The sequence below is a fragment of the Azoarcus sp. TTM-91 genome, from assembly GCF_012911025.1.
GTDB lineage: Bacteria > Pseudomonadota > Gammaproteobacteria > Burkholderiales > Rhodocyclaceae > Azoarcus.
In genome coordinates, this window is sequence record NZ_WUEI01000013.1 from 1 (window position 1) to 54624 (window position 54624).

Annotated in this window: 58 protein-coding genes and 1 riboswitch (1 of these 59 only partly in view); of the genes, 29 read left to right on the forward strand and 29 right to left on the reverse strand. The window is 67.3% G+C overall.

The features are described from left to right. Positions 1-1224: MFS transporter (locus GRF61_RS05880; RefSeq protein ID WP_169149755.1), on the forward strand; the 1224-nt coding region annotated here is incomplete at its 5' end. A 39-nt stretch (positions 1225-1263) separates the two neighbouring features. On the opposite strand, the gene GRF61_RS05885 is transcribed toward GRF61_RS05880, so the two are convergent. Continuing rightward, entirely contained in the window at positions 1264-2763 is a 1500-nt protein-coding gene (locus GRF61_RS05885; RefSeq protein WP_169149756.1) for an aminoacyl-histidine dipeptidase, read from the reverse strand. A gap of 243 nt (positions 2764-3006) precedes the next feature. On the opposite strand from GRF61_RS05885, the gene GRF61_RS05890 reads away from it, so the two are divergent. Beyond that, the gene (locus GRF61_RS05890) at positions 3007-4245 is read left to right on the forward strand and encodes an MFS transporter (RefSeq protein WP_169149757.1); all 1239 of its coding nucleotides are present in this window, start codon (positions 3007-3009) and stop codon (positions 4243-4245) included. A 6-nt stretch (positions 4246-4251) separates the two neighbouring features. On the opposite strand, the gene GRF61_RS05895 is transcribed toward GRF61_RS05890, so the two are convergent. From GRF61_RS05895 to GRF61_RS05905, 3 genes are all read right to left on the reverse strand, one after another. Beyond that, entirely contained in the window at positions 4252-5001 is a 750-nt protein-coding gene (locus GRF61_RS05895) for an RES family NAD+ phosphorylase (protein ID WP_169149758.1), read from the reverse strand. Further along, entirely contained in the window at positions 4998-5357 is a 360-nt protein-coding gene (locus GRF61_RS05900; RefSeq protein ID WP_169149759.1) for an MbcA/ParS/Xre antitoxin family protein, read from the reverse strand. Before GRF61_RS05900 ends, GRF61_RS05895 begins: the two co-directional genes overlap by 4 nt. Before the next feature lie 99 nt (positions 5358-5456). Further along, positions 5457-6590: a PQQ-dependent sugar dehydrogenase gene (locus GRF61_RS05905; RefSeq protein WP_169149760.1), complete on the reverse strand. Its 1134-nt coding sequence runs from the start codon at positions 6588-6590 to the stop codon at positions 5457-5459. A 129-nt stretch (positions 6591-6719) separates the two neighbouring features. Between GRF61_RS05905 and GRF61_RS05910 the strand changes: the two genes are divergently transcribed. After that, on the forward strand, positions 6720-7076 hold the full coding sequence (locus GRF61_RS05910; RefSeq protein WP_169149761.1) for a VanZ family protein: 357 nt from the start codon (positions 6720-6722) through the stop codon (positions 7074-7076). Between the two features lie 139 nt (positions 7077-7215). After that, a complete protein-coding gene (locus GRF61_RS05915) occupies positions 7216-9174 on the forward strand; it encodes a U32 family peptidase (RefSeq protein ID WP_169149762.1) in 1959 nt (652 codons plus the stop codon). A gap of 1 nt (position 9175) precedes the next feature. On the opposite strand, the gene GRF61_RS05920 is transcribed toward GRF61_RS05915, so the two are convergent. The 4 genes from GRF61_RS05920 to GRF61_RS05935 all read right to left on the reverse strand — a co-directional run bounded on the left by GRF61_RS05920 (position 9176) and on the right by GRF61_RS05935 (position 11908). Then, positions 9176-9376: a SlyX family protein gene (locus tag GRF61_RS05920; protein ID WP_169149763.1), complete on the reverse strand. Its 201-nt coding sequence runs from the start codon at positions 9374-9376 to the stop codon at positions 9176-9178. A gap of 387 nt (positions 9377-9763) precedes the next feature. Beyond that, positions 9764-10030: a hypothetical protein gene (locus GRF61_RS05925; protein ID WP_169149764.1), complete on the reverse strand. Its 267-nt coding sequence runs from the start codon at positions 10028-10030 to the stop codon at positions 9764-9766. A 10-nt stretch (positions 10031-10040) separates the two neighbouring features. After that, entirely contained in the window at positions 10041-10775 is a 735-nt protein-coding gene (locus GRF61_RS05930) for a dinitrogenase iron-molybdenum cofactor biosynthesis protein (RefSeq protein ID WP_169149765.1), read from the reverse strand. A 191-nt stretch (positions 10776-10966) separates the two neighbouring features. Continuing rightward, positions 10967-11908 carry a LysR substrate-binding domain-containing protein gene (locus GRF61_RS05935; RefSeq protein WP_169149766.1) on the reverse strand — a complete coding sequence of 314 codons (942 nt, stop codon included), beginning with the start codon at positions 11906-11908 and terminating at the stop codon, positions 10967-10969. Positions 11909-12034: 126 nt separating this feature from the next. On the opposite strand from GRF61_RS05935, the gene GRF61_RS05940 reads away from it, so the two are divergent. Further along, positions 12035-13201 carry a mandelate racemase/muconate lactonizing enzyme family protein gene (locus GRF61_RS05940; protein WP_169149767.1) on the forward strand — a complete coding sequence of 389 codons (1167 nt, stop codon included), beginning with the start codon at positions 12035-12037 and terminating at the stop codon, positions 13199-13201. A gap of 67 nt (positions 13202-13268) precedes the next feature. Here GRF61_RS05940 and yiaA read toward each other — a convergent pair whose 3' ends face one another. Then, positions 13269-13709, reverse strand: a complete 441-nt coding sequence (gene yiaA, locus GRF61_RS05945) for an inner membrane protein YiaA (protein ID WP_169149768.1) — start codon at positions 13707-13709, stop codon at positions 13269-13271. 181 nt (positions 13710-13890) lie between these two features. Here yiaA and GRF61_RS05950 point away from each other — a divergent pair, with 181 nt between their 5' ends. The 3 genes from GRF61_RS05950 to GRF61_RS05960 all read left to right on the forward strand — a co-directional run bounded on the left by GRF61_RS05950 (position 13891) and on the right by GRF61_RS05960 (position 15328). Then, complete coding sequence (locus GRF61_RS05950) at positions 13891-14187, forward strand: DUF6156 family protein (RefSeq protein ID WP_248281128.1); 297 nt, start codon at positions 13891-13893, stop codon at positions 14185-14187. Positions 14188-14276: 89 nt separating this feature from the next. Then, positions 14277-14510, forward strand: coding sequence for a DUF2789 domain-containing protein (locus tag GRF61_RS05955; protein ID WP_169149770.1), 234 nt, complete (start codon positions 14277-14279; stop codon positions 14508-14510). A gap of 182 nt (positions 14511-14692) precedes the next feature. Further along, positions 14693-15328 carry a YitT family protein gene (locus GRF61_RS05960; RefSeq protein WP_169149771.1) on the forward strand — a complete coding sequence of 212 codons (636 nt, stop codon included), beginning with the start codon at positions 14693-14695 and terminating at the stop codon, positions 15326-15328. A 391-nt stretch (positions 15329-15719) separates the two neighbouring features. Here GRF61_RS05960 and ylqF read toward each other — a convergent pair whose 3' ends face one another. Then, a complete protein-coding gene (gene ylqF / locus GRF61_RS05965; RefSeq protein ID WP_169149772.1) occupies positions 15720-16637 on the reverse strand; it encodes a ribosome biogenesis GTPase YlqF in 918 nt (305 codons plus the stop codon). An 82-nt stretch (positions 16638-16719) separates the two neighbouring features. Here ylqF and putA point away from each other — a divergent pair, with 82 nt between their 5' ends. The 9 genes from putA (at position 16720) to GRF61_RS06010 (ending at position 27141) form a co-directional block, all read left to right on the forward strand. Beyond that, positions 16720-19896, forward strand: coding sequence for a bifunctional proline dehydrogenase/L-glutamate gamma-semialdehyde dehydrogenase PutA (putA, locus tag GRF61_RS05970; protein ID WP_169149773.1), 3177 nt, complete (start codon positions 16720-16722; stop codon positions 19894-19896). A gap of 280 nt (positions 19897-20176) precedes the next feature. After that, positions 20177-20386, forward strand: coding sequence for a cold-shock protein (locus tag GRF61_RS05975; protein WP_169149774.1), 210 nt, complete (start codon positions 20177-20179; stop codon positions 20384-20386). 84 nt (positions 20387-20470) lie between these two features. Beyond that, positions 20471-22381, forward strand: a complete 1911-nt coding sequence (locus GRF61_RS05980) for a DEAD/DEAH box helicase (protein WP_169149775.1) — start codon at positions 20471-20473, stop codon at positions 22379-22381. After that, positions 22381-23016 (forward strand): GDSL-type esterase/lipase family protein, encoded by a 636-nt coding sequence (locus GRF61_RS05985; RefSeq protein WP_169149776.1) that lies wholly within the window; start codon positions 22381-22383, stop codon positions 23014-23016. Before GRF61_RS05980 ends, GRF61_RS05985 begins: the two co-directional genes overlap by 1 nt. A gap of 21 nt (positions 23017-23037) precedes the next feature. Then, a complete protein-coding gene (locus tag GRF61_RS05990; RefSeq protein ID WP_169149777.1) occupies positions 23038-24042 on the forward strand; it encodes a serine/threonine protein kinase in 1005 nt (334 codons plus the stop codon). 87 nt (positions 24043-24129) lie between these two features. Next, entirely contained in the window at positions 24130-25020 is an 891-nt protein-coding gene (locus GRF61_RS05995) for an alpha/beta hydrolase (RefSeq protein WP_169149778.1), read from the forward strand. Positions 25021-25123: 103 nt separating this feature from the next. After that, entirely contained in the window at positions 25124-25702 is a 579-nt protein-coding gene (locus GRF61_RS06000; RefSeq protein WP_211165766.1) for a DJ-1/PfpI family protein, read from the forward strand. 113 nt (positions 25703-25815) lie between these two features. Beyond that, entirely contained in the window at positions 25816-26199 is a 384-nt protein-coding gene (locus GRF61_RS06005; protein WP_169149779.1) for a ribbon-helix-helix domain-containing protein, read from the forward strand. Between the two features lie 175 nt (positions 26200-26374). After that, positions 26375-26551, forward strand: a riboswitch (yybP-ykoY riboswitch). 2 nt (positions 26552-26553) lie between these two features. Then, positions 26554-27141 (forward strand): TMEM165/GDT1 family protein, encoded by a 588-nt coding sequence (locus GRF61_RS06010; protein ID WP_169149780.1) that lies wholly within the window; start codon positions 26554-26556, stop codon positions 27139-27141. Positions 27142-27168: 27 nt separating this feature from the next. Here the strand turns inward: GRF61_RS06010 and GRF61_RS06015 are convergent, their stop codons facing one another. From GRF61_RS06015 to GRF61_RS06025, 3 genes are all read right to left on the reverse strand, one after another. Next, positions 27169-27771 carry an ACP phosphodiesterase gene (locus GRF61_RS06015; protein WP_169149781.1) on the reverse strand — a complete coding sequence of 201 codons (603 nt, stop codon included), beginning with the start codon at positions 27769-27771 and terminating at the stop codon, positions 27169-27171. A 16-nt stretch (positions 27772-27787) separates the two neighbouring features. Next, positions 27788-28333, reverse strand: a complete 546-nt coding sequence (locus GRF61_RS06020; RefSeq protein ID WP_169149782.1) for a YaeQ family protein — start codon at positions 28331-28333, stop codon at positions 27788-27790. A 74-nt stretch (positions 28334-28407) separates the two neighbouring features. After that, a complete protein-coding gene (locus GRF61_RS06025) occupies positions 28408-29157 on the reverse strand; it encodes a hypothetical protein (protein ID WP_169149783.1) in 750 nt (249 codons plus the stop codon). 146 nt (positions 29158-29303) lie between these two features. Between GRF61_RS06025 and GRF61_RS06030 the strand changes: the two genes are divergently transcribed. Continuing rightward, a complete protein-coding gene (locus GRF61_RS06030; RefSeq protein ID WP_169149784.1) occupies positions 29304-30875 on the forward strand; it encodes a sensor domain-containing diguanylate cyclase in 1572 nt (523 codons plus the stop codon). Between the two features lie 173 nt (positions 30876-31048). Here GRF61_RS06030 and GRF61_RS06035 read toward each other — a convergent pair whose 3' ends face one another. Further along, the gene (locus GRF61_RS06035; RefSeq protein WP_169149785.1) at positions 31049-31546 is read right to left on the reverse strand and encodes an HAD domain-containing protein; all 498 of its coding nucleotides are present in this window, start codon (positions 31544-31546) and stop codon (positions 31049-31051) included. 225 nt (positions 31547-31771) lie between these two features. Between GRF61_RS06035 and fabI the strand changes: the two genes are divergently transcribed. Together fabI and GRF61_RS06045 are read left to right on the forward strand one after the other, a co-directional pair. Then, positions 31772-32551: an enoyl-ACP reductase FabI gene (gene fabI / locus GRF61_RS06040; protein WP_169149786.1), complete on the forward strand. Its 780-nt coding sequence runs from the start codon at positions 31772-31774 to the stop codon at positions 32549-32551. 11 nt (positions 32552-32562) lie between these two features. After that, a complete protein-coding gene (locus GRF61_RS06045) occupies positions 32563-33159 on the forward strand; it encodes a hypothetical protein (protein ID WP_169149787.1) in 597 nt (198 codons plus the stop codon). A gap of 22 nt (positions 33160-33181) precedes the next feature. Here GRF61_RS06045 and GRF61_RS06050 read toward each other — a convergent pair whose 3' ends face one another. Next, positions 33182-34147: an AAA family ATPase gene (locus tag GRF61_RS06050; RefSeq protein ID WP_169149788.1), complete on the reverse strand. Its 966-nt coding sequence runs from the start codon at positions 34145-34147 to the stop codon at positions 33182-33184. A 158-nt stretch (positions 34148-34305) separates the two neighbouring features. Here GRF61_RS06050 and folE point away from each other — a divergent pair, with 158 nt between their 5' ends. Further along, on the forward strand, positions 34306-34953 hold the full coding sequence (gene folE / locus GRF61_RS06055; RefSeq protein WP_169149789.1) for a GTP cyclohydrolase I FolE: 648 nt from the start codon (positions 34306-34308) through the stop codon (positions 34951-34953). A 21-nt stretch (positions 34954-34974) separates the two neighbouring features. Here folE and GRF61_RS06060 read toward each other — a convergent pair whose 3' ends face one another. The 4 genes from GRF61_RS06060 to rlmJ all read right to left on the reverse strand — a co-directional run bounded on the left by GRF61_RS06060 (position 34975) and on the right by rlmJ (position 38234). Continuing rightward, a complete protein-coding gene (locus tag GRF61_RS06060; protein WP_169149790.1) occupies positions 34975-35301 on the reverse strand; it encodes a DUF3301 domain-containing protein in 327 nt (108 codons plus the stop codon). Positions 35302-35314: 13 nt separating this feature from the next. Next, positions 35315-36895, reverse strand: a complete 1581-nt coding sequence (locus tag GRF61_RS06065; protein WP_169149791.1) for an inorganic phosphate transporter — start codon at positions 36893-36895, stop codon at positions 35315-35317. Positions 36896-37014: 119 nt separating this feature from the next. Continuing rightward, positions 37015-37389, reverse strand: a complete 375-nt coding sequence (locus GRF61_RS06070; RefSeq protein ID WP_169149792.1) for a nucleotide pyrophosphohydrolase — start codon at positions 37387-37389, stop codon at positions 37015-37017. Further along, positions 37386-38234, reverse strand: coding sequence for a 23S rRNA (adenine(2030)-N(6))-methyltransferase RlmJ (rlmJ, locus tag GRF61_RS06075; RefSeq protein ID WP_169149793.1), 849 nt, complete (start codon positions 38232-38234; stop codon positions 37386-37388). The genes GRF61_RS06070 and rlmJ overlap by 4 nt, the downstream gene beginning before the upstream one ends. Before the next feature lie 211 nt (positions 38235-38445). On the opposite strand from rlmJ, the gene GRF61_RS06080 reads away from it, so the two are divergent. The 6 genes from GRF61_RS06080 (at position 38446) to GRF61_RS06105 (ending at position 41821) form a co-directional block, all read left to right on the forward strand. Continuing rightward, on the forward strand, positions 38446-38997 hold the full coding sequence (locus GRF61_RS06080) for a gamma carbonic anhydrase family protein (RefSeq protein WP_169149794.1): 552 nt from the start codon (positions 38446-38448) through the stop codon (positions 38995-38997). A 126-nt stretch (positions 38998-39123) separates the two neighbouring features. Beyond that, entirely contained in the window at positions 39124-39831 is a 708-nt protein-coding gene (locus tag GRF61_RS06085; RefSeq protein ID WP_211165767.1) for an SIMPL domain-containing protein, read from the forward strand. A 12-nt stretch (positions 39832-39843) separates the two neighbouring features. Continuing rightward, positions 39844-40173, forward strand: coding sequence for an MliC family protein (locus tag GRF61_RS06090; protein ID WP_169149796.1), 330 nt, complete (start codon positions 39844-39846; stop codon positions 40171-40173). Next, entirely contained in the window at positions 40170-40625 is a 456-nt protein-coding gene (dtd, locus tag GRF61_RS06095; RefSeq protein ID WP_169149797.1) for a D-aminoacyl-tRNA deacylase, read from the forward strand. Before GRF61_RS06090 ends, dtd begins: the two co-directional genes overlap by 4 nt. 105 nt (positions 40626-40730) lie before the next feature. Continuing rightward, a complete protein-coding gene (locus tag GRF61_RS06100) occupies positions 40731-41306 on the forward strand; it encodes a C40 family peptidase (RefSeq protein ID WP_348982354.1) in 576 nt (191 codons plus the stop codon). Positions 41307-41395: 89 nt separating this feature from the next. Continuing rightward, complete coding sequence (locus tag GRF61_RS06105) at positions 41396-41821, forward strand: CBS domain-containing protein (RefSeq protein WP_248281129.1); 426 nt, start codon at positions 41396-41398, stop codon at positions 41819-41821. 52 nt (positions 41822-41873) lie between these two features. Here GRF61_RS06105 and ftsB read toward each other — a convergent pair whose 3' ends face one another. The 8 genes from ftsB to GRF61_RS06145 all read right to left on the reverse strand — a co-directional run bounded on the left by ftsB (position 41874) and on the right by GRF61_RS06145 (position 49560). Then, the gene (gene ftsB / locus GRF61_RS06110; RefSeq protein WP_133587306.1) at positions 41874-42149 is read right to left on the reverse strand and encodes a cell division protein FtsB; all 276 of its coding nucleotides are present in this window, start codon (positions 42147-42149) and stop codon (positions 41874-41876) included. A 95-nt stretch (positions 42150-42244) separates the two neighbouring features. After that, complete coding sequence (gene eno, locus GRF61_RS06115; RefSeq protein WP_169149799.1) at positions 42245-43534, reverse strand: phosphopyruvate hydratase; 1290 nt, start codon at positions 43532-43534, stop codon at positions 42245-42247. A 53-nt stretch (positions 43535-43587) separates the two neighbouring features. Then, a complete protein-coding gene (locus tag GRF61_RS06120; protein ID WP_248281130.1) occupies positions 43588-43893 on the reverse strand; it encodes a DUF1330 domain-containing protein in 306 nt (101 codons plus the stop codon). Next, complete coding sequence (gene kdsA / locus GRF61_RS06125; protein ID WP_169149800.1) at positions 43890-44729, reverse strand: 3-deoxy-8-phosphooctulonate synthase; 840 nt, start codon at positions 44727-44729, stop codon at positions 43890-43892. The genes GRF61_RS06120 and kdsA overlap by 4 nt, the downstream gene beginning before the upstream one ends. Before the next feature lie 10 nt (positions 44730-44739). Next, entirely contained in the window at positions 44740-46368 is a 1629-nt protein-coding gene (locus GRF61_RS06130; RefSeq protein ID WP_169149801.1) for a CTP synthase, read from the reverse strand. A 162-nt stretch (positions 46369-46530) separates the two neighbouring features. Then, complete coding sequence (locus GRF61_RS06135) at positions 46531-47073, reverse strand: hydrolase (protein ID WP_169149802.1); 543 nt, start codon at positions 47071-47073, stop codon at positions 46531-46533. 63 nt (positions 47074-47136) lie between these two features. Beyond that, on the reverse strand, positions 47137-49113 hold the full coding sequence (locus GRF61_RS06140; protein WP_169149803.1) for an acetoacetate--CoA ligase: 1977 nt from the start codon (positions 49111-49113) through the stop codon (positions 47137-47139). 39 nt (positions 49114-49152) lie between these two features. After that, complete coding sequence (locus GRF61_RS06145; protein ID WP_169149804.1) at positions 49153-49560, reverse strand: thioesterase family protein; 408 nt, start codon at positions 49558-49560, stop codon at positions 49153-49155. Positions 49561-49724: 164 nt separating this feature from the next. Here GRF61_RS06145 and GRF61_RS06150 point away from each other — a divergent pair, with 164 nt between their 5' ends. Next, positions 49725-51368, forward strand: a complete 1644-nt coding sequence (locus GRF61_RS06150; RefSeq protein WP_169149805.1) for an electron transfer flavoprotein-ubiquinone oxidoreductase — start codon at positions 49725-49727, stop codon at positions 51366-51368. Positions 51369-51458: 90 nt separating this feature from the next. Here GRF61_RS06150 and GRF61_RS06155 read toward each other — a convergent pair whose 3' ends face one another. Then, positions 51459-52493 (reverse strand): DUF481 domain-containing protein, encoded by a 1035-nt coding sequence (locus GRF61_RS06155; RefSeq protein WP_169149806.1) that lies wholly within the window; start codon positions 52491-52493, stop codon positions 51459-51461. A 157-nt stretch (positions 52494-52650) separates the two neighbouring features. Further along, positions 52651-53373 (reverse strand): TetR/AcrR family transcriptional regulator, encoded by a 723-nt coding sequence (locus GRF61_RS06160; RefSeq protein WP_169149807.1) that lies wholly within the window; start codon positions 53371-53373, stop codon positions 52651-52653. A 99-nt stretch (positions 53374-53472) separates the two neighbouring features. Here GRF61_RS06160 and GRF61_RS06165 point away from each other — a divergent pair, with 99 nt between their 5' ends. Next, positions 53473-54624: the 5' portion of an MFS transporter gene (locus GRF61_RS06165; protein ID WP_169149808.1), read on the forward strand. The gene runs 39 nt beyond the window's last position; only the first 1152 of its 1191 coding nucleotides appear in the window; the start codon lies at positions 53473-53475; its stop codon lies beyond the right edge, outside the window.

The window sequence follows — 54624 nt, forward strand, 5'->3', positions numbered from 1 at the left end:
GGCTCAACCACCGGCACGAGCACGCCGCCCGCTGCCACGCACGCCGCCATGCATCCGGCGCTGCTGCTGATCGGCATGGTGCTGGTCGGCCTCAACCTGCGGCCGGCGCTGTCCAGCGTGGCGCCAGTGCTGGGTCCGCTGTGCGAAGACCTCGGCCTCTCCGCCGCCGCCGCCGGCCTGCTGACCACGCTGCCGGTGCTCTGCCTCGGCCTGGCCGCGCCGCTGGCGCCACGGCTGGCACGCCGGCGCGGACCAGAGCTCACCGTTTTCCTGGTTCTCTTCCTGCTGGCCGGCGGCCTGCTGCTGCGCACCGTGGGCGGCGTGCCCGGCCTGTTCGCCGGCACCCTGCTGGCCGGTGCCGGCATCGGCATCATCGGCGTGCTGCTGCCGGGCATCGTGAAGCGGGATTTCGCCCACAAGCCGGGCGCGGTCACCGGGCTGTACACCATGGCGCTCAGCCTGGGTGCGGCCATAGGCGCCGGCGCCAGCGAACCGCTGCGGCTGGCGGCCGACGGCCGCTGGCAGCCGGCGCTCGGTTTCTGGGCGATTCCTGCGGTGGTGGCGGCGTTGGTGTGGGCCTTGCAGCTGCGCCGCGGCTCCCATGCGCTGGGCCGGCGCGGCCATACCGTGCGGGGGCTGTGGAACGATCCTCTGGCCTGGCAGGTGACCGCCTACATGGGCCTGCAATCCTCGCTGGCCTACTGCGTGTTCGGCTGGCTGCCGACCATCCTGGTGGATCGCGGCTACTCGGCGCAGAGCGCCGGCTACCTGATGTCAGTCTCCATCCTGGTGCAGCTGATCACCGCCTTCGCCGGCCCCTGGCTGGCCACGCGTGGCCGCGACCAGCGTTCCACCATCGCGCTGATGGCGGTGCTGACCGCCGCCGGCCTGCTCGGCTGCCTGTACGCACCGCAGGAACAGACCCTGCTATGGGCGGTGGTGCTGGGCTTGGGCCAGGGTGGCAACTTCAGCGTGGCGCTGACGCTGCTCGTGCTGCGCGCCGGCGACTCCCACATCGCCGCCCACCTCTCCGGCATGGCCCAGGGCGTGGGCTACACGGTGGCGGCGCTGGGGCCCTTCGCCATCGGCCTGCTGCATCAGTTCACCGGCAGCTGGGACGGATTGGGCTGGCTGTTCGGCCTCATCTGCCTGGCCACCCTGGCCGCCGGCATGGGAGCCGGCCGCAAGCTGCATGTGGGCGCGGTCAGCGAGCCGGTGCAGTGATCGGGAAGATGCAGCTGGCCGGCGCCGGGAGGCCCCGGCTCAAGGCAGTACCGGACTGAAGGCGCGCGGCAGGCCACCCGCCGGTGCCGGCACCGCGGCCAGCACCGCCACCAGCAGTCGCCAAGCCTTGCCCACCGACTCCACCGCCACCCGCTCGCCCGGCGCATGGGCGCCACGGATGTCCGGACCGAAGGAAATCATGTCCACCTCGGGGTACTTGGCGGACAGGATTCCGCACTCCAGGCCGGCGTGGATCACCTTGACCGCCGCCTCGCCGTCGAACTCCTGCGCATAGACCTGCTGGAACAATGCCAGCAGCGGCGACTCCGGGTTCGGCGCCCAGCCGGGGTAGGCGCCACGCGGCTGCGCCCGGGCGCCAGCGAGCTCGAACAGGCCCGCGATCTCCCGCGCCAGCGTGGCAGCACCTTCGTCCCGCAGCGAGCGCACCATGAAGGTGGCCTCGAACAACGCCGGCGTCAGCCGCAACACGCCGAGGTTGTCCGAGGTCTCGACCACGCCGGGCACCCGGCTGCTGTTGCGGCGCACGCCGTGGGGCGCGGCATCCAGCGCCGCCAGCAGTTCGCGCTGGGCCTGGGCGTCCACCACACCATCCGGCGGCACGGCGGCAGGCGCGACGCCCAGGCGGAAACCTTCGTCCACCCCGGCGAGTTCGTCGGCGATCTCACGCCTCGCGGCAGCCAGCGTCTCTTCCAGCAGGACTTGCGCTGCCGGCGCCAGCAGTAGCGTGGCCTGCGCTTCCCGCGGCAGCGCGTTGCGCGCGGTACCGCCGGACAGCGCTGCCAGGCGGAAATCCAGCCCGGCCTGCGCCAGCCGCTGCAGCGCCCGCACCAGCAGCTTGATGGCGTTGCCGCGCTGCAGGTGGATATCCACGCCGGAGTGGCCGCCGTGCAGCCCATCCAGCGTCAGCACGACGGCCGACAAGCCCGCCGGCACGGGCTGCGGCTGCAGTTCGCGGCGGACGTCCACATCCATGCCGCCGGCGCAGCCTAGGTAGAACTCGCCCCAGTCCTCGGTATCGATGTTGATCAGCAGCTTGCCCTGCAGCAGCCCCGGCTCCAGGCCTTGGGCGCCGCTCATGCCGGCTTCCTCGTCGGCGGTCAGCAGCACTTCCAGCGCCGGGTGGGCGATGTTGTCCGCCTCCAGCACCGCCAGCGCCAGGGCAACGCCGATGCCGTTGTCCGCGCCCAGCGTGGTGTGCTCGGCCTGCAGCCAGCCGTCCTTCAGCACCGGCTTGATCGAATCGCGGAGGAAATCGTGATCGCAGCCGGCGTTCTTCTGGCAAACCATGTCCAGGTGGCCCTGCAGGATGACGCTGGGCCGGTTCTCGTAGCCGGGGCTGGCCGGCTTGCGGATCAGCAAGTTGCCGGCCTCGTCGATGCTGGTGGCAAGGCCGCGCTCCGTCGCCCAGTTGGCGATGGCCTCGCGTATCGCCGCCTCGTGCCCGGAGGGACGGGGAATGCGGCAGAGGGTGGCGAAGTGCCGCCACACGGCGGCGGGCTGCAGGCTGTCGAAATCCATGATCGGCGGCGGGAGGGAAATGGGAGACCGCCGCATGGTAGCGGCTACCGGCTGGCGATGCGTTCTGCCGTGCGCCGCGGCGCTGCCGCCCGGGCCGGCGCGCGGGGCGCCGGAGCACGCCCCTTCCGTTCTCCGGCCGCCCGCCGTTCCGCCAGCGCCTCCATCCAACAGCTGTCCGTTTCTCGACAGCGGGCTGTCCGCTTCAAGCATGGGCAGCGCCGGCGGCTCGCTAGAATGCCGCCCATGTCATACGCCCACACCGCCGGCGGCCCAGCCGCCCAAACCTCCTGGCCTGCCGTGTTCGCCGCCACGCTGTGCGGGGTGGCGGTTGCCGCCAACGTCGGCAAGGTCGCCATCACGCTGGACCTGCTGCGCAGCCACTTCCAGCTCGATCTGCTGCGCGCCGGCTGGGTGTCGTCGGCGATCAACTCGCTGGCGGTCAGCGTGGCGCTGGCCTTCGGCATGCTGGGCGACCGCCTGGGGGCGCTGCGGCTATGCCTGTCCGGCCTGTGCGTCGCCTTGCTGGGTGGCGTCGCCGCGCTGTTCAGCACCGACTACGCCAGCCTGCTCGCCTCCCGCATTGCCGAGGGTGCCGGCTACATGGCGGTGGCGGTGTCCGCGCCGGCGCTGCTGAGCGCCGCCAGCACACCGCGCGACCGCCGCTTCGCGCTCGGCATCTGGGGCGCCTACATGCCGGCCGGCATCGGCCTGGTGATGATCCTCACCCCGCTGCTGACCCGGCTGGGCGGCTGGCATGCGGTGTGGCTGTTCACCATCGCCCTGCTGGCCGCCACCGCGGTCGGCTTGCTGCGTTTCCGCGCTCATTACCGCATTCCGCCGCCGGCACCGGACGCCGCGCCCATCCTGAACTCCGCCCGGCAGGCGCTGGGCAATCCGGTGCCCTGGCTGCTGGCCTTCTCCTTCGCCTGCTGGTCTCTGCAGCACTTCACCCTGATCGTGTGGCTGCCGACCTTCCTGCGCGACCAGCGCGGGCTGTCGCCGGAGCTGGTCGCCCTGCTGTCCTGCGTGATGGTGCTGGTGAATGTGCCGGGCAACCTGCTGGGCGGCACGCTGCTGCAGCGCAATCTGCCGCGCGGCTACCTGATCGCCGCCGCCAGCGTGGTCACCGGCCTGAGCGCGGTCGGTGTGTTCAGCCCCGGCCTGCCGGATGCGCTGCGCTACCTCTGCTGCCTGCTGGTGTCCTTCACCGGCGGGCTGGTGCCTTCCTCGGTACTGTCCTCCACCGCCAGCCTGGCGCGCAGCCCGCGTCAGATCGGCACCTTGCAGGGCCTTTTCATGCAAGGCGCCAATCTGGGGCAGTTCGTCGGCCCGCCGATGATCGCCGCCGCAGTTGCCGCCCGCGGCGACTGGCAGGACGCGATGGCGTTGCCGGTGGGCGCGGCCATCATCGCCATCGGCCTGGGGCTGGCGGTGCATCGGCTGGAGCGGCGCCAGCAGCGGGCGATGCCGGCGCCCGTCTGAGCCGGCTCACACCGCCGGCGCCGGCAGCGCCCCCTCCACCTCGAACTGGCTGCGCAGGTAGCGGTGCACACCGCCCGCTTCCGCGCTGTAGAAACTCACCCCGGCCGCCGCCGTTTCCGCCAGCCAGGCCTGGGTAGACATCGGCCGATTGCCGGACAGCGCCGAGGGGGCGAACAGCGCGACATTGATGCCCTGCGCCGGATCGCGCGCCGAGGGGTATTCGAAGGCTTCGATGCCCGCCTCCCGCATCGCACTGCCCAGCTGCTGGGGCACGCGGTAATCCACCGGATCGACCAGCGCCGCGCGCACCAAATCGAAAGGCGCAGCCTGCAACCGCAGGCCCTGCCGGGTGGCGATGCCCGCGGAAAACAAGGTGTGCTGGGTGCGCAAGGGCTGGGCGGGCGGTATCGCCATGCCGGCGAAGAACAGCAGGCGGTAGTAGGCGGACTCCGCCAGCACCGTCTCCAGCCGGCGGGCGCCGTAAAACAGGCTGGGCTCGAAACGGCCGCCAAAGCGGGAACCGTGGCGCAGCGGCGGATAGCGGAAGGGCGTGGCGAGCAGGTAATGCAGGCGGCGGCTGCCGGCCGGTGCCGGCGGCTTGGAGGACTCCAGCAGGGACTCCAGCAGCGCCTGCTCGTCCAGCGAATCCACCAGCCGGTTGGTGGCGACCTGTTCCTGGCTCTCCACCAGGCGCAGCACCGTGCCGCCAAGGGCGACGACCGGCGCCTGCGGCAACAGCTCGACCGGGTCCGTCATAGCTTGCCGCGCATCGCGTCCAGGTACTCCACCACCCGCAGCAGCCCTTGAACGCTGGCGACCTGCTCGGCCGGCACCCCGCCGGTATGCAGGTTGTGCGTCTGCATCCAGTGGCGCATCTGGCCCGGCTCGCCGCCGACCAGCACGAACAACGCACGGTAAGCGCGGATCAGCAGCAATGCCAGTTCGCCCGGCTTGGAGGCGGGATCGATACCGCCGCGGCTGATGGCGCTGCGGTCCTTGCCGACCACCGCGCCCAGCGCGGCCTGGGTGAGGCCCAGTTCCTTGCCGGCATTCATCAAGGCCCGGCCGAGAACTTCAGCAGGATCGGCCTGGGCCAGCGTGGCGGTCTTCATGGCAGCCCTCCTTGAATGTGCATAGTCGCATTTTTTCACTTAATTCGTGCATATGCAACAAATCAGGACTGCCCATCGGTTTTCGGCCCGCCGGGAGCCTCAGGCCGGGTCCAGCCGCAGCACGCGGCCGTCGCTTTCATCCAGCACCCACAGCTTGCCGTCCGGTCCCTGACGCACGTCGCGGATGCGTTTGCCCTCAGCCTGCAGCAGCCGCTCCTCGCCCCGCACCGTGTTGCCCTCCAGCGGCATGCGCGACACCAGCGCGAACTTGAGCGCGCCGCTGAACACGCTGTCCTTCCAGCCCGGATACGCATCGCCGGTGTAGAAGGCCAGCCCGGATGGCGCGATGGAGGGCGTCCATTGATGCAGCGGCGGCTCCACATCCGCGCGGCTGGAGCCTTCGCCGATGCGGGCACCGGTGACGTACTCGCGCCCGTAGGTGATCACCGGCCAGCCGTAGTTCCTGCCGGGCAGCACCCGGTTCAGCTCGTCGCCGCCTTGCGGACCGTGCTCGTTGATCCACAGTTCTCCACTGACCGGATGCAGCGCCGCGCCCTGCACATTGCGGTGGCCGTAGGACCAGATCTCCGGCAAGGCGCCCTGACGACCGACGAAGGGGTTGTCCTGCGGCACGCTGCCATCGGCTTCGATGCGCACGATCTTGCCCAGGTGGCTGCCCAGGTCCTGCGCCTGATCGCGGCCGTTGTAGCGGTCGCCCAGGGTGACGAACAGGCGGCCATCCCGACCGAACACCAGGCGCGAGCCCCAGTGGTTGGCGCCGGAGAGCTGGTCGCGCTGGGCGAAGATCACCTTCACCTCGCTCAACCGCAGCGCCTGGCTATCCAGCCTGGCGCGCGCCACCGCGGTGCGGGCGCCCTGGGCGCCCGGCTGGGCATAGCTGAAGAAGATGGTGCTGTCGCGGGCGAAGTCCGGGCTCAAGACCACGTCCAGCAGGCCGCCCTGGCCGCGGGCATAGACCTCGGGCACGCCGGCGATGGGCGCAGAGAGCTTGCCGTCCGCGCCAACCAGCCGCATCCGCCCCGGCCGCTCGGTCACCAGGAGGCGGCCGTCCGGCAGGAAGGCGAGCGCCCAGGGATTCTCCAGCCCCCGCGCCACCTCCACCACCTTGATGGACTGCCTGCCGGCGGCGGCATTCTGCCCATGGGCAGCAGGCAGCGCGCAGGCGGCGGACAGGGCGACGGCAAGTGCAGGCAGCAGGGGCGGCTTGGGCATGTTCTTCTCCATTTCCTTGCCCATCCGCAGGACGGGCGATAATCGGCACCCGCAAGGGACAGCCCGCGCCGCCGGATAGTTCGGCCGGCGGCCGTCTCCCACACCTCTTCAATCACGGCCAAAACGACCATGCCCGACAGACTCGCCACCGCCTTACGCCTGGCCTTTGCCGCCGCCCTCGTCGTTGTCTTCGTCCTCGCCCTGCTGCCCACGCCCGACCTGGTCCAGTTCGTGTCCTGGCAGGACAAGATCGAGCATGCCGCCGCCTTCGCCGCCCTGGCCCTGCTCGGCCTCGCCGCCTGGCCGCGCCATGCCGGCCGCCTTGCCCTCGGTCTGCTCGCCTATGGCGCCGCCATCGAAGTGGCGCAGTCTTTCACCAGCTACCGCATGGGCGATCCCTGGGACTGGCTGGCCGATGCGCTGGGCGTCACCACCCTGCTGCCGGCGCTGATATGGCGCCGCCGCCCGGCCCCTGGCGCAGCCTGAAAAGCGGAGTGCCGAAACGCGACGCGGCCCGGGCCATTCGTCCGCCTCTTGCCATTTCCGGCCAAAGCGGCGATTTCCCTGGCCAGCCGCGGCGGTATCATTGCGCGCCATAACGATTCCACGCCCGCCCCCTACAGCCATGCCCGACAACCGCCGCATCCTGGAACTCCTTGCCCCGGCGAAGAACGCCGATTTCGGCATCGAAGCCATCAACCATGGCGCCGACGCCGTCTACATCGGCGGTCCGGCCTTCGGCGCGCGGGCGGCGGCCGGCAACACGCTGGAAGACATCGAGCGCCTCTGCGCCCACGCCCACCGCTACCACGCCGAAGTCTTCGTCGCCCTCAACACCATCCTGCGCGACGACGAGCTGGAAGACGCCCGCCGCCTAATCTGGCAGATGTACGAGGCCGGGGCCGACGCCCTCATCGTGCAGGATATGGGCCTGCTGGAACTCGACCTGCCGCCCATCCAGCTGCACGCCAGCACCCAGACCGATATCCGCAGCGCGGACAAAGCGCGCTTCCTGCAGGACGTGGGCTTCTCCCAGATCGTGCTGGCGCGCGAGCTCACCCTGAACCAGGTGCAGAAGATCGCCGCCGCCACCGACTGCCAGCTCGAATACTTCGTGCACGGCGCCCTGTGCGTGGCCTTCAGCGGCCAGTGCTACATCAGCCACGCCCACACCGGCCGCAGCGCCAATCGCGGCGAATGCTCCCAGGCCTGTCGCCTGCCCTACGACCTGGCCGACAAGGACGGCAACATCCTCGCCCGCGACCAGCACATGCTGTCCATGAAGGACAACAACCAGAGCGCCAACCTGCGCGCCCTGGCGGACGCCGGCGTCAGCTCCTTCAAGATCGAGGGCCGCTACAAAGACCTCTCCTACGTCAAGAACATCACCGCCCACTACCGCCAGTTGCTGGACGAACTCATGGACGCCTCCGGCGGCCACTATCGCCGCGCCTCCTCCGGCCGCTGCGAATTCCTGTTCACCCCGCAGCCGGACAAGACCTTCAACCGCGGCTATACCGACTACTTCGCCAACGAACGCCAGCACGGCATCGAAGCCTTCGAGTCGCCCAAGTTCGTCGGCGAGACGCTGGGCCGGGTGGTGAAGATAGACAGCCGCCAGCGCCGCTACTTCGACGTCGAGCGCACCGCTCCGGTACACAACGGCGACGGCCTGGCCTACTACGACCCCAAGGGCGAACTGGTGGGCCTGCGGGTGAACAGCGCGGAAGCGCAGGCGGACGGCGTGGACCGGGTGTTCCCCTCCGAGCCCCTGCCCGCACACCTGGTGCCGGGCACGCCGGTGTTCCGCAACCACGACCATGCCTTCGAACGCATGCTGGAGAAGAAGTCCGCCGAGCGCAGGGTGACGGTCCGCCTGCGCCTCTATGACACCGAGGACGGCTATGGCGTGGAAGCCACCGACGAGGACGGCGTCAGCGCCTGTGCCACCGTGGTGGCCAAGCGCGAGCCGGCCCGCCAGCCCGAGCGCGCCCTGGAGGGGCTGCGCGAACACCTGGGCCGCCTGGGCGGCACCATGTTCGCCGAGAGCGAAATCCTGCTGGACGTGGCCGGCGCGCCCTTCCTGCCCACCTCGGTGCTCAACGGCCTGCGCCGCGAGGCCTGTAGCCGGCTGGAGGCGGCCCGCCTCGCCGCCCATCCGCGCCCGCCGCGCCGTGCCGCGGTGGAGCCGCCGGCGCCCTATCCGCAGGACGCCCTCTCCTACCTGGCCAACGTGCTCAACGACAAGGCGCGCGCCTTCTACGCCAGGCACGGCGTCAAGCTGATAGACGCCGCCTACGAGGCCAACGAGGAGCGGGACGACGTTTCACTGATGATCACAAAGCACTGCCTGCGCTACAGCTTCAACCTCTGCCCCAAGGAGGTGAAGGGCGTGAAGCCGGAACCGATGACGCTGATCAACGGCAACGAGACGCTGACGCTGCGCTTCGACTGCAAGCGCTGCGAGATGCATGTGGTGGGCCGGCTGAAGAAGCATGTGGCGCGGCTGCACGACAACGTGCCGGCGCAGAAAGTGGATTTCTTCCCCGCCGGCCGCCGCAGCGGCGCCCGAGCGCCGCAGTGAATCAATAGTGCGGTGGAACTTCGTCCTCCGGCCGCAGGCGCGCCGCCGGCTGGGCGGACTGCACTTGCTGGGCCAGTTGGCGTAATTGCTGCTGCAGCAGGTCGATCTGCTGTTGCTGGCGGTAGACGGTACGGTTCAGTTCCTCGATCTGGTCCTCGGCGTACATCAGCTTCGATTCCAGACGTTCCAGGTGGTCTTCCATTGCGGGTGCGGGAGAAGGCTGCGAGCACGCTCGCGGGGCTGGGATTCTAGCCCTTCCCGCCGGCGGCTCGCGGCTTGTTTCCTGTTTGGCTTCGGCGTCTACTCATCGGCCCAACACCGCTGAAAGACCCATGCGGGCGGGACAGGAGCGGCACCTCATCCCCCTATCCCCTCGCGGGGCCTAGGCGGAAAAAGCGGAGCCTCGCTTCGCCCGCCGGGGCCCCCCAGGGCCGGCAGGTCACAGGGACGGGCGCGAAGCGGGGGCCGGAGGAGAGGGGGAAACGTCCGCGTAACTCAAACGCAGCCGCCCCGCCCTGCACACCACGCGCCCGAGGAGGAAAACACCGCCTCTCCCACCACCGGGCGGCTCCTCCAGCCCCTACCATCGCTAAGCCGCCGCCTCCAGCGCCGCCACCGCCGCCGTCAGCGATGGCACGATCTCCGCACCATCGCCCGCATCCAGCAACTCCCTGGCGTGCTCGATCAGCGCCCGGGCCTCGTCCGCATGGTCGCTGCCTCGCAGCTCGGCGGCGAAGCGGCCTATGCTGCCGGCCACCAGACGGGTGATGCGGCCGTTTTCGCCGGTGACCTTGGAGGTCTTGATCGCGTTGGCGATCAGATCGGTGACGACGGCGTGGTAGTCCTTGTCCGCCATGGCCGCCCCCTTACTCCTCGACCAGCTCGGCGCTGTAGTTCTTCAAGCGCCGGCCGGCGGCGACGCCGAGTATCTTCGCCAGCCAGGGCGGCGGTGAGTCGGTCATCATGCGCTGGAACTCGGCCAGCACCACCGCCGCCTCGCCGCCCTCGATGCGCTTGATCGGGTAGATGCCGCCCTTGATCACCTTGGCCGCCGCCGGCCCGCCGACCGAGACCACGTAGAGCACATGGCAGTCGGAGATGAGCTGCACGCGGAAGCCGTTCTTGTCCTCGGCGAAATCCGCCTCCAGCGCGTCCCGTATGTCCACCAGCCGCGTCTCGGTGGTGGACACCTGGTACACCAGGTAGCGCACACAGGAACCGAAGTGGCCGTTGAGTGCCTCGCCGCTGTCGGAGGCCAGCGCCACCCGCACCGAGCCGGGCATATCGCCGTCCTCGTACGGCAGCACCGGCGGCAGCGCCTCGCCTTCGGAGTCGCCCCACAGGATGCGCACCGCCAGCTTCATCGCCTCCAGGCCGATGCCGATATCCTCGCCATCCTCCTCGCCGTCGGCGCTGGCGAAGGCAGTCTTGAGGTCGGTGACGGTAACGGTGCGCAGATCGTCCACATCAATGTGGTCGCTGCCGAGGCGGTTCTGCAGCACGTCGATCAACTGCGGAAGGGTGATGCCCGGCAGCGCACGGGCGGCAAGGGCGACGCGCAGCGCGGCGTCGCGGGTGATGGGGGGCAGGCTCTGTTCCATGGGGCAAGGCTCCTCTTCGTCGGGAATTTTCCCTTGCCTTTGCAGATTAGGTGCCAGTTCGAGGGCAGCGGAACGCAGCAGCCAATCACTTGATTCAATGCGTTTTCTCTGCCTATGGCCGCGTGCTCCGCCGCGCCGGAGCTGTCGGCTTCTCGACAATCCACCACCCGCGCCGTCGCGCAATACGCCAATCAGCCCTGCGAGCGGCGAACGCGCCTGTCGGCCGCCGAACCGGCGGAAAGCGGCTCGCCGGCGAAGGCCGCCGACAGGAAATCGACGAAGGCGCGCACCCGGGCCGGCAGGTTACGGCGGGCGGGATAGACGGCGTAAAGGTCCGCCGCCGGCAGGGTCCAGTCCGGCAGCACCACCCGCAGGCGGCCGCTTTCCAGGTACTTCGCCAAGTCCCACTCGGAGCGGATCAGGATGCCGTGGCCGTCCAGCGCCCAGCCCAGCACCACGTCGCCATCGTTGCTGGCGAGGGTGCCGCGCACCTTCACCGTTTCCGTCTGCCGCCCGCGCGACAGGCGCCAGGTGCCCCAGGCATCGTCATTCTGGCGGTGCACGATGCAGGCGTGGGCGGCGAGTTCGGCCGGCGTCTGCGGCTCGCCCCGCGCCTGGAGATAGGCCGGCGAAGCGCACAGGAAGCGGCGGTTGGACATCAGCTTGCGTGCCGCCAGCCGGCTATCCGGCAGTTCGCCGAAACGGATCCCCAGGTCGAAACCGCTCGCCACCAGGTCCAGCGGCGCGTCGGTGAGCTGCAGCTGCACCTCCACCTCCGGATGGAGGCGGGCGAAGTCGGAGACGATGGGGGCGATGGTGGTGCGGCCGAATCCAAGGGTCGCATTCACCCGCAGCAAGCCTTTGGGCGCCGCGGCGCGATTGCCCAACGACAGCTCCATCTCCTCGATGTCCGCCAGGATGCGATGGGCGTGCTCCAGGTAGAGCTCGCCCTCGTCGGTCAGGCTCACCCGGCGGGTGCTGCGGTTGAGCAGGCGCACGCCCAGGCGCTGCTCCATCTGCGCCAGCCGCTTGCTCACCGCCGGCGGCGTCAGGTTGAGTTCGCGGGCGGTGGCGGTGAAGGAGCCCTTGTCCGCCAGCAGGGCGAAGAAAGCCAGTTCGGAAGTCGCATCCATTATTAACCTGAACGACCAAATGATTTGAATCAGCCTCGATTCTATCCTTCCTGGAATTCAATAACATGCCGCCATCCACCCCGCACGGCGCTCGCCGGCGAGGCCCAACCGAAGGAGAGCAGCGCAATGAAGATCGTCGACATCCGCGAAGTCGCCAAGCCGATCAAGTCCAACATCCGCAACGCCTACATCGATTTCAGCAAGATGACGCTGAGCCTGGTGGCGGTGGTCACCGACGTGATCCGCGATGGCAAGCCGGTGATCGGCTACGGCTTCAACTCCAACGGCCGCTACGGCCAGGGCAGCCTGATCCGCGAACGCTTCCGCCCGCGCCTGCTGGAAGCGGCGCCGGAAACCCTCGTCAACGACGCTGGCGACAACCTCGACCCGCACAAAATCTGGGCGACGATGATGACCAACGAGAAGCCTGGCGGCCACGGCGAACGCTCGGTGGCAGTCGGCACCATCGACATGGCGGTGTGGGATGCGGTGGCGAAGATCGCCGGCAAGCCTTTGTACCAGTTGCTGGCGGATGAGTACGGCACCGGCACGCCCGACCGCAAGGTCTTCGTCTATGCGGCCGGCGGCTACTACCACCCGGGGCAGGACCTGGAAGCGCTGAAGAACGAGATGCGCGGCTATCTGGACCGCGGCTACAAGGTGGTGAAGAAAAAGATCGGCGGCGCCTCGCTGGCCGAGGATCAGCGCCGCATCGAGGCCATCCTCTCCATCCTGCCGCCCGGCTGCAAGCTGGCAGTGGATGCCAACGGCCGCTTCGACCTGCCGACCGCGGTGGAGTACGCCAAGGCGCTCTCGCAGTACGACCTGTTCTGGTACGAGGAAGCCGGCGACCCGCTGGACTACGCCCTGCAGGCCGAACTCGCCAACCATTACGAAGGCCCGATGGCCACCGGCGAGAACCTGTTCTCCATGCAAGACGCGCGCAACCTGATCCGCTACGGCGGCATGCGCCCCGACCGCGACTGGCTGCAGTTCGACTGCGCGCTCTCCTACGGCCTGGTGGAGTACCTGCGCACGCTGGAGATGCTGAAGGAGAACGGCTGGTCGCCCACCCGCTGCATTCCGCACGGCGGCCACCAGATGTCGCTGAACATCGCTGCCGGTCTGGGGCTGGGCGGCAACGAGTCCTACCCCGACCTGTTCCAGCCCTACGGCGGCTTCCCGGATGGGGTAAAGGTAGTGGACAGCTACATCGAAATGCCCGAACTGCCAGGCATCGGCTTCGAAGGCAAGTCCGACCTCATCGTCGAGATGCGCGCCCTGGCAAGCTGATCAATAGCGGCTCGATCACAAATCGTGCGTGCGCGGACGGCCACCCGCCGGCCGCGCGTCGCCGCCTTCAGGCTTCGACGTCCGCCAGCACAACTTCGTCGTCGTCGCCCATGCTCGCAAGGTCGCGAACGTTCTTCTGCACGGCAATCGCCGAGAACAGGCTCAGCACGAAAGACATCGCGTAGAAACCCTTCTCGCTCAACTCCAGCGTTGCATTCCAGAGGCCAATGGAGAGCAGCAGCACCGCAAGCCCGAAGGACGTCCAGCACAAACCATAGTAGATGCCGGTGACCCTGATGCCCTCCATGCGGTCGCGTACCGTCTTCTGCAAGGACACGGCGGAGAACAGCCCATAGAGCAGCACCGTCAGGTAATACCCCTTTTCGTTGAGTTGCATGTCGGCATTCCAAAGGCCAATGAGATAGGCCAACGTGCCGATGAAGAGTACCGCCCAGTAAGCACCCACAAAGGCACCGGTGGGCTTGTGAAGCTGCTGCTGAACCGCCATGGCAATCTCCGTTTCGATGACAAACGCGAAATATATGCCAATTGCAATTTTCGATGAAGGTTTTCTTGCCCGGGGCGGATCCGTTCAGCCTCCACCCTGCCGGCGACAGCCGGCTCCTGTTTATCCCTGGGTGATGCTGTGCGATGATCGCGGGCTTATTAACCACTTCATCAATATGGTCATGAGCACCAATTCCCTCACCACCCGGCACTTCGTCACCTACAGCGGCGTCAAGCTGCCGTTCAAGCTGGTCAACGAGCTCACCGAGGCCGAGCTCGACAACCGCAACACCTACTTCCGCGGCTATTTCGACGCCGAGGCACGGCTGACGGGCTTCGACAAGATCGTGTATGGTGAGGTGGAGCTCGCCCACCGCTATGCGTACCACGGCAATGGCGCGCTGAGGCATGCCGAGATCACCGACGCCGACGAGGAGGTCACCGTCCTCGAGTTCGACGCCGACGGCCAGCCCTGCTGAAGTTCGCCGCGCCACCGGAAGGATGGACCGGCACCACGAGGCCGGGCACGCGGCGAGGCAGCGAGCCCCCCGACCACAAGGAGAAGGCCATGGAATCGCCCGTACACCCGATGAGCAGCCTGTTCGCCCAACTGGGACTTCCCACCGATGGCGCCGCCATCGACCGCTTCATCGCCGAGCACTCGCCACTGCCCGGCAACGTCCCGCTCGCCGAAGCCCCCTTCTGGACGCCCTCCCAGGCGACCTTCCTGCGCGATGAGATCCGCGAGGACGCCGATTGGGCGGAGATCGTCGACCAGTTGAACACCCGCCTGCGCGGCTGAGGCCGCTCCTGCGCGCCATCCCCGGCTTCGGCGGCCCCTGTGCCGCTACCCTCTTTCCCGGCCTTGACAGCCCCTGCGCTCCCCCGCGAACCGGCCCCGCGGGTCGGCATTAGGGCAATTCCGCTGCACCGCAGCAGGGCGCAAACGCTATCATCGCGCCATTCCTTCCCCACACCCGCTTCATGTCCGAACCCGCTGCCCCGCCGTCTTCCTCCGCGCCGCTCATCCCTCGCCACAGCCTGCTGGATGATGCCCAAGGGCTGGTGGTCGGCACCCTCTTCCTCGCACTGGCGGTAACCCTGTTTCGGGAAGCCGGCCTGATCACCGGCGGCACCGCCGGGCTGGCTTTCGTCATCCACTACGCCTTCAACCTGCCTTTCGGCATCGTCTTCTTCTTCGTGAACCTGCCCTTCTACGTCTTCGCCTACCGCGCGCTGGGCAAGGAATTCACCCTCAAGACCTTCTTCACCATCCTGCTGATGTCACTGTGCTCCGACTGGCTGCCACGGCTGATCGACATCTCCCACGTGGAGCCGGCATTCGCCGCCGTCATGGCCGGCCTGCTGTCCGGTACCGGGCTGCTGATGCTGATACGCCACCGCTCCAGCCTCGGCGGCATCGGCGTGCTGGCGATCTACCTGCAGCAGACCCGCGGCTGGCGCGCCGGCTGGGTGCAGATGGCCTGCGACCTCGCCATCCTCTCCCTTGCGCTGTTCGTGGTGGATCTGCCGCTGGTGGCGCTGTCGGTGCTGGGCGCGGTTGCGGTGAACTTCGTCATTGCGGTCAACCACCGCCCCGGCCGCTACTTCGGGATGTAGCCGTGGCCGTGCAGATCGCCGAGCTGCGCCGCTGCCCGACCTGCAACCGCTGGGGTGGCAAGCGCAGCTTGGGCGCGGACGGCTTCAGCGTGGAACTGGATAGCGAGGACAATCGCGGCCCCTGCCGCGAAGGTCCGTGGCATGGCTCCCCCCGCGGTCCGCGCAACGCCTGTGGCCAATGGCTGCGGTGGGTGGAAATCCGGCCGGCGGACGAAGCGCAGAAGCCCCCGCCGGCACCGGAATCAGTGGCTGCGGCAGTGCCGGCGCCCAGCCCGGCCCCTGTGCCGGATACCGAGCCTGGGAAAACCGGCAGTCACGCCGGCTCGCCAGCCTGACCCCACCGCGGCAGCCAGGCAGCAACACGCAGGACAGCCTGGGCTGGCTGGACGCCTTACGCCCCGCTTTCCCCTTCGTCCTGCGCCGCCGCGTCCCGCGCCAGTTTCTCGGCGGCATGCCACTGCACCATCGCCGCCCGCGTCTCCGGGGTTTCCAGGCTGATCCGGCCCAGCGCACCGCTGCGGTAGTCCACCAGCAGGATCTGCGCCGCCTTCTCCAGATCCAGGCCACCGCCCTTCACCAGGCAGCCGCGGCGGCGGCCGACGGCCTCCACCAGCGCCGGGCCGTCCATGCCTTCCACCTTGATCTTGTAACGGGCCGCCAGCAGGTTCGGATAACGCGCCAGCAGGATGTCACCCAGGAAGGCCGCGACCTCCTCGTCGATCACCGCGTTGCGGCCGATGGCGTGGCTGGCTGCCAGCATGTAGCCGTCGGCGTCGTAATCGATCTTCGGCCACATCAGGCCAGGCGTGTCGGTCAGCGTCATGCCGGCGCCCAGGTCCAGCGTCTGCTGGTGCTTGGTCACCGCCGGCTCGTCGCCCACCTTGGCCACCTTGCGCTTGAGCAGCGCATTCATCAGCGTGGATTTGCCAACGTTCGGGATGCCCATGATCATCATCCGCAACGGCTTGGTGCCATCGTCGCGGTGCGGTGCCAGGCTGCGGCACAGCGCCGGGATGCGGGCGACCTCAGCCGGGTTCTTGGCCGAGATCTGCACCGCCTTCACATCCGGCTGGGCGTTGTAGAAGTCCATCCAGGCGCGGGTCGCCGCCGGGTCCGCCAGATCGGATTTGTTCAGCAGCTTGAGGCAGGGGCGGTTCCGGAACTTGCGCAGTTCGGCGATCATCGGATTGCTGCTCGCCTCCGGCAGGCGGGCATCGGTCACCTCGATGACGACGTCTATCGCGGCCATGCTTTCCGCCGCATTGCGACGCGCCGAGTTCATGTGACCGGGGAACCACTGGATGGGCATTTCTGATCCAAAACGGGAACGGGAGGCGCATTATCTCCCAGTAGGCCCCGGCCGCCGCACCCCAGCGCGAGGAGGCGTGACGATGAAGGATGACAGCCAGTTGCTGCGGGCCCGCCTGCGCGAAGCCCACCGCTGCGACGAAGCCGAGGCCCTGCGCAACTGCCTCGCCGTCGCCGCCCTCGATCCGCTGAGCAGCGAGCGCATCGTCGGCCGCGCCCGGCCGCTGCTGGAGGCGGTGCGCAGCGCCGGCGCCGAGGGCCACGGCATCGACGCCTTCCTCCACGCCCACGCCCTCTCCAGCCGGGAGGGCATCGCCCTGATGTGCCTCGCCGAGGCGCTGCTCCGGGTGCCCGACCCCGCCACCCGCGACCGCCTGATCCGCGACAAGCTGGGCGACGCCGATTGGGGCAGCCGGCTGGGCGCCTCCTCCAATCCTTTCGTCAATGCCTCCACCTGGGCGCTGCTGCTCACCGGCCGCCTGCTCCGCCAGGAAGAAGGCGACGACACCAGCGCCTCCAGCCTCGGCCGCAGCCTGCGCCAACTGGCCGCCCGAGCAGGCGAGCCACTGGTACGGGAGGCGGTGGCCGGCGCCATGCGCCTGCTGGGCCGACAGTTCGTGCTCGGCCGCGACATCGCCGAAGCACTGCGCCACGCGGCGGACGCCGAGCAACAAGGCTGGCGCCATTCCTACGACATGCTGGGAGAGGCCGCCCGCAGCGCCGCTGACGCCCGCCGCTATTTCGACGCCTACGCCAAGGCCATCGCCGCGCTGGGCAGCAGCGTGCGCCGCGGCACGCCGCTGCAGGCGGCGCCGTCCATCTCGGTCAAGCTCTCGGCCCTGCACCCCCGCTACGAGCCGCGGCAGCATGAACGGGTGAGTGCCGAGTTGCTGCCCCGCGTGCTGGAACTCGCCCGCAGCGCCCGCGAGCACAACATCGGCCTCACCATAGATGCCGAGGAGAGCGAGCGCCTGGAGTTGTCGCTGGACCTGATGGAAGCCCTTTGCTGCGCGCCCGAACTGAGCGGCTGGGACGGCCTCGGGCTGGCGGTGCAGGCTTACCAGAAACGCGCCCTGCCATTGATAGCCTGGCTGGCCGACCTCGCCCGCCGCAGCCACCACCAGCTCCCGGTGCGGCTGGTGAAGGGCGCCTATTGGGACAGCGAGATCAAGCGCACCCAGGAGCTGGGTCTGTCCGACTACCCGGTGTTCACCCGCAAGAGCGCTACCGACGTTTCCTACCTCGCCTGCGCCCGCAGATTGCTGGCCGATCCGGTCGCCTTCCGCCCCGCCTTTGCCACCCACAACGCCCACACCGTGGCCGCCATCGCCGAACTGGCGGCCTCCGCCCCGCCCGGCGGCGACTGGGAGTTCCAGCGCCTTCACGGCATGGGAAAGGCGCTGTACCAGCACATCATTGGCGAGAACGGCTGGAACCGGGCCTGCCGCGTCTATGCTCCCGTCGGCAACCACGAGGATCTCCTGGCCTACCTGGTGCGGCGCCTGCTGGAAAACGGAGCCAACTCCTCCTTCGTCAACCAGGCCGCCGACACCAGCCTGCCGCTGGATAGCCTGCTCGCCGACCCGACGGCGCGCGCCGCCGCCCATCTGCTCGCCGGACAAGCGCGCAATCCCGGCCTGCCGTTGCCGCGCGACCTCTACCGTGCCGCCGGCCAGCCTAGGGAGAACAGCGCCGGGCTCGACCTGAACGACATCTCGACCGTAGACAGCCTGCGCCACGCAGTTCAGGACGACCGCGCTGCGTCCCACATTGCCTGCCCCTTGATAGACGGCCATCTGCGCCCGGGCGAACCGCATGCCCGCCGGGCGCCGGGAAACCTGGACGATGTGGTGGGCGGCGCCGTGTTTGCAGACGAAGAGGACATTGCCCGCGCCCTGGATGCGGCCGCCCGCGGTTTCCCCGCCTGGAGCGCCACGCCTGCGGCGAGGCGGGCGCTTGCACTGGAACGGGCGGCCGAGTTGCTGCAGGAGCGCATGCCGGGCTTCATCGCCCTCATCGTCCGTGAAGGCGGCCGCACGCTGCCGGCAGCGCTGGCCGAGGTACGCGAAGCGATCGACTTCTGCCGCTACTACGCCCAACAGGCCAGGCAGCGCTTCGGCAGCCCGGAGCCCCTGCCCGGGCCCACCGGCGAGAGCAACAGCCTGCAACTGGAAGGGCGCGGGGTGTTCATCTGCATCAGCCCATGGAATTTTCCGCTCGCCATCTTCACCGGGCAGGTTGCCGCCGCCCTCGCCGCTGGCAACACGGTGATCGCCAAGCCGGCGGAACAGACGCCGCTGACCGCCATGGCCGCGGTCCGGCTACTGCATGAGGCCGGCATCCCTGCCACCGCGCTGCACCTGCTGCCGGGGGCGGGCGAGGTCGGCGCAGCGCTGATCGCCGATCCACGCTGCGCCGGCGTCGCCTTCACCGGCTCCACCGCGGTGGCCCGCGACATCGCCCGCCTGCTGGCCGCCGGCACTGGGCCGCTGGTGCCGCTGATCGCCGAGACCGGTGGTCAGAACGCGCTGATCGCCGACTCCACCGCATTGCCGGAACAGGTCGTCCGCGACGCCCTCGCATCCGCCTTCGACTCCGCCGGCCAGCGGTGCTCGGCGCTGCGCCTGCTGTGCCTGCAGGCCGACATCGCCGATCGCGTCATCCCGATGCTGGCCGGCGCGATGGCGGAACTCGTGATCGGCCCGCCGAACGACCCGGCCACCGACGTCGGCCCGCTCATCGACGACGAAGCCCGGGCCGCGCTTGAAACACATGTCCGCAGCCTGGGGGCGCACGCCAGCCCCATTCACGTCTGCACGCTGGATCCGGCCCGTACCGCCGCGGGCAGCTATTTCCCCCCTCAAGCGTGGGAGATAGATAGCGTCGCCCGCCTGCGCGGAGAAGTCTTCGGCCCGGTACTTCACGTGCTGCGCTGGCAACCGGACGAACTGGATGCGCTGTGCGACGCCATCGCCGCCACCGGATATGGCCTCACCCTCGGCATCCACAGCCGTATCGGTCACACCGTGACGCACATCCGCAGCCGGCTGAAAGTGGGAAACACTTATGTGAACCGCAACATCATAGGTGCTGCGGTTGGAAGCCAACCCTTTGGCGGAGAAGGACTTTCCGGCACCGGCCCGAAGGCCGGCGGACCACATTACCTGCTCCGTTTCGCCACCGAGCGGACGCTGTCGGTGGACACCACCGCGGCCGGGGGCAATACCGACCTGCTCGCCGCCGATCCCGGCTTCGGCTGAACCGCCCAAAGCCCATCCAAATGGAATCGCCACGCCCCGCAAACCCCCGCGACACGTGCTGATACATCTTTCCGATAGCGATGCTTAAATAAATTCCCACCTCCTGCGGAAAGCGTGTATTGTGGCGGCGCAGTCGATTCAAGTAGTGGATGTCCTGGTGGTCCTTCTCCGCGTGTTCGTTCCGCGAACCCTTCCGGTCTGATTCCCTCGATCACGTTTCTTGATCGTTCCTGCAATCCCGGGCTACGGCCCCAAAACCTAATCAATTCGGAACGCAAACATGAGCACTCAAACCGGCAAGGTCAAATGGTTCAACGATGCCAAGGGCTTCGGCTTCATCACCCCGGACAACGGCGGTGAAGACCTGTTCGCCCACTTCAGCGAAATTCAATCCAAGGGCTTCAAGTCCCTGGCTGAGAACCAGCCCGTTGAATTCGAAGTGAAGACCGGCCCGAAGGGCCAGCAAGCGGCGAACATCCGCCCGCTGTAATCAGCGCCTCAAGCTGATACTCAAAACGCGGCCTCCGGCCGCGTTTTTGTTTTTGTTGCCGCTGTACTGCAAGAAGCCGCCGTCATGACCGATACCATTTCCCGCTTCGATGAGCTCGACCTCCCGCCCGCCCTGCTGCAGGCCCTGGCGGATGTCGGCTACGAAACCCCCTCGCCCGTCCAGGCCGCTTGTATCCCGCATCTGCTGGCGGGCGCCGACCTCCTCGGCGAGGCTCAGACCGGCACCGGCAAGACGGCCGCCTTCGCGCTGCCGATGCTGGCTCGCCTGGATCTGGCCGACCGTCGCCCGCAAGTGCTGGTGCTGACACCGACACGGGAACTGGCGATCCAGGTGGCTGAAGCCTTCCAGAAGTACGCCGCCCGCCTGCCGGACTTCCATGTGCTGCCGCTCTACGGCGGCCAGAGCATGGTGGTGCAACTGCGCCAGCTCTCCCGTGGCGCCCAGGTCATCGTCGGCACGCCGGGCCGGGTCATGGATCACCTGGAACGCGAAAGCCTCAAACTGGACAGCTTGCGGGCGCTGGTGCTGGACGAAGCCGACGAGATGTTGCGCATGGGCTTCATCGACGATGTCGAATGGATCCTGGACCACACGCCGGAAGGTCGTCAGACGGCCTTGTTCTCCGCAACCATGCCGGCGGCCATCCGCGAAGTCGCCCACCGCCACCTGCGCGAGCCGCAGGAAGTGAAGATCCGGGCGGCCACCGCCACCGTGTCCCGCATCCAGCAGCGCTACTGGCAGGTGCGCGGCGTGGACAAGCTGGACGCGCTCACCCGCATCCTGGACTCCGAAGCCACGCTGGACGCCGCCATCGTCTTCGTCCGCACCAAGATTGCCACCGAGGAACTGGCCGAGAAACTGGCCGCACGCGGCTACGCGGTGTCCGCACTCAACGGCGACATGACCCAGGGCCTGCGGGAACGCGTCATCGAGCAGTTGAAGAGCGGCGCGCTGGACATCGTCATCGCCACCGACGTCGCCGCCCGCGGCATCGACGTGCCGCGCGTCAGCCACGTCATAAACTACGACATTCCCTACGACACCGAGGCTTATGTGCACCGCATCGGCCGCACCGGCCGCGCGGGCCGTGAGGGCACCGCCATCCTGTTCGTCGCGCCGCGCGAAACCCGCATGCTGAAGGCGATCGAGCGCGCCACCCGCCAGCCGATCGAGCCCATTGCCCTGCCCAGCCGGGAGGCGGTGTCCAACCTGCGCGTCAGCCAGTTCAAACAGCAGATCCTGGCAACGGTTCAGGAAGAGGATCTCGGCTTCTTCATGGACGTGGTGAATCGCCTGGCGGACGAGGAAGGCATCGCCATCCATGAGATCGCCGCCGCCCTCGCCTTCCTCGCCCAGCGCGAACGCCCACTGCAGATCGAGGAAAGCGGCCGCGGCTGGGAGGTTGCCACCGCCTCGCAGGAAAGCGGGGGCCGCGGCCCGCGCGCCGAGCACTTCACCACCGGCGTTGCCCGCGAACGCGCGCCGCGCCCGAATCGCGACGAAATCCTCGCCCGCCGCCGCGCCTTCTCCGAAGGCTCACTGGTGCGCTACCGAATCGAGGTCGGCCGCAGCCATGGTGCCAGCCCGAAGGAAATCGTCGGTGCCATTGCCAACGAGGGCGGCATCGAAGGCCGTTTCATCGGGCAGATCCACCTGTTCGACGACTACAGCACGGTGGAACTGCCCGCCGGCCTGCCGGGCGAGTTGCTGGCCGTGCTGAAGCGCACCCGCGTGCGCCAGTGCCAGCTGCAGATCCGCCAGCTGAGCGCGGCCGAAGCCGCCGCCGAGCCGGCCCGCCGGCCGCCGCGTGAAGGCGGCAAGCCGGCCGAGCGCGACGCCGCCCGCGGCAAACCCTTCCCGCAATGGAAGGACAAACCGCAAGCGCCGCGCGAAGGTGGCGATGGCCAGCGCACGCCGCGCCGCTCCGGTCCGCCGCCGGCTGGCAAGCCGACCAAGCGTCGGGAAAAGTACTGATGCTGCGTCGCCTGCTGGCGCTTGCCGCCTGCCTGCTGCTGATCGCCTGCGGCAAGGAAGCGCCGCGTTTCGAGGCACTGCCGCCGGGTACCGCGGTGATGGCCTTCGGCGACAGCGTCACCTGGGGCACCGGTGCCAGTCCTGGCGAGGATTACCCCAGCCACCTGGCAACGCTCACCGGCTGGCAGGTCATCAACGCCGGCATTCCGGGCGACATGGCGCAGACCGCCAAGCAGCGCATCGCAGGCGATCTCGACAGCCACCAGCCACGGCTGGTGCTGATCGAGCTTGGCGGCAACGACTTCCTGCGCCGTCGCCCGCATGCAGAAGTGGCCGAGGATCTACGTACCTTGATCCAGGCGGTGCGGGCCGCTGGCGCGACGCCGGTGCTGATCGCGGTTCCCGCTGCCTCACCACTGGCCGCCGCGGCCGGCAGCCTGACGGATGCCGAATTGTTCAGGCAACTCGCTGAACAGGAAAAAGTGCCGCTGATCGAATCCATCTTCTCCCAGGTATTGTCCGATCCAGCGCTGCGCGCCGACCCGATACACCCTAACGCCGAAGGCTACCGCCGGCTGGCTGAAGGCGTGGCGAGCTCGCTGCGGAGCTATGGCTTCGCCGCCGAGTCGCACTGAACCCCAGGGAACACGCCAGCAATGACCGAGCACGCCCCCTTCGCCGTACTCACGCCGGATTTCGTGCTGGATGCGATCGAATCCGTCGGCCTGCTCACCGATGGCCGCCAACTCGCCCTCAACAGCTACGAGAACCGCGTCTACCAGGTCGGCCTGGAGGACGCGGCAGCGGTGGTGGCGAAGTTCTACCGCCCGGCGCGCTGGAGCGACGAAGCCATCCTGGAGGAACACGCCTTCAGCGCCGAACTCGCCGAACGCGAAATCCCGGTCGCCGCACCGCTGCTGATCGATGGCCGCACGCTGCACCAGCATGAAGGCATGCGCTTCGCCCTCTTCCCCCGGCTCTCCGGCCGCGCGCCCGAGCTGTCCGACCCGGCGACGCTGGAGTGGCTGGGGCGCTTCCTCGGGCGCATCCATGCCGTCGGCGGCTTGCAGCACTACCAGCAACGGCCTGCGCTGGACATCGACAGCTTCGGCACCGAACCGCGCGACTGGCTGCTCGCCCACGACTTCATCCCGCCCGACCTGCTGCCCGCCTGGCGCAGCACGGTGGACCAGGCACTGGACGGCGTGCGCCGTGCCTACGAGCGTGCCGGCGACGTCGCCAGCCTGCGGCTGCACGGCGACTGCCACATGGGCAACGTGCTGTGGCAGCCGGGCGACGGCAACCGCCCTGAAGGTGGGCCGCAGTTCGTGGACTTCGATGACAGCCGCAACGGCCCTGCGGTGCAGGATCTATGGATGCTGCTTTCCGGCGAACGCAGCGAAATGGCGCTGCAGTTGGGCGACATCCTGGAAGGCTACGAGGACTTCCGCGACTTCGACGACCGCGAGCTCTACCTGGTGGAAGCCTTGCGCACCCTGCGTCTGCTGCACTACTCCGCCTGGCTGGCGCGGCGCTGGAATGACCCCGCCTTCCCCGCCGCCTTTCCCTGGTTCAATACCCAGCGCTACTGGCAAGAGCGCGTCCTGGAACTGCGGGAACAGATCGCGCTGATGGACGAGGAGCCGGTGTGGCCTGAATGACCGCGCCGGCGGAGCGCGGTTGCGCAGTGCACCATTCCCGCCAGAATCGCTAAACTCGGGGCTTCGCTCCTTGCTCCCTCAGCAATCATGCAGCTGCAGCCCTGGTACCACTCCTGCTCCGCCGGCTTCACCCTGCGCGGTGAGCACTCTGTTCCCTCCGGCAAGCCGGTGCTCCACTTTGTGCACGGCAACGGCTACTGCAGCCGCACTTACCAGCCCATGCTCGAGTTGCTGGCGCCGGACTTCGACCTCTTCCTCAGCGATGTGCAGGGCCACGGCAACAGCGACCACGGCGGCCGCTTCCACGGCTGGAACCGCACCGCCGACCTCTGCCTGGAAGCCTGGCGCTCCAAAGCCGGCTTGTTCGGCGACGTGCCGGTCTACGCAGTTGGCCACAGTTTCGGCGCGGTGCTTACCGGCCTGATGCTGTCGCGTCACCCCAACCGCTGCAAACGCGCGGTGCTGCTGGACCCGGTGCTGTTCACCCCGGCCATGATCGGCCTGATGGCGCTATCGGACGTGGTCGGCCTCTATGCCCGCAACACCCTGGCCCAGCGCGCCCGCAAGCGCCGCGCCCACTGGCCGGACCGGGAAACCGCCTTCCGCGCCCTGCACGAGCGCGGCATGTTCAAGGGCTGGCGCGAGGAAGCGCTGTGGGCCTATGTGAACCATGCGCTGAAGGATGTGGAGGGCGGCGTCGAACTCAAGTGCAAGCCGGCTCGCGAAGCAGAGGTGTTCGGCTCCTATCCGCGCCGCTTGTGGGCCTCGCTGGAGCGGGTACACACCCCGACCCTGGTGCTGCGCGGCGACCGCAGCTACCCCTTCGCCGCCAAAGCCATCAGCCGCTGGGCTGCCCAGAATCCGTCCATCCAGGAGCAGGAAGTGCCCGGCGGCCACTGCTTCATGCAGGAAGACCCGGAGACCAGCGCCACGCTGATCCGCGATTTCCTGCTGCATGAACTGCGCGCCGCCGCCTGATAGCCCGCGCCGGCTGTCGCAACCCGGTACTACCCGGCCTCTTCCGCCCTGCCGCAGACTTCGCCCACCGGCCCCGTCCGGGGCTGCCAGCGAGGAGACGATCATGGCCAAGAAGATTTTGATGATCTGTGGCGACTACTGCGAAGACTACGAAACCATGGTGCCCTTCCAGACCCTGCTCGCGGTGGGCCACACCGTGCATGCGGTCTGCCCCGGCAAGAAATCGGGAGAGCACATCGCCACCGCCATCCACGACTTCGAGGGTGACCAGACCTACTCCGAGAAGCGTGGCCACAATTTCACCCTCAACGCCAGCTTCGCCGAGGTACGCGCGGAGGACTACGACGCGCTGGTCATCCCCGGCGGCCGCGGGCCGGAGTACCTGCGGCTGAACGAGCAAGTGTTGGCCGCAGTGCGCCACTTCTTCAGCGCCAACAAGCCAGTGGCAGCCGTCTGCCATGGTGCCCAGCTGCTGGCCGGCGCCCGGGTGCTGGAAGGCCGGCGCTGCTCCGCCTATCCGGCCTGCCGGGCCGAGGTCGAATTGGCCGGCGGCAAGTACGCGGACATTCCGGTCGATCAGGCGGTCACCGACGGTAACCTGGTAAGCGCGCCCGCCTGGCCGGCTCACCCCGCCTGGCTGTCGCAGTTCCTCGCGCTGCTGGGCACCCGCATCAGCCACTGAGGACGCGCGCTTCCCCCGCCGCCCATGGCACCACCGGGGCTGCGGCCGCGGGATGCATACGCCGGCGGGCACGCCTAGAATGCGGCATCGCCCGCCGCCGTCCGGAGCCTGTCATGTGCCAGCTGTTCACCGGTGCCCGCCCCCAGCTCTACGCCTCCCGCGTCCGCTCCATCCGCCTCGGCGGCGTCGCCACCAGCATACGGCTGGAGAACATCTACTGGCAGGCGCTGGAGGAGATAGGCGCCCGCGATGGCCTCACCGTGCCACGGCTGGTCTCCCGCCTGCACGAGGAACTGGCCGCCGCCGGCACGCTGGGCGACCGCGCCAACTTCACCTCCTTTTTACGGGTGAGCTGCACCCGCTATCTGCAACTGCAGGTCGCGGGACTGGTTCCGAGCGATTGCTCGGTGCCGATACGTGATCTGGACAGCCGCAGCATCCTCGCCGCAGAACGCGCCGCGGCCGAGCGCGCCGAAAAGCGGGCTCTGGCGGCTTAATACCTTCTTCATAGTGCTCCCCCGACTCGGCCGCCCCGCAAGGCACGGAGAGGCACGCCCCTGCTCGATCGGGAAAAGCGCCCGCCGGTCAGTCAGCTCGCCGCCCCACCTGCCACCTGCAGCGAAAGCGATATCGCAGGCGCGGTTGCCGAAGTGCGCGCGGCTCGCTAGAATTCGCGCCGTCATTGGGGAGTAGCCGCCCTCCGGATGGAGAGGGGATCGCGTCAACAGACTTGCCTTCCAGGCATGGCGCGATCGGTTCCCGAGCTTGGCGAGACCTTTGACTGCGCAGCCTCCGCATTGGGCCGGGGAAGCCGTGCAGTCATCGGTGTTCGTTCCGGCCCAGGGAAACTCATGGAAGCGCTCCTGATCTCCACCGGCATCGTCGCCCTGGCCGAAATCGGCGACAAGACCCAACTCCTCTCGCTGTTCCTCGCCGCCCGTTTCAAGCGGCCGCTTCCTATCATCCTCGGCATCTTCGTCGCCACGTTGGTGAATCACGCACTGGCTGGCGCAGTCGGCGCTTGGCTGTCCGCCCGCCTGGGGCCGGATGTGATGCGCTGGATACTCGGCATCTCCTTCATCGCCATGGCGGTGTGGATGCTGATCCCGGACAAACTCGACGAGGACGAAACCAAGCGTGCCGCCCCGCGCTTCGGCATCTTCGGCGCCACCCTGATCGCCTTCTTCCTCGCCGAGATGGGCGACAAGACCCAGTTCGCCACCGTGGCGCTGGCCGCGCGCTTCGACTCGCTGGCCGCCGTCGTCGTGGGCACCACCCTGGGCATGATGATCGCCAACGTTCCCGCGGTGCTGCTGGGAGATGCCGCCGCCAAGCGGCTGCCGACCCGTCTCGTCCACGCGGTGGCCGCGCTGATCTTCGCCTGTCTGGGCATCGCCGCACTGTGGGGCGCGGTACCGGACGTGCTGACCGGCCAGTGAAGCGCTGAACAGCGCGGCGGACGGCCTTCAGCGGGCGGTCCGCAGCCCGGCGGTGAAAACCGCCGCGTCGGCGAGGAAGGCGAGGCAGTCCGCCTCGAAGCCGGCATAGTGGGCCAGCAGCTCTTCGCCAGCGCCGGCCAGCGGATTAGGCTGGCGCAGGCGGTGCTCCGCCATGCCGTCCAGCGCGCGGGCGATGCGGGCCGGCTGGCGGTAGGCGCTGAACCAGTCCTCCGCCACCATGTGCCGCAGCATGCCGAAGAACACCGGCGGCAGCGGCAGACCGGCGGTCTGCTCGTTCAGCAGCCGATAGCTGTCTGCGGCGAACGCCTCCAGGGGCTGAGCGCTGAAGGAGGGCCAGCGCAATGCCAGGAAATGGTCGTAGAACATGTCGACCATGATGCCGGCCACCCGACGCCGCGCCGGGCTGACGCGCTCCCGGCTACGACGAAAGGCCGGATGGGCATCGGCGTAGCTGTCTATGCGCCGGTGCAGGGCTACGCCGGCGAGCAACTCGGCGGAGTAACCCGCCGGCGGCGGATCCAGCCGGCCCTTGACGAAATCCCCTATCACCCCGCCCACCCGGTCCGCATCCGCTGGACCGGCCAGGTAAGCATGAGCAAGGAAATTCACGCCTGCGCCCCTTCGCTCAGGCCACAGGCGCCATCAGGATCTCGGGATGGACTTCCACCGTTTCCCGGCCATCGGTGACCAGCACCGCGCCATCCTGGATGGTGAATTGCAGGCGCATGCTGCGTTCGGTGAGGCGGGTCAGTGCCGGCGCCGTCTCCGGCGCCAGGTTGTAGACGCGCAGGTTGTCCTGGCGCGCCAGTTTGCTGCGCACGCCGTTCCACCAGATGTCGGCCGCCCGGCCGTAGCTCAGCACCACCACCTCGTCGGCGCGGCCGCAGGCCTTGCGTATCCATTTCTCGTCCCGCTGGCCGACGTCTATCCAGCATTCGACGGCGCCGGTGAGATCCTTGCGCCACAGGTCGGGCTCGTCGTCGACGCAAAGCCCTTTGCCAAAGGCGAGGGCCGGATCGGCGAACAGGGCAAAAGCCAGCAACCGCACCATCATCCGCTCGTCAGTCTCGGAGGGGTGGCGGGCCAGGGTGAGTGAGTAGTCGGCGTAGTGATTGCGATCCATGTCCGCAATCTGCATGTCCGCCTTGAAAATGGTTGCCTTGAGGGCCATGGGACGTCCGCGGGCCGCAAGGGCCGGAAAAGGCGTTGATTCTACGCCAGCGGCCGGCCAGGGCCGCGCCCGTTTCAGTGTGGCCGGCGCGACTGCTGCCAGGCTACCGCGGCACGGCCTGCATGGGCCATGACGGCATCGCGCACATCCGCCGGCAGCTCACGCGACAGAGCGGCGAACAAGGCCTGGGTAGCCTCCTGGCCAATGCCGTCACTGGCCAGCCCATCGGCCAGGCAGCGGATCTGGATGTGGGCCAGCGCATCCGCCACCAGCCGCCAACCAACCGCCGGCATGGCCCGCGTCAATCCGAGCAGCAGGCCGCCCAGGCTGGCGGTGAGGCGCATGGCTTCGTCGCGCTCCTCGGCGGCGATCGCCGAGTGCCACAGCGCCAGATGGATGCCGCGGCGCAGTTCGACCTTGAAGTCGATGCCATTGCCCTCCTCCCTCGCCAGCGCGTCGTACTGCCGCAGGAAGCGCGCCTCCTCCTCCGGCGGCAAGGCAGTGCGCAGATCGCCGATGAGTCTTGACAGGCCCGGGATCGCAGCGAGGCCGAAGGCTTCGGTCCAGGCCAGGCCCCACTGGTCCATGCCCGAAAGCAGCATAGCCAGCCGCAGCGCCCGGCCGTCCTCGCCGTCACCAGCGCGGGCCCAGTTACCCAGCGCGCTAGCGAGGTCCCCCTCTCCGCCCTCCTCCTCCCCCACGCTGTGGCGGAAACAGCGGCCAAAGGCGTCCTGAGCCATGTGGGCGGCCTGCCGCTGGGCGTCGGCGCCGGCAAGGTGGGCGAGATGGTCTTCGGGAAGCGGAGTATTGACGGCGGTATTCATCCGGCACGGGAGGATGGGGGAAAGGGGCGCCATTGTGCCGCCCGCCGTCCGCGAATGGCAAACCGCGCCATTGCCCGCCGCGGGCAATCCATCCAGACAGCATGTCATTCCACTCATTCAGAATGACGTGCCCCCTCGGAGTCCTCATGCCCACGTATGCCGCAACCTCCGCCCAGCTGGGCATCGGCCCTTCCCGCCTCGTCCCCAGTCTCTGCGTACTCGGCATGCTCGCCGTCATCTTCGCCGCCATGGTCACCTGGCTGCTCTATCTCGGCGATCTCCGCCGCCAGGAAGAAGAACTCGCCCAGGCAGCGATACGCGCCGCCACCGTCCTCGACCACAACCTGACGCTGCGCGCCTATAGCCTGAGCGCGATGCGCCTCACCGCCGAGCAGTACCTGGATGGGCACGCCCAGCTGACGGTGAATCCGGCCAGCGCGCTTTCCAGCACGTCTGGCGGCTATCTGCTGGCGGAGCTGTCCGGCTACCGCGGCGAAGAGCTCGGCCACCTTGCCGGGCGGGGCGCCGCCCCTGGGGCGCAATCTGCCGCCGCGCGGGAGATGGCGATGGCGCTGGCGCTGACGCCTCTTTTCCGTACCGTGATCCGCCGGGACTCGGACACCTTGCGGGTCAGCTACACCTCCGGGCGGAACTTCTCCTATGTCCTGCCGGTGTCCGAAGCGCGGCCACCGGATCTGGAACGCACCCGCCGGTATTACGAAACCGCCGAGGCATCTGGCCAGTCGGTGTTCTGGACCCTACCGCACCAGGACGAAGACAGCCGCGGCCTCGTCGTCGGCGTCGGTACGCCGGTGCGCGACGGCGGGCGCGTGGTCGGCGCGGTAGTGGCCGACCTCGCCATTTCCAGGTTGATCCACCTGCTGGACGACCACGACCTCAAGGGCGCCAAGCTGCTGCTGACGACCGAGGACGGCATTTACCTCGCCGGCGATCCCGCGCACCTGCAACTGCTTGGCGGAAACGGAGCGGCAAGCAGGCAGGTGGAGGGTGAATTCCTGCTCCTTCGGCAAAAGCTGGACGCAGCGCCGTGGACCCTGCAGTTGGTGGCGCCGAGGCAACAGCTGCGGCGCAACGCCATCCGCCAGGCCCTGCCCTTTGCCTTGGTCACCGTCCTGCTGTGCGGCAGCGTGGTGCTGCTGGTGTGCCTGGCCCACATGCTGCGCAAGATCGCCACCCTGTCCATCCGCGACGGACTTACCGGGCTGCACAATCGCCGCTTCTTCGACGCCGTGGCTGCTCCGGCGCTACGGCGGGCACATCGCGACGGCAAGCACTTTGGCCTAATCCTGTTCGATGTGGATCACTTCAAGCGCTTCAACGACAACCATGGCCACCAGGCCGGAGACACCGCCCTCAACATCGTCGCCACCAGCGTGGCCCGGCGGCTACGCCGAGGCGCGGATCTGGCCTATCGCGTCGGCGGTGAGGAGTTTGCGGTTACCTGCGAGGCCGCGAGCGGTCCGGCCATCGAACATCTGGCGCAAGAGTTGCGCGAAGCGGTGGCCGCTGCCGCCCATGCCTTCCCGGAGAGCGAGTTCGGCCATCTCACCGTATCGGTGGGCGTCGCCATCGCACCGCCCGGCGAGGAAACCGACATCGAAGCGCTGTACCGCCGTGCCGACGCCGCCCTTTATCGCGCCAAGGCCAATGGCCGCAACACCATTGAATGCTGTCCGGCCGAAACGGCCGAAGCTTGAGCGCCGGCCGCGCCAGGCATCGCATCCAACCTTCCGGGCCAGGAACAAGCGCTGCCGGCCGCGGGATGGCGAGGCCGGCAGTTGCGCCTGTCCTCGTGCAAGCTCACTCGAGCAAAACCGGCAGGGAAGCCAGGCATTCCCTAAGCCCACCTTGCGCCAGCAGGCGGAGCCGCTCAGCCCCAGTCCAGTCCGGAGCGGGGGCGCGCTACGGGCGGCACGCCGTTGCGGAAACCGTTGAGCATGCGTCTCAGGGCCTCGGCATCTTCCTCGATGAAGCCGCGTTTGAAGTCGGTGAGCACCAACCGGGAACGGGTAAGCCAGTTGCCCGGGGCATCGTCCAGCGCACACCAGGGCGCGCTATCCACATCCGCCTCATGCTGCGACAGCCAGGCCATCGCCTCGCGCTCGCGCATGCCGTGCAGGTCGGCGCCCTTCTTCGGCAGGATGTGCGGCGTGGCGCCGGCGATGCGCGGCCGGATGTCCTCCGAGAAGCGCAGCACCAGCTTGGACAGGGAGAACAGCATCCGCCAGTCGGAGGCGATCACCACCCGCGCTTCATCGAATTCCCGCAACACCGACTCGATGAGCGGCAGGCAGCGGAAGTCCTCGACCTCTCCCCAGGGGTGGGTCACGCCATCGAAGTCCATGAATATGTACGAGCTACGGGTCATCGGCTGTTCTCTGCTGCGGGAACAAGGGCTGTCCGCCGCGGTTCAATGATGTTGCGATGCGGAATATACTTCAAAGCCTGCCGCCCGAAGCGCTCCAGCGACCGCATTCAGGGATGGTCAGTTATCCGCAAGCCTGGCATGGTCAAATACGCCGGCATCGTTCTGCAGCCAACGGCCATTCAAAGCCACTTCATCCCACTCCCTATCGCACTCGGAGGATTGTCCATGGCCCCCATCATCAACCTCGAAGGCAAGGTCGGCCTGATTACCGGCATCGCCAACGAAAAGTCGATCTCCACCGGCGTGGCCGAAGCGTGCGCGCAAGCCGGTGCCACCCTGATCGTCACCTACCAGAACGAGAAGACCCGCGCTTTCATCGAGCCTGTGGTCCACCGCCTCGGCATCAAGGACGTGTTCCTGCTGGACGTCACCCAGCCCGAGACCATGGACACTGCCTTCGCCGAGATCGAGGCGCGCTATGGCAAGCTGGATTTCGCCCTGCACAGCATGGCCTTCGCCAAGCGCGACGACCTGCACGGCCGGGTAGTGGATACCTCGCCGGATGGCTTCGCGCTGGCAATGGATGTCTCCACCCACTCCTTCATCCGCCTCGCCCGCAAGGCCGAACCGCTGCTGGAGAAGGCCGGCGGCGGGGCGCTGGTGACCATGACCTACCTCGGCTCGGAGAAGGTCATCCCCAACTACGGCGTGATGGGCCTGTGCAAGGCCGCGCTGGAGGCCGCCACCCGCTACCTGGCTGCTGAGCTGGGCGCCAAGAACATCCGTGTCAATGCCGTCTCCCCCGGCCCGCTGATGACCCGTGCCGCCTCCGGCATCGCCGGCTTCGATGGCCTGATGGCCGCCGCGGTGGAACGCTCGCCCATGCACCGCCTGGTGACGCCGGAAGACATCGGCGCGCTCACCGCCTTCCTCGTCTCCGATGCCGGCAAGCTGGTTTCCGGCGGCGTGCATTTCGTGGATGCCGGCTACAACATCATGGGTTGAGGCCGCCTGAGATGGACGAGCTCGCCGCTGCCCGCGCCCGCTTCGGGCGTGAAGTCCTGACCCTGGACGACCCGGTTCCGCCGCATCCGCTGCTGGACGGCAAAGCCGAGATCGGCCGCGGCGAGTATTCCATCGTGCTGGACAAGGGCGATGGCGAGCGGGTGTACAAGCTCGTCAGCTCGCCCGCCGACTACTTCCTCTACACCGCAGACGACCGCCCGCGCGGCAAGCACTTCCCCATCGTCTATGCCGACCACGGCATCGTCGGCCGCGCCCGCTCCGGCCATCCCTTCCACCTGATGGAGATGGAACGCCTCTACCCGCTGGACGGCGACTCACCCGCCGGCGAGCTGGCGGCGAGGCTGTCCGGCTTCTACTGGGCCGCCTGCGAACAGTGGAACCGGCTGGGTGCCGACATGGGCCGCATCGCGCTGCATCACCTCACCGTCAGCCCGCTGGAACTGGATGAAGGCGTGAAGGAGGCGCTGCAGGCGCTGTCCGACTTCGTCGAGGAGTACCAAGTGCTGCCGGACCTGCTCAATGCCAACAACTTGATGATGCGCAAGGACGGCACCCTGGTGTTCGCCGATCCAGTGTTCATCGCCTGAGCCGCGCACCCGCAGCCCGCGCTCAGAAACCAATCTTGCGCTTGCCCTTGGCGCGACCGCCGTCGAAATCCTCCGGTTTCAGCTCGTCCCGCCCGGCCAGCTTGGCCGCCCCGAAGGCGGACATCAGCGCACGCCGCTGCTCGCGCGGCGGAAGGGCGGCCAGCACCTCCATCACCGCGACCGGCGGCTCCTCCGGGAAGCCCCAGTCATGGGCGGCGACGATGTCGCGATACAGCCGGCAGGCGATGGCGAAGGACTCGTCCGCATCCGGCCGCGGCACCGCATAGACGTTCATGCGGTTGAGGATGGGCTCGGGGATGCTGCGCTCATCGTTGGCAGTAGTCACCCACAGGATGTGCGAGGCGTCGATCTCGACATCCACATACTCATCGCGAAAGCGGCGCGCGGTGTCGTGCTCGAACAGTTCGTACAACGGTCCCAGCGGGTCGTAGCGGCTGTCGCCGCCCGCCTTGTCCACCTCGTCCAGCACCATCACCGGGTTCGCCACCTCGCCGCCCACCAGCGCCTGCGCCACCTTGCCCGGCTTGGCATGGTTCCACTGCGCCGAGGCGCCGGAGAGTATCCAGCCGGCGGTCAGCGAACTCATGGAGACGAAGTGGTAGCCAGTGCCGAGTTGCTCGGACAGCGCCCGGGCGAAGTGCGTCTTGCCGATGCCCGGCTCGCCCAGCAACAGCATGGGCGCGAAGGACACCGGTTCGTTGCCGGACACGGCCAGCGCCAACGACTTGCGTACATCGTCGATGACCTCGCCGAAGTTGGGGCAGCGCTCGTACAGGGATGACAGCGCATCCGCCCGGCTGGGCTTGACCACATAGCGGGTGCCGCCCGCATCCTTCATCCGGCCGTAGAAAGCGGAGAGCGCTTCGTTGCGGGCGGGCGCGTTCTGCTCCAGCGCCTTGTCCACATCCTCGACGCGATAGATCTGGCGTGCATCGGCCAGGGGAATGCAAAACTCGCTGGGTGCCATCCAAGCCTCCGTCGCAATCCTTGGTTCAGGCCCGGCAGCGGGCCGCTGGTGCCGTTATGGACAAGCAGAACGCATGCCGGTTTTCGCCTCGCTTCGTCGGGCGTGGCCAAGCATCGGCGTATGATCGACCGTAACAGGACAGAGAGTCGAGCCACAACATGAATTCCAGACACGATCACGACCATGACCACGCCGCCGCGCCGCCGCCGGCCGGCATCGGTATTCCCCGCCAGGGCAGCTTCGACCCGATAGCCTTCGAACGCGCAGTGGGCGACCTGCTGGCCGCCTGCGGCGTGGCGCCGGACAGCGCCCATACGGGCCGAACTGCCCAGCGTGTCAGGGAGCTGTGGCAACGCCGCCTGCTGGGCGGCTACGACCTGGACCCGGCGGAAGCGCTCGGCGACGGCTTCGAGGATGAGCGACGCGACATGGTGGTGGTACGCGGCATCGCCATCCACGGCGTCTGCCCGCATCACCTGGTGCCCTTCCGCGGCGTCGCCCATGTAGCCTACCTGCCCGGCGGCCGGCTGCATGGCTTCGGCCGCATCGCCCGCCTGGTGGACGCCATCGGCCACCGCTTCACCTACCAGGAATGGATGACACGCGACATCGCCGACGCGCTGATGCACCACGGCAGGGCGCAGGGCGCGGCCTGCGTCATCGAAGCGGAGCAACTGTGCCTGCTGCTGGGCGAGGACAGGCGCGGCGACGAACGCGTCGTCACCCAGGCCTATTCCGGCGTGTTTACCGAATCGGATCAACTGCGCAACGAATTCCTGCGCGCGGTGGATCGCCGCATGCTCTGAGGCACCGCTCGCCGGCGAGGCCTACTGCACCAAGCGCAGGCCGCGGTGGGCGCTCAGCTCCAGCATCACCACTTCGCGCCCCAGCAGGGTGACGGAGCCACGGAAGCGGTCATAGCCGGATTCAGAGTATTCGAACTCGAACACCCGCTGCAGCGCCATGCGCCCTTCCTCGTTGCGGACAAGCCGCAGGCCGCGCCCGGCAACCGTTTCGTCCAGCAGCTGCAGCCCTTCGCGCTGACAAGCCTGGCCAGCGGCAGCCACGCCCGCTTCCCTGGCTTTCAGGCTATCCAGCCAGAACCAGGCCAGCAGGCACAGCAGCGCCAAGGCAAACACTTCGGGAAAATCCATTGCTGCTCAGCCTTCAGGCGACGAACATGCCCCGAATCATGAAGAACAGCATGGCCGCCATCAAGGCGGACGCCGGCACCGTCACGACCCAGGCGGCAGCGATGCGGATGATCTGGGAGCGCTTCACCAGTTCCTGGCGATAGACCTTGCGCAGGCGCTTGCGCTCGCCCTTGGAGAAATGCGCCGGGTCCATCTTGCGCTTCTGGCGCTTTTTCAGATCACGCAGCATCTCGCCTTTCTGCTCGATGGCGGCAGCATCGAAACGGATCAGGAAAGCGTCTATCTCGGCCTGGTCCGCCTCCGGGTGATGGGCCTTGATCTCCGCCACCCGGCGCGCGTAGTTGCTCTTCAGGTACTCGCGCAGGAAGCCGACGCCGAACACGCCGCCCACCGCGATGTGAGTCGAACTCACCGGCAGGCCGAACTGGCTGGCGACGATCACGGTGATGGTAGCTGCCATGGCGATGCAGAAGGCACGCATCTGGTCCAGTTCAGTGATCTCGGAGCCCACCGTGCGGATCAGCTTGGGACCATACAGCGCCAGTCCCAGCGAAATGCCGATCGCGCCCACCACCATGACCCAGAGGGGAATCTGGGCTGCCTCCGCCACCTCGCCGCCGTGGCGGACCGCATCGACGATGGCCGCCAGCGGGCCGACCGCATTAGCCACGTCATTGGAGCCATGGGCGAAGCTCAGCAAGGCGGCGGCGAATACCAGCGGCAGGGTGAACAGGCTGTTCACGCCATCCTTGGTATTGGCAATCAGCCTGTCGCTGCGGGAGAGCCGCCGACGCACCACGATCAACACCGCCAGCGCCAGGATGAATCCATAGAACACCGCGCTGCCGAAGCTCACCGCCCAGACCTTGTTCAGGCCTTTCAGGAGCAGATAGGTGGAAAAGGTCCAGGCCATGGCCGCGACAATCCACGGCACCGCCCGCCGCGCCGCCTCCGCCATGTCGGGCTGGTAGGTGATGCTGCGCTTGATCAGGTAGAGAAAGGCAGCGGCGAAGATGCCGCCGAGCACCGGCGAGATCACCCAGCTGGCGACGATGTTGCCCAGGGACGACCAGTCCACCACATCGAACCCGGCGGCGGCCACCCCCGCTCCCAGCACCGCGCCGACGATGGAATGCGTGGTGGAAACCGGTGCGCCGATCGCGGTGGCGATGTTCAGCCAAAGCGCGCCGGCCAGCAGCGCCGCCAGCATCACCCAGATGAAGGTTTGCCGATCCTGCAGCGCAGCGGGATCGACGATGCCGCTGCTGATGGTGCTCACCACCTCTCCACCTGCGATCAGTGCGCCAGCGGCCTCGAACACCGCGGCAATCACCAGCGCCCAGAGCATGGAAAGCGCCTTGGAACCGACCGCAGGGCCGACGTTGTTGGCGACGTCGTTGGCACCGATGTTGAGCGCCATGTAACCACCGATGATGGCCGCGGCCACCACAATCATGCCGCCCTCGCCCACGCCCTGCATGATCGCGTAGAGCATGACCAGAACGAGGAAGACGAGGCCCATGCCGAGCCGCAGGAGTTCGCCGCGGCCACGCTGGGTGGCGCGCTCGATCTCACTGATATGTTGCAGTTCCACGCGATTCCTTCAGCAGATCAAAGAGCCGCGTATTGTTTCAGAAAAGTGACAGCCGCCAAAACGCAAAAAGCGCTTGGAGCGCGCCGAGCGGCCCGGCGAGGGCAGTCAGCGGGCCGGCCTTAGAGCGCGTCGTACTTGTCGGCCCGGCCACGGGCCTTGTCCACCGGGTAGCGCCCCTCGTTGATCGCCAGCTTGCGGGCGGCCGCTGCGGCCAGGTCGACCTCCAGCACATCGGCCAGGCGCACCAGGTACATCAATACGTCCGCGAGTTCCAGCGCCACCGCCTCGCGCCGGGCCGGGTCGGGCGCGGCGGACTCCTCTGCCGTCAACCACTGGAAGTGCTCCAGCACCTCGCCCGCTTCGCCGGCAAGCGCCATGGCCAGATTCTTCGGCGTGTGGAACTGCGTCCAGTCCCGCGCTTCCGCAAACTCGCGCAGGCGGGCCTGCAGCATCAGCAAGCTGTCGTCCGCCGGTGCGTGGGCCGGTGCGCTCATTCGATGTGATGCTCCAGGTCGAAGCCGGCGTCATCGTCCTCGCCCAGCGCCTTCACCAGCCAGGGCATCACCACTTCCAGCCGTTCCGGCAGCACCCAGGGCGGATTGATGACGAAGAGGCCGCTGCCGAACATGCCGAAGCCGTCTGCAGAGGGGCCTTTCACTGCCAACCGCACGTCCAGCCAGCTCTCGGCCCCCAACTCCGCCAGGCGTTCGGGCAGTTGCCGCGCCTCCGGCCGTGCCAGCAGCGGATACCAGACCACGTAAGTACCTGAGGCAAAACGCTTCATCGCATCCTTGAGCGTGTCGACCACCCGCCGGTAGTCCTCCTTGACCTCGTAGGGCGGGTCGATGAGGACGACCGCCCGGCGCGACGGCGGCGGCAGCAGGCCGCGCAATCCGGCAAAGCCGTCCGAGCGGCGCACCAGCACCTGATCGGTCTCGCGGGCAAAGGTCTGCTGCAGCAGTTCCACGTCGGTGGGATGCATCTCGAACAGGCGCAACCTGTCCTGCTCCCGCGCCTGGGTCATCGCCAACGCCGGCGAGCCAGGGTAGAACAGCAGCCGGCCATGAGGGTTGAACTGCGCCACCGCAGCGACATAGGCCTGCAGCGGCTCGGGCAGGTTTTCCCTGTCGTTCCACAACCTGGCGATGCCGCCATCGAACTCGGCATTCTTGGCCGCCTGTTCGCTATCCAGTGCATAACAGCCCGCACCAGCGTGGGTGTCGATGTACCACCACGGTTTGTCCTTCCTGGAGTAATACGCTAGCAATTCGACGAGCAGGTAGTGCTTGAGCACATCGGCATGATTGCCGGCATGGAAGGCGTGGCGGTAGCTGAGCATTGGGAATGGTTGAAAAGCGCGGGCGGAGAATGCTACCACCGCCCGCGGGCAGCGAGTGCGACCGGCAAATGCACCGGGAGATTTGGAGAAAAGCGCCAAAATCGTGACAATCCCGCCCCTGGGAGACGCGCAGCCCACGGCCGGACCGGCACTTGCTATGATTCCCGCCCCCGCGCTGGCGCCTGCGCCGACGAGACAGCGAGAGAAAACAATGAGTATCTATGCCTTGGGCGATGTCGTGCCCCGCTTCGGCGAAGGCTGCTGGGTCGCGCACAATGCGACCGTGATCGGCAATGTGGAGGCCGGTCGTGATGTGAATATCTGGTACAACGTGGTGATCCGCGGCGATCACGATCCCATCGTGATCGGCGATGGCACCAACATCCAGGATGGCTCCGTCCTGCACAACGACGAAGGCGTGCCGCTCACCATCGGCAAGGACGTCACCGTCGGCCACAAGGTCATGCTGCATGGCTGCACGATAGGCGACGAGACGCTGATCGGCATCAACGCGGTGGTGCTGAACAATGCGGTGATCGGCCGCAACTGCATCATCGGCGCCAATGCCTTGATCCCGGAGGGCAAGGTCATCCCCGACCGTTCGCTGGTCGTGGGGTCTCCCGGGCGCATCATCCGCGAGCTGTCGGACCAGGACATCGCCTATCTGAAGGCCAATGCCAAGCATTACGTGACCAACGCCCGTCGCTACGAGGTGGAACTCCACCCGGTGGAAGTGGATGGCTTACGGAACCGGCCGCGCTGATGCGGCCCGCCGGCAGGCGAGGCCGCATCCCACACCCATACAGGTCCTTACACCTCAGCTCTCCCGCGCCTGTGACTGATGGGGTATAAGTCTCGGCCATCTCCACCGCGCCATCTTGCCAACGCCATGACCGTCGCCCGCCACCTGTCCGCCGCCACGCTCGTCGCCGCACTTGCCGCCCTCGCCTTTTCCTCGCCGGCCCTCGCCGCCGAGGAAAAGGCCCGTACCGTGGATTTTTCCGCCGAGGCCAGCCGGCCCGCCAGCAACGATCTCGCCGTGGCCCAACTCTACGTAGAGCAATCCGGCAGCGACCCCGCCGCGCTGGCGCAGCAGGTTAACCGCGCCATCGCTTCCGCGCTGGCAAGCGCCCGTGCTTATGGCGATGTCAAAGTGCAGTCGGCCGGCACTTCCACGTCGCCGGTCTACGGCAAGAACGGCAGCAAGATCGAAGGCTGGCGCATGCGCTCCGACCTGCGCCTGGAAACGCGCAACGTCGGCCAGATGTCGGAGCTGATCGGCAAGCTCCAGGGCAGCCTGGCAGTCGCCCAGATGTCCATGCAGCCCGCGCCGGAGACCCGCCGCAAGGCAGCGGATGAAGCCACCACCGATGCCATCCGCGCCTTCGAACAGCGCGCCGGCCTGGTCTCCTCGGCAATGGGCAAGCGCTACACCATACGCCATCTGAATATTTCCGACGGCGGCTTCCGGCCTCCCCAGGTCTACGCCCGCATGCAGGCCTCCTCGGTGATGATGGACTCCGCGCCAGCGCCGCTGGAAGGCGGCGAAAGCGAAGTCAGCGTCACCATCAACGGCACCATCGAACTCATCGACTGATCATCGTCATCCATGCTTTTCAAGAATCGTCTGCGTACATTCAGCATCGCCCTCATCATCGGCGCCGGCAGCCTGGCCGGTACGGCCTGGACCCGCGACAGCGCCCAGGTCGCAAGCTACAGCTGCGCCAACGGCGAGCGCTTCTCGGTGGAAACCCACTCACGCCACATCCGCCTGCGCACCGGTGCCGGCATATTCGCCCTCACCGCGGCACCGACTGCGGATGGCCTCAAGTACACCGACGGCCAGACGGTGTTTTCCAGCCACGGCAGCGTTGCCAGCCTGCAACGGCCCGGGCTGCCGGAAAGCAAGGACTGCCGCAGGGATGGCGCCAGCTTGTGATCGCGCTGATCCAGCGCGTGCTCGAGGCCCATGTCGATATCGCCGCTGATAGTGGGGTGGGCCGGCAGACAGTGGGCCGCATCGGCCCGGGTCTGCTCGCGCTGATAGGGGTCGAGAAAGGCGACGGTCCGCGCAACATGGAACGGCTGGCGGAACGCCTGCTCGGCTACCGGGTGTTCCCGGACGACAGCGGACGTATGAACCTCGGCCTGCGCGACATCGCCGGCGGCCTGCTGCTGGTGCCCCAATTCACCTTGGCGGCGGATACCCGCAGTGGCACGCGCCCCAGTTTCTCCACCGCCGCGCCACCCGAAGAAGCCAGAGCGCTGTTCGATGCGCTGGTCGCCCGCCTGCGTGGTCTGCATCCTGTGGTAGAGACCGGTCGCTTCGGCGCCGAGATGTTCGTTGGCCTGATCAATCATGGGCCGGTCACCTTCCAGCTGGACGCCTGAACAGGCATGCCCTATCTTTCGGGCATGCCGATTTCTGCCGCTCGCACCTTGCAAAGCCTTCTGCCACCCCGTTCCGCCGCTTTCTGCCGCACAGCTGCAGGTGCAATAGGCGCCTCCTACCGCCGTCCCGGCTCTCCCCTCTCCGCCTCTTCGCGCCTGGCGGCCCTGCTTGTCCTAGGCCTGGTTGCCGGTTGCAGCAGCCTGCCTCCTCCGGCCCCTTCAACGGCGCCCCCTTCAGCACCATCAACGCCGAGCACCAGCGCTCCCGCACGCGACTATTTCGCGCTGGAGGATGATGCACAGACGCAAGAGATGGTGATCTTCGCCATGGGTCTGCTGGACACCGGCTACCGTTTCGGCGGCCGCAACCCTGAAGCGGGGCTGGATTGCAGCGGCATGGTGAGCTACATCGTCGAGCAGGTGAGCGGCAAACGCCTGCCCCACAACGCGCTGCAGATCGCCCAACGCACCCGGCCCATCCAGGTGAGCGAACTACAGCCGGGCGATCTGGTGTTCTTCAACACCCAGAAGCGTCCGCATTCCCACATGGGCATCTACATCGGCAACGGCCGCTTCATCCATGCGCCCTCCAGCCGGGGCGCAGTGCGCATCGAGCGCATGGACAATCCCTACTTCTCTCCTCGTCTGGACGGCGTCCGCAGCTTGCTCGCCGCGAACTGATGGGGCCAGCCCCACCTTGCGCCGCTCGCCTCCCCTATCTAGTGTGAAATGCCCATAAGGCGTTTTCTGGAGGAGGAAAGGTGATGCCAATGCGCAAGATTAGCGAGGTGGTTCAAGGCCAGAAGATACTGACTGCCACCGCAACCCTGCCGGTACGCGAGGCGGTGCGGCAGATGACGAGAGCCCGGGTGGGCGCGATCATGATCGTCGAGCATGACCAGTTGACCGGGATCTTCACCGAGCGCGACCTCCTGACCCGGGTCGTCGCCGAAGGGCTCAACCCCGACCTCACCCAGCTGCACGAAGTAATGACAGTGGCGCCGCAGACCATCACCGGCGACAAGCCGCTGGGGCATGCAATGCACCTGATGTACGACGGCGGCTTTCGTCACGTGCCGGTGGTGGACAACGGCCGCCCCATCGGGATGGTGTCTGCCCGGGACGCGCTGGGGATGGAGATGATGGCTTTCGAAGGCGAACTGGAGCAACGGGAACTGATCACCGAGCTGCTCTGAAGCAGGAGGTTGCTGCCTGCTTGCACCCAAGGAACCGCGCCCAGGGCGCGGTTCAGTGTTTCTGGGGCACCTGCACGAAGGTTTCGCCCGGCTTGGTCATGCCCAGTTCGAAGCGCGCGAGTTCCTCGATCGCCTCGTTGCCGGACTTGAGGTCGCGCACCTCCGCCTCCAGGCTGGCATTGCGCTGTTCCAGGCGGAAATTTTCCTCGCGCTGGGCCTGCACTTGGCGATCCACGTCCCACACCCGCAGCCAACCGCCCTTGCCCAGCCACAGCGGGTACTGCAGCACGACGACGAGCAGGAGAAGGATGATGACTGGCCAGCGCATGTAAGGGCTTTGCGAAGAGACGTACAGGGCGATGAAAAGGGCCGGCGGATTATCCGTCGGCCCCCTGTTTTCGGCAAATGCGCCGGGCTGAGCGCTTAGCGAGCGCGCAGGTTGTAGAAAGCGCGCTTGCCCGGGTAGCTGGCGGTATCGCCCAGATCCTCTTCGATGCGCAGCAGCTGGTTGTACTTAGCGATGCGGTCGGAACGGGACAGGGAGCCGGTCTTGATCTGCATCGCGTTCAGGCCGACCGCGATATCGGCGATGGTCGAGTCCTCGGTTTCACCCGAGCGGTGGGAAATCACCGCAGTGTAGCCGGCGCGCTTGGCCATTTCGACCGCGGCGAACGTCTCGGACAGGGTGCCGATCTGGTTGATCTTGATCAGGATGGAGTTGGCGATGCCCTGCTCGATACCCTGCTCCAGGATGCGGGTGTTGGTGACGAAGAGGTCGTCCCCCACCAACTGCACCTTCTTGCCCAGCTTGTCGGTCAGCAGCTTCCAGCCAGCCCAGTCGCCTTCAGCCATGCCGTCTTCAATGGAGACGATGGGGAATTTGTCCGCCAGTGTCGCCAGGTAGTCGGAGAAGCCGTCGGCACTCAGGGTCAGGCCTTCGCCGGCGAGCACGTAGCTGCCGTTCTTGTAGAACTCGCTGGAAGCGCAGTCCAGCGCCAACAGCACGTCACGGCCCGGCTCGTAGCCAGCGGCGGAGATGGCTTCCTGGATCAGGTTAAGCGCCTCTTCGGTACCGGAGACGTTGGGGGCGAAGCCGCCTTCGTCGCCGACGGTGGTCGGGTAGCCCTTCTTGTCGGTGATCTTCTTCAGGTGGTGGAAGATCTCGGCGCCGCAGCGCAGGGCTTCGCGGAAGCTGGTCATGCTCACCGGCATGATCATGCATTCCTGGATGTCCAGGCTGTTGTTGGCATGCTCACCGCCGTTGATGACGTTCATCATCGGCACCGGCATCGCCATCGGGCCGGAGCCGCCGAAGTAGCGGTACAGCGGCAGGCCGGCTTCTTCGGCAGCGGCCTTGGCCACCGCCATGGACACCGCCAGCGTGGCGTTGGCGCCGATGCGGGATTTGTTGTCGGTGCCGTCCAGCTCGATCAGGGTATGGTCGATGAAGGCCTGCTCTTCGGCGTCCAGGCCGATGATGGCTTCGGATATCTCGGTGTTCACGTTCTCGACGGCGCGCAGCACGCCCTTGCCGAGATAGCGGCCGGCTTCGCCGTCGCGCAGTTCGATGGCTTCGCGGGAGCCGGTGGAGGCGCCGGACGGCACCGCCGCGCGGCCCATGACACCGGACTCGAGCAGCACGTCGGCTTCGACGGTGGGATTGCCGCGGGAATCGAGGATCTCGCGGGCGATCACATCAACGATTGCACTCATGGTTCTTCCTGTTTCGGTTACGGTTCTGGATCGGTACAAGCACCAGCCTGGCCTCAAAGGCCTTCGACCAGCAGCATTTCGAACTCGGCCGCACCTTGCCGGGCCGCGCGGGCGGCGCCGTACTCGGGCGACTCGTAGAAGCGGCGCGCCGCCGCCATGGACGGGAAGGCGACGATCACCACCCGCTCCGGCGACCACTCGCCTTCCAGCGTTTCACAGGCACCGCCGCGCACGAGATAACGGCCGCCATACTGCTCGACCGCCACGGTGGCCAACTCGCGGTAGCGCGCCATGGCTGCCGCATCATGGATGCGGCCATCGACGACGATGTAGGCCGGGCGCCGGGCCGCCTCGGTCAAGCGCCGCGCTCCAGCAGATCGCCGGTTTTCACCAGTGCATCGAGCTGCTTGAGCGTGGTGAGCAGCGCCTTCATCTTCGGCAAGGGCCAGGCGTTCGGACCGTCGGAAAGGGCCTTCGCCGGATCGGGATGGGTTTCCATGAACAGCCCGGCCACGCCCACCGCCACCGCCGCACGCGCCAACACCGGCACGAACTCGCGCTGGCCGCCGGAGGCGGTGCCCTGCCCGCCGGGCAACTGCACCGAATGCGTGGCATCGAACACCACCGGGCATCCGGTGTCGCGCATGATCGCAAGACTGCGCATGTCGGAGACCAGGTTGTTGTAACCGAAGGAAACGCCCCGCTCGCAGACCATGATGGTGTCCGCACCGCCATTGGCTTCCTTGGCCTTGTCCACGACGTTCTTCATGTCGCCGGGTGCGAGGAACTGGCCCTTCTTGATGTTCACCGGCTTGCCGCAAGTCGCGACGGCCTGGATGAAATCAGTCTGGCGGCAGAGGAAGGCCGGCGTCTGCAGCACGTCCACCGTCGCCGCCACCGCCTCGATCTCATCGATGGCATGCACGTCGGTCAGCACCGGCACGCCCAGGGCCGCACGTACGTCAGCCAGGATCTCCAGGCCCTTGTCCATGCCCAGCCCGCGGAAGGACTTGCCGGAACTGCGGTTGGCCTTGTCGTAGGACGACTTGTAGATGAAGGGCACGTCCACCTCGGCGCAGATCTCCTTCAGCGCGCCAGCGGTGTCGAAGGCCATCTCGCGCGACTCGATCACGCAGGGGCCGGCGATGAGGAAGAAAGGCCGGTCAAGGCCGACCTCGAAGCCGCAGAGTTCCATGCTTGCTCCTTCAGCCCTTGCGCGCCAGCGCCGCACGCACGTAAGCGGTGAAAAGCGGGTGTCCCTTGCGCGGGTTGGAGGTGAATTCCGGGTGGAACTGGCAGCCGACGAACCAGGGATGGACGTCCGCAGGCAGCTCGACCATCTCGCACAGATCGGTTCCCGGCGCGCGGCCGGAGACGATCAGCCCCTTCTCTTCCAGCTTGGAGAGCAGGGTGTTGTTCACCTCGTAGCGGTGGCGATGGCGTTCCATGATCTCCGGCGCGCCGTAGATCTGGCGGGCGAGCGAACCCTCTGCCAGGCGGCAGACCTGCCCCCCCAGGCGCATGGTGCCGCCGAGGTCGGAATCCTCGCTGCGCTTTTCGACCTTGCCACTGCGATCCTGCCATTCGGTGATGAGGCCGATGACCGGGCTCGGCGAGTCCGGTTCGAACTCGGTGGAATGCGCGCCTTCCATGCCAGCGACGTCGCGCGCGAACTCGACCACCGCCAGCTGCATGCCCAGACAGATGCCCAGGTAGGGAACCTTGTTCTCCCGGGCATAGCGGATGGCGGCGATCTTGCCCTCGGTGCCGCGCTTGCCGAAGCCGCCGGGCACCAGGATGGCGTCCATCTTCGCCAGCACCGCGCAGCCGTCACGCTCGATATCCTCGGAGTCGAGGTAGTGGATGTTCACCTTGCTCTCGGTGTGCATCCCAGCGTGGTTCAGCGCCTCGATGAGCGACTTGTAGGATTCGGTGAGATCCACGTACTTGCCGACGAAGGCGATCTCGACCGAGGCCTTGGGGTTTTCCAGTGCGCGGATCAGGTTCTCCCACACCGACAGGTCGGCAGCGCGGGCGAGGATGCCCAGCTTGTGGCAGACGATCTCGTCCAGCATCTGGTCGTGCAACTGGCCGGGTATCTTGTAGATGGAGTCCGCGTCCAGGCACTCGATTACCGCTTCCGGCATCACGTTGCAGAACAGCGCGATCTTGCGGCGCTCGTCGGCCGGAATGTTGCGGTCGGCACGGCACAGCAGGATGTCCGGCTGGATGCCGATCTCGCGCAGTTCCTTCACCGAGTGCTGCGTCGGCTTGGTCTTCAGCTCCCCCGCGGTCGGGATGTAGGGCAGCAGGGTGAGGTGGATGAAGCAGGTGCCGTTGCGGCCTTCCTCGATGCCCATCTGGCGGATGGCTTCCAGGAAAGGCAGGGACTCGATGTCGCCCACCGTGCCGCCCACTTCGACGATGGCGACGTCCGCGCCTTCGGCGCCGCGCTTCACGTAGGTCTTGATCTCGTCGGTAATGTGCGGGATAACCTGCACCGTCTTGCCGAGATACTCGCCGCGCCTTTCCTTCTTGATCACCGCCTCGTAGATCTGGCCGGTGGTGAAGTTGTTGCGCTTGCTCATCTTGGCGCTGGTGAAGCGCTCGTAGTGGCCAAGGTCCAGGTCGGTCTCGGCGCCATCTTCGGTAACGAAGACTTCGCCGTGCTGGAACGGGCTCATGGTGCCCGGATCGACGTTGATGTAGGGGTCCAGCTTGAGGTGAGTCACCTTGATGCCGCGGGACTCCAGGATGGCCCCGAGCGAGGCCGCCGCGATGCCTTTGCCCAAAGAGGACACGACACCGCCGGTAACGAAGACGTATTTGGTCATGGGAATTGTGCTGCGGGAAAGCGCGATGATAACCGAAGTGCCGCTACGCCCGGAAGCCGGCCCCTCCCCGCTGCGCCCTCCCGCGTCCGAAAACCGGCGGCCTGCCGGAACCAGTACGCACAGTTTCCGCGCCTGCCGTCCGCAGGCGCCCCGCAAGCCGCCTCAGCGGATGAAATCGCGGCTGACTGCGCGGAACAGTTCGGTGCCGCCGCGCTGCAGCCACTCGAAGGCCACCATTTCGCGCGACACGATGTCGATGCCATGGGCGCGCATGCGGGCGAAAGCCAACTCGCGGTCGGCGCTGCGGCGCGAGCCGGTGGCCTCGGCGACGACGAACACCTCCTTGCCCGCCCAGCGCAGCTCCAGCACCGTTTGCAACACGCAGACATGAGCCTCGGCGCCGCATACCACCACCTGCCGCCGGCGTTCTATCTCGGTGCCACGCAGCACGCTCTCGCCCGCCGCGGAGAAATGCGTCTTGGACAGGCAAGGGGCACCGGCGGTCGCCGCCTTCACCTCTGGCAGGGTCGGACCCAGTTTGTCGGGGAAATGCTCGGTGACCACCACCGGCACGCCCACCCGGGCGGCCACTTCGGCGAGCCACACGCAGTTGGCCACCAACTGGGTGCTGCCTTCCAGCACCGGCGCCAGCTTCTGTTGCACATCTATCACCAGCAGGGTCGAGTTTTCGTGCTTCATCAGCATGCTCGGTCTCCGGTGCGGTCGCAGGCGGGGCTGAGCGCCTCCGTCCTGCGCGCACGCTGAATGTCAGTCCTGCAGCTCGGGGCGGCCCTGGAAAAAGGCAAGCGCCTCCGGGTTGGCCAGCGCTTCCTGGTTCTTCACCGGGCGTTCGTGCACTACGTTGCGCACCGCCAGTTCCACGATCTTGCCGCTCTTGGTGCGCGGAATGTCCGCTACCTGCAGCACCTTGGCCGGCACATGCCGCGGCGTGGTGTTGTCGCGGATGGTGCGCTTGATGCGGTCGGCCAGCGCTTCGTCCAGTGCCAGGCCCTCGCGCAGCTTCACGAACAACACTACCCGTACGTCGCTGGGTTGCTGCGGCGGCCAGTCCTGGCCGATGACGATGGCCTCGACCACCTCATGCAGCTTCTCCACCTGGCGGTAGATCTCGGCGGTGCCTATGCGCACCCCGCCAGGATTCAACGTCGCGTCCGAGCGGCCGTAGATGATCAGGCCGTCATGCGCGGTGATCTCGCAGAAGTCGCCGTGGCACCAGACGCCTTCGAAGCGTTCGAAGTAGGCCGCGCGGTACTTGCTGCCGTCGTCGTCCTTCCAGAAACCGACCGGCATCGCCGGAAAGGGCTGCGTGCACACCAACTCGCCCTTCTCTTCCCGCACAGGGCGGCCTTCGTCGTCCCACACGTCCACCGCCAGGCCCAGGCCGCGGCACTGGATTTCGCCACGCCACACCGGCAGCACCGGATTGCCGAGTACGAAGCAGGACAGGATGTCAGTACCGCCGGAGATGGAGGAGAGTTGGATATCGGACTTGATGTCGCGATACACGTAGTCGAAACCCTCGGGCACCAGCGGGCTGCCGGTGCTCATCAGCGCCCGCAGCGTATCCAGGCGGTGCGTCTCTCGCGGCTTGAGGCCGAACTTGGCGGCGGCGTCGATGAACTTCGCCGAGGTGCCGAAGTGGGTCATCCCTTCAGCGTCGGCGTAGTCGAACAGGATCCGGTTGCCGGCGGCGAAGGGCGAGCCGTCATAGAGCATCAGCGTGGCGCCTGCGGCCAGGCCGGAAACCAGCCAGTTCCACATCATCCAGCCGCAGGTGGTGAAATAGAACACCCGGTCACCGGGCTTCACGTCGCTGTGCAGGCGGTGCTCCTTCAGGTGCTGCAGCAGCGCGCCGCCGGCGCAATGGACGATGCATTTCGGCACGCCGGTGGTGCCGGAGGAATACATGATGTAAAGCGGGTGATCGAAAGGCAGCGGCTCGAAGGCAATCTCGGTCACGCTCTGATGAGGCGCGACGAAGTCCGCCAGCCACAGTGCATGCGGAATGCCCTGCAAGGCGTGCTTTGCCTGCACGTAAGGCACCACCACCACCCGCCGCAGCGACGGCAGTTGCGGCACGATCTCCGCCAACTTGCCCAGGCAGTCCACCACCTTGCCGTTGTAGTGATAGCCGTCGCAGGCCAGCAGCACCTTGGGCTCGGTCTGGCCGAAGCGGTCCAGCACGCCCTGCACGCCGAAGTCCGGCGAGGCCGAGGTGAAGATGGCGCCCAGGCTGGCCGCCGCCAGCATCGCGATCACCGTTTCCGGCATGTTGGGCATGTAGGCGGCAACGCGGTCGCCCTTGCCTACGCCCTGCTCCCGCAGCGCGGCAGCGAAGCGCGCTACCCGACGGTAAAGCTCACCGTGGCTGAGCCTGTCCTTGACCCTGTCCTCTCCCCAGAACACCAGTGCATCGCCGGCGTCCCGCGAGCGCAGCAGGTTCTGGGCGAAGTTCAGGCGCGCCTGGGGAAACCAGCGCGCACCCGGCATGCGGTGGCCATCTTCCAGCGCCACCTCGCCGCGTTCGCCAATGACACCGCCGTCCTCCCACACGCTCACCCAGAACTGTTCCGGTCTGGCGACGGACCAGGCGTACAGCGCCGCATAGTCCAGCAGATCGATCTGCCAGCGTTTCTCCGCTTCCAGCCGGAAGGCGGTGAGGGTGGCCTGTTGTATGCGCTCCCGGGACGGCGTCCACAGGGGCCGCTCTGCGGCGGTGCTCATGGGGGTCTCCTCCTTATTGTCTAATTTATTTGTTAATGCTTAATAAAACCTCGCGCGCAGTGTATCCGGCAAGGGCACGGATTTGCCAGTGCGGGTATCCATCCACACCACTTTGGACGAGCCGGTGGCGTACAGGCGCTCGTCGCCTTCCACATAGAGTTCGTACCAGGTCATCACGCTGCTGCGGCCGGGCTGGCCGGCGTACATCTTCACCAGCACGGTGGCGGGGTAGTTCACCGGCAGCAGGAAAGTGCAATCGGCATTGATGATCACCGCCCCGGTGGGCACGTCCGGGCCGACGCGGAAGCCCTCGCCTTCTATCCACTCGACCCGTGCCTGCTCGAAGAAGCGGAAATAGACGGTGTTGTTTACATGGCCATAGAAATCCATGTCTCCCCAGCGCACCGGAATCCGAGTGGTAAACAGATATTTGCGGTCGGTCTCCACGGCCTTTATCCTCTGTTGGTTTGTTTGTGCGACCTACTGTAACATACGGTACCGTATGTCAAATCCGCCGAGCGGAAGCCCGCGCGCGCAGCCCAGGGGACGGTCGCTTCCCCTGCTGGCCCCCGCCGAGAGACGCCGAAGAGCGCAAATATTAGGAGAATAGAATGGAACGCGAATCCATGGAGTTTGACGTCCTGATCGTCGGAGGTGGCCCCGCGGGGCTAGCCTCGGCGATCCGGCTCAAGCAACTGGCCGCGGAGAAGGACCGGGACATCTCGGTGTGCCTGATCGAGAAAGGGGCCGAGATCGGCGCCCATATTCTCTCCGGCGCGGTGATGGACCCGCGGGCGCTCACCGAACTCTTCCCCGACTGGAAGGAGCGCGGCGCGCCGCTGAACACCGCCGTCACCGAGGACAAGGTCATCTTCCTCAATGAAACCGGCGGCCGGCAGGTGCCCAACAACCTGCTGCCGGACTGTTTCGTCAATCACGGCAACTACATCGTCCGCCTGGGCAACGTCGCCAAGTGGCTGGGCGAGCAGGCCGAGGCGCTGGGCGTGGAGATCTACCCCGGCTTCGCCGGCGCCGAGATCCTCTACGACGAGAACGGTGCGGTGAAGGGCGTGGCCACCGGCGACATGGGCCTCACCCGCGAGGGCGAGCAAGGCCCCAACTACCAGCCGGGCATGGAGCTGCACGCCAAGTACACCCTGTTCGCCGAAGGCTGTCGTGGCCATCTGGGCAAACAGCTGGAGACGAAATTCTCCCTGCGCGACGGCGTCGATCCGCAGACCTACGGCATCGGCCTGAAAGAGTTGTGGGAGGTACCCGCCGAGCGCCATCGCCCTGGCCTGGTGGTGCACACCGCTGGCTGGCCGCTACCGGCCGACACCTATGGCGGTGGCTTCGTCTATCACCTGGAAGACAACCTGGTCGCGGTCGGCTACGTGGTCGGCCTCAACTACAGCAATCCCTTCCTGTCGCCCTTCGAGGAATTCCAGCGCTACAAGACCCATCCGGATATCCGAAAGTATCTGGAAGGCGGCAAGCGCCTGGCCTACGGCGCGCGCGCCATCGCCGCCGGCGGCCTGCAGAGCCAGCCGCGGCTGGTGTTCCCTGGCGGCGCGCTGATCGGCGACGACGCCGGCTTCCTCAACGCCGCCCGCATCAAGGGCAGCCATGCGGCGATCAAGTCCGGCATGCTGGCTGCTGAAGCGGCCTTCGAGGCGCTGGGCGCCGAGCGCCAGCGCGACGCGCTGACCGCCTTCCCCGCCGCCTTCCGCAGCTCCTGGCTGTACGACGAGTTGTACAAGACGCGCAACTTCAAGCCCTACATGAAGAAGGGCGTGTGGCTCGGCTCGCTGCTGTTCGGCATCGACCAGAAGCTCTTTGGCGGCAAGGTGCCCTGGACGCTGTCCAACACCGCCGACCACACCACGTTGAAGCCGGCGGCCGAAAGCGCCCGCATCGACTATCCCAAGCCGGACGGCGTGCTGACCTTCGACCGCCTGTCCTCGGTCTTCCTCTCGAACACCAACCATGAGGAAGAGCAGCCCTGTCACCTGCAGCTCAAGGATGCGGCGGTGCCGATCGCGGTGAACCTGGCGAAGTACGACGCCCCGGAGCAGCGCTATTGCCCCGCCGGCGTATATGAGATTGTGAGGGACGGCGAGAACAACGCGCCCCGCCTGCAGATCAACGCCCAGAACTGCGTGCACTGCAAGACCTGCGACATCAAGGATCCGACCCAGAACATCAACTGGGTGGTGCCCCAGGGCGGTGAAGGGCCGATCTACCAGGGCATGTAACGCCCCCGCAGCGGCCAGTTTCACGCGGCCTGCAGCCCAACGGAAAAGCCCGGCGTCCAGCCGGGCTTTTTCATTTCCGCCTGCGCAAGCTCACCACTCGTAGCCCAGGCCCACCTGCAGGCTGATATCAGTGGCCTTGCGGTCATCTGCCGGTTTGCCTTCCCAGTCCAGCAGCGCCTGTACCTGGGCACTCAGGCGGTCGACGATGGGAAGCCGCAGGCCGGTACGGGTGCGCAGGGTGACGTCCTTGGTGTCCTCGGTATTCATGTAGCCGTCCTGCTCATGGAAGAACTCCGCCGAGCGGCCGATCAACCAGTGCCGGTAACGTATGCCCCAACCGAAGGCGGGATAGGCCTGGCTCTCGTCCTCGTAGCGCAGCTCGCGCACGTAATCCAGACCACCCTTGACCGACAGGTTGGTGTCGTCCGTCTCCACCAGCTGCAAGCCATAGCCGGCCCCCAGGGCGTAGCGCCCGCGCAGGTCGCGGAAATGGTCGCGCTCGAAGGAGGTACGGCCATAGACGAAGCGCCGCTTGTCGATGAACCAGTCCTTGTCGCCGCTAGCCAGCCAGTTGTTGGCGGTGTCGTTGCCGCCCTCGTTGCGTTGCTCGCCGCGCAGCCTCGTCATGAAGCGCGACTCCTTGGCCACACCCTCCAGCTGGGCCTCGGCGATCACCTGGCGGGTATCGCTGTTGCCGCTGTTGGCGCTGCCCGCCACATTGAGCCGGCCCTTGTACTCGGTGCCTTCTCCCGACTGGCTGGGAGTGGGGTTGAGATAGGCGATGCGGTCCAGCTTCAGCGGCGGCACTTCCGGCGCCTCGGTGAGCTTCACCGTGCCGGGCTCGGAAGGCTCCAGCTTGGTTTCCAGCGAGCCTTCGTCGCGCCGCATCAACACCGTGACCGGCGCATCCGTCTTCAGCGTTTCCACCATGCGCCAGTCGATCTTGACCTTGCCGGCGTAGGTGGTCTGCAGCACCAGGCCTTCGGGCGTCTTGTTGAGCACGGTGCCGGTAAGGCGGTCGCCGTTGGTGAGCACCACTTCGTCGGCCAGCGCAGGCGCGGTCAGGCACAACAGCAGGAATGGGGACAGCAGCCGCAGGCTGCGATAAGCAAAAGCGGGTTTCATGGCAATTCGGGGGATGGACGTCGGGGAGGGGCGGCGCCGGAGCGCATCGGCCGAAAGACTAGGCTCAACCCTCGCCGTTTTGCAATGCAGCGTAACGCCTGTTTGCAAATATGGGACACCAGCCGAAAGTCGCATCCGGCCTGCCTCGGCGACTGTTTTACCCGACATGGGTTGGAGGTGATTCAGGCGGCGGGCCGAAGATCAGGTCCAGCTCGGCGGCGAACATCTCGCCGATGTCCAGCACGCCAGCCTGCCGGAACAGGCCGTTGTGCAGCATGCCCAGCCACAGGGGACCGACCAGGATGTGGGGGAAGCGAACCAGCGCGTCGCTGCGCAATTCGCCCTCGGCCACCGCCTCCCGCCCCAGGGCTTCGATGCGCCTCAGCAGGGGCTCGTAGGCTTCGCGGCGATAGACCTCGACCAGCGCCGGAAAGCGCGCGCCCTCGGCGATCACCAACCGCGCTACCGCAGCCCGGCCGGCAAGCTCGATTTCGCGCATGGCCGGCAGCAGCGTGCGCCGCAGATAGGCGCCCACCCTCTCGCCCGCGAGCCGGGTTTCCTTTCCGGCGCCGAACAGGGCCTTGCCGATCACCTCCTGCACCACGCCCTCGAACAGCGCCTCTTTGGTGGGGAAATAGCGGTAGGGCGTGCCCTTGGCGACGCCGGCGCGCTGCGCCACATCCGCCATGGTGGCATCGGCGAAGCCATGCTCCATGAAAGCAGCCATGGCGGCGCGCACGATGCCGTCGCGGCGGCGCGCGGTCTTGTCCGGGCTGGGGCCGCGCTGGCCACGGCGCAGCGGGCGGCGGGCTTGTGGCGCCTGCCCGGCTGGCGTTGCGTCCTCCGCCCCGGCCTGCCCGGCTCCTCGTTTCACTGCCATTGCGTCTCCTCCACGAGCGAATCTAGAATGACCACTCAGTCATTTTAAAACAAGCTGCGCCCGGCCTCCCTGTCCCGGCGCGCGATAACGGCAGGCCCCGTGTCCTCCACTCCCCCACTATCCTGGCGCCCCTTCCTGTGGGTGGCCTCCGCGCTGTGCGTCGGCACCATGAGCACCGCCCTCGCCAGCCCGCTCTATCCGCTCTACCAGGCCGCCTGGCAGTTGTCGGCGAGCATGATCACCATCATCTACGTCGCCTACATGGGTGGCGTGCTGGCAGCCTTCCTGTTCCTCGGCCGCCTGCCGGATCACATCGGTCCAGTGAAGGTGCTGCGCACCGCGATGGCCGGCATCTTCATCGGCATCGCGCTCTCCGCCGTCGCCCCGGATGCAGGCTGGCTGCTGGCCGGGCGCATCGTCATCGGCGTCGCCTCCGGCCTCATCACCACCTCGGCCACCGCCGGGCTGGTGGAACTGGAGCCGGCCGGCCAGCCGCGACGGGCGACGCTGGTGGCTTCCACCGTGAGCATCCTCGGCTTCGGCCTCGGCCCCCTGGTCGCCGGCGTGCTGGCCCAGTTCGCGCCGCATCCGCTGGTCACCCCCTATCTGCTGGTGATCGTGCTGGTGGCGCTGGTGCTGCATGCGCTGTTGAAGATGGAGACGCGGCCGCGCGCCGGCGGTCGGCTGTCGCTGCAGCCGCGCTTCATGCTGCCAGCGGTGGCGGCACGGCCGCGCTTCGCACTGGCGGCGATGGGCGCCTTCTCCGCCTTCGCCCTGTTCAGCCTCTACGCCTCGCTGTCGCCCTCTTTCATCGCCGGCCTGCTGCCCTGGCACGGCTCGGCAGTGAGCGGCGCGGCCATCGCGCTCATCCTGTTCTGTTCGGCCAGCGCGCAGTTGCTTGGCCGCAGGCTGAGCGCGCCGGCCAGCATGCGGGGCGGCCTGGCGCTGCTGGCGGTCAGTGTGGTGCTGCTGGCGGCGGCGCTGCATTACCGCTCCGGGGCGCTGTTCATTTCCAGCGACCTGATCGGCGGCCTGGGCCACGGCCTCGCCTTCATGGCGGCGCTGAACATCGCCAATGCCAGCGCCGGCGGCGGTGAGCGCTCCGGCATCCTCGCCTCCTTCTTCACCGTGGGCTATATCGGCACCATCGTTCCCATCCTGGGCGTGGGCTTCCTCGCCGACCGCGTCGGCCTGGATGTCGCGGTGGTCTGCTTCTGCGCGGCTTTCGGCCTGCTGATGGCGGCAATGCTG

Excerpts from the sequence above, each read along its gene's own strand:
- GRF61_RS05885 (WP_169149756.1), bottom strand. The coding sequence starts at position 2,763 with ATGGATTTCGACAGCCTGCAGCCCGCCGCCGTGTGGCGGCACTTCGCC.
- GRF61_RS05890 (WP_169149757.1), top strand. The coding sequence starts at position 3,007 with ATGTCATACGCCCACACCGCCGGCGGCCCAGCCGCCCAAACCTCCTGG.
- GRF61_RS05895 (WP_169149758.1), bottom strand. The coding sequence starts at position 5,001 with ATGACGGACCCGGTCGAGCTGTTGCCGCAGGCGCCGGTCGTCGCCCTT.
- GRF61_RS05900 (WP_169149759.1), bottom strand. The coding sequence starts at position 5,357 with ATGAAGACCGCCACGCTGGCCCAGGCCGATCCTGCTGAAGTTCTCGGC.
- GRF61_RS05905 (WP_169149760.1), bottom strand. The coding sequence starts at position 6,590 with ATGCCCAAGCCGCCCCTGCTGCCTGCACTTGCCGTCGCCCTGTCCGCC.
- GRF61_RS05910 (WP_169149761.1), top strand. The coding sequence starts at position 6,720 with ATGCCCGACAGACTCGCCACCGCCTTACGCCTGGCCTTTGCCGCCGCC.
- GRF61_RS05915 (WP_169149762.1), top strand. The coding sequence starts at position 7,216 with ATGCCCGACAACCGCCGCATCCTGGAACTCCTTGCCCCGGCGAAGAAC.
- GRF61_RS05920 (WP_169149763.1), bottom strand. The coding sequence starts at position 9,376 with ATGGAAGACCACCTGGAACGTCTGGAATCGAAGCTGATGTACGCCGAG.
- GRF61_RS05925 (WP_169149764.1), bottom strand. The coding sequence starts at position 10,030 with ATGGCGGACAAGGACTACCACGCCGTCGTCACCGATCTGATCGCCAAC.
- GRF61_RS05930 (WP_169149765.1), bottom strand. The coding sequence starts at position 10,775 with ATGGAACAGAGCCTGCCCCCCATCACCCGCGACGCCGCGCTGCGCGTC.
- GRF61_RS05935 (WP_169149766.1), bottom strand. The coding sequence starts at position 11,908 with ATGGATGCGACTTCCGAACTGGCTTTCTTCGCCCTGCTGGCGGACAAG.
- GRF61_RS05940 (WP_169149767.1), top strand. The coding sequence starts at position 12,035 with ATGAAGATCGTCGACATCCGCGAAGTCGCCAAGCCGATCAAGTCCAAC.
- yiaA (WP_169149768.1), bottom strand. The coding sequence starts at position 13,709 with ATGGCGGTTCAGCAGCAGCTTCACAAGCCCACCGGTGCCTTTGTGGGT.
- GRF61_RS05950 (WP_248281128.1), top strand. The coding sequence starts at position 13,891 with ATGAGCACCAATTCCCTCACCACCCGGCACTTCGTCACCTACAGCGGC.
- GRF61_RS05955 (WP_169149770.1), top strand. The coding sequence starts at position 14,277 with ATGGAATCGCCCGTACACCCGATGAGCAGCCTGTTCGCCCAACTGGGA.
- GRF61_RS05960 (WP_169149771.1), top strand. The coding sequence starts at position 14,693 with ATGTCCGAACCCGCTGCCCCGCCGTCTTCCTCCGCGCCGCTCATCCCT.
- ylqF (WP_169149772.1), bottom strand. The coding sequence starts at position 16,637 with ATGCCCATCCAGTGGTTCCCCGGTCACATGAACTCGGCGCGTCGCAAT.
- putA (WP_169149773.1), top strand. The coding sequence starts at position 16,720 with ATGAAGGATGACAGCCAGTTGCTGCGGGCCCGCCTGCGCGAAGCCCAC.
- GRF61_RS05975 (WP_169149774.1), top strand. The coding sequence starts at position 20,177 with ATGAGCACTCAAACCGGCAAGGTCAAATGGTTCAACGATGCCAAGGGC.
- GRF61_RS05980 (WP_169149775.1), top strand. The coding sequence starts at position 20,471 with ATGACCGATACCATTTCCCGCTTCGATGAGCTCGACCTCCCGCCCGCC.
- GRF61_RS05985 (WP_169149776.1), top strand. The coding sequence starts at position 22,381 with ATGCTGCGTCGCCTGCTGGCGCTTGCCGCCTGCCTGCTGCTGATCGCC.
- GRF61_RS05990 (WP_169149777.1), top strand. The coding sequence starts at position 23,038 with ATGACCGAGCACGCCCCCTTCGCCGTACTCACGCCGGATTTCGTGCTG.
- GRF61_RS05995 (WP_169149778.1), top strand. The coding sequence starts at position 24,130 with ATGCAGCTGCAGCCCTGGTACCACTCCTGCTCCGCCGGCTTCACCCTG.
- GRF61_RS06000 (WP_211165766.1), top strand. The coding sequence starts at position 25,124 with ATGGCCAAGAAGATTTTGATGATCTGTGGCGACTACTGCGAAGACTAC.
- GRF61_RS06005 (WP_169149779.1), top strand. The coding sequence starts at position 25,816 with ATGTGCCAGCTGTTCACCGGTGCCCGCCCCCAGCTCTACGCCTCCCGC.
- GRF61_RS06010 (WP_169149780.1), top strand. The coding sequence starts at position 26,554 with ATGGAAGCGCTCCTGATCTCCACCGGCATCGTCGCCCTGGCCGAAATC.
- GRF61_RS06020 (WP_169149782.1), bottom strand. The coding sequence starts at position 28,333 with ATGGCCCTCAAGGCAACCATTTTCAAGGCGGACATGCAGATTGCGGAC.
- GRF61_RS06025 (WP_169149783.1), bottom strand. The coding sequence starts at position 29,157 with ATGAATACCGCCGTCAATACTCCGCTTCCCGAAGACCATCTCGCCCAC.
- GRF61_RS06030 (WP_169149784.1), top strand. The coding sequence starts at position 29,304 with ATGCCCACGTATGCCGCAACCTCCGCCCAGCTGGGCATCGGCCCTTCC.
- GRF61_RS06035 (WP_169149785.1), bottom strand. The coding sequence starts at position 31,546 with ATGACCCGTAGCTCGTACATATTCATGGACTTCGATGGCGTGACCCAC.
- fabI (WP_169149786.1), top strand. The coding sequence starts at position 31,772 with ATGGCCCCCATCATCAACCTCGAAGGCAAGGTCGGCCTGATTACCGGC.
- GRF61_RS06045 (WP_169149787.1), top strand. The coding sequence starts at position 32,563 with ATGGACGAGCTCGCCGCTGCCCGCGCCCGCTTCGGGCGTGAAGTCCTG.
- GRF61_RS06050 (WP_169149788.1), bottom strand. The coding sequence starts at position 34,147 with ATGGCACCCAGCGAGTTTTGCATTCCCCTGGCCGATGCACGCCAGATC.
- folE (WP_169149789.1), top strand. The coding sequence starts at position 34,306 with ATGAATTCCAGACACGATCACGACCATGACCACGCCGCCGCGCCGCCG.
- GRF61_RS06060 (WP_169149790.1), bottom strand. The coding sequence starts at position 35,301 with ATGGATTTTCCCGAAGTGTTTGCCTTGGCGCTGCTGTGCCTGCTGGCC.
- GRF61_RS06070 (WP_169149792.1), bottom strand. The coding sequence starts at position 37,389 with ATGAGCGCACCGGCCCACGCACCGGCGGACGACAGCTTGCTGATGCTG.
- rlmJ (WP_169149793.1), bottom strand. The coding sequence starts at position 38,234 with ATGCTCAGCTACCGCCACGCCTTCCATGCCGGCAATCATGCCGATGTG.
- GRF61_RS06080 (WP_169149794.1), top strand. The coding sequence starts at position 38,446 with ATGAGTATCTATGCCTTGGGCGATGTCGTGCCCCGCTTCGGCGAAGGC.
- GRF61_RS06085 (WP_211165767.1), top strand. The coding sequence starts at position 39,124 with ATGACCGTCGCCCGCCACCTGTCCGCCGCCACGCTCGTCGCCGCACTT.
- GRF61_RS06090 (WP_169149796.1), top strand. The coding sequence starts at position 39,844 with ATGCTTTTCAAGAATCGTCTGCGTACATTCAGCATCGCCCTCATCATC.
- GRF61_RS06105 (WP_248281129.1), top strand. The coding sequence starts at position 41,396 with ATGCGCAAGATTAGCGAGGTGGTTCAAGGCCAGAAGATACTGACTGCC.
- ftsB (WP_133587306.1), bottom strand. The coding sequence starts at position 42,149 with ATGCGCTGGCCAGTCATCATCCTTCTCCTGCTCGTCGTCGTGCTGCAG.
- eno (WP_169149799.1), bottom strand. The coding sequence starts at position 43,534 with ATGAGTGCAATCGTTGATGTGATCGCCCGCGAGATCCTCGATTCCCGC.
- kdsA (WP_169149800.1), bottom strand. The coding sequence starts at position 44,729 with ATGGAACTCTGCGGCTTCGAGGTCGGCCTTGACCGGCCTTTCTTCCTC.
- GRF61_RS06130 (WP_169149801.1), bottom strand. The coding sequence starts at position 46,368 with ATGACCAAATACGTCTTCGTTACCGGCGGTGTCGTGTCCTCTTTGGGC.
- GRF61_RS06135 (WP_169149802.1), bottom strand. The coding sequence starts at position 47,073 with ATGCTGATGAAGCACGAAAACTCGACCCTGCTGGTGATAGATGTGCAA.
- GRF61_RS06140 (WP_169149803.1), bottom strand. The coding sequence starts at position 49,113 with ATGAGCACCGCCGCAGAGCGGCCCCTGTGGACGCCGTCCCGGGAGCGC.
- GRF61_RS06150 (WP_169149805.1), top strand. The coding sequence starts at position 49,725 with ATGGAACGCGAATCCATGGAGTTTGACGTCCTGATCGTCGGAGGTGGC.
- GRF61_RS06155 (WP_169149806.1), bottom strand. The coding sequence starts at position 52,493 with ATGAAACCCGCTTTTGCTTATCGCAGCCTGCGGCTGCTGTCCCCATTC.
- GRF61_RS06160 (WP_169149807.1), bottom strand. The coding sequence starts at position 53,373 with ATGGCAGTGAAACGAGGAGCCGGGCAGGCCGGGGCGGAGGACGCAACG.